This window comes from Opitutaceae bacterium, from assembly GCA_015075305.1.
Classification (GTDB): Bacteria; Verrucomicrobiota; Verrucomicrobiia; order Opitutales; family Opitutaceae; genus UBA6669.
Window position 1 is genome coordinate 288,356 of the sequence record JABTUS010000006.1, and the last position, 57,671, is coordinate 346,026.

A 57,671-nucleotide genomic window follows, 5' to 3' on the forward strand; every position below is an offset into this window, starting at 1 on the left:
TGGCTGGTATTGCGCGAGGCGCAACAAGAACACCGACGACTACTTCAAGGCGGCCGGACGGATACCCTGGTGGGCGGCTGGACTCAGCATCTATGCGACGATGCTCAGTTCACTCACCTTCATGGCCATACCCGCAAAGGCCTATGCGACCGACTGGACCTTTTTCTGGGCCAACGTTCCCATCCTTCTGCTTGCGCCGCTCATCATCCACTTGTATCTGCCGTTCTTCCGACGGTTGAACATAACCTCGGCCTACGAATATCTGGAGCTTCGATTCAATCTCCCTGCGCGCCTCTACGGCAGCGCGGCATTCGTCCTCTTTCAGATCGGACGCCAGGCCATCGTCCTCCTGCTGCCCTCTCTCGCGCTGGCCAGGGTGAGCGACCTCGATGTCACGACATCCATACTCATCATGGGCATCCTGTGTGTCGTTTACACAGTCATGGGAGGCATGGAGGCGGTGGTTTGGACTGATGTCGCCCAGACTATCGTGCTGCTGGGGGCGGCCCTGCTCAGCCTTGGACTGATCCTGTGGGGGCCGACGGGGACGGGCTTGGGCCAGTTCGTGGAAGTCGCCACGGATGCGGGGAAGTTCCACATGTTCAACTGGACGACTGATCCGAGCACATCAGCCAACGCCTTCTGGGTGATTCTCCTCGGCAATATCTTTATCAATCTCGTGCCGTATACGAGCGATCAGGCGGTTGTGCAGCGCTACATGACCACAAGGGATCAGTCCCAGTCGGCGCGGGCGATCTGGTTGAACGCTTGGATAACCATTCCCTCCACCGTGCTGTTCTTCAGCATCGGAACCGCGCTTTATGTCTTTTACCACCAGCACCCGGACATGCTGGACCAGAAACAAGCCACCGACGTCATATTCCCGGCGTTCATCGTGCAAAATCTTCCTATCGGCGTTGCGGGCCTCGTCATCGCAGGCATCTTTGCGGCCGCGCAGTCCACCGTTTCAGGAAGCCTGAACAGCGTTACAACCGCGATTATGACCGACTTCTGCCGGAGGTTTGGCTTTCTCCGTGATGAAACGCGCAGCCTTCGCGCGGCACGCCTTATAACAGCGACCCTCGGCGTGTTCGCCACATTGGCGGCGCTGGCGCTGGCTCAATTTGGATTCAAGTCACTCTGGGATGCCTACAACAGCCTTGTTGGTTTGATCGGCAGCGGTCTCGCTGGATTGTTCATGCTGGGCATCTTTACCCGGCGCGCCAACGGAGTTGGGGCGATGATCGGCGCGCTCGCCAGCGCCTTGGTCCTCTTTGTCGTGCAGAAGTTCACAGACCTTCATTTCTTTCTCTATGCCGGCATCGGCATCGTCACCTGCGCAGTGGTGGGATGGATCGCAAGCCTCGCGTTTCACTCTTCATCCCCATCTCCCAAGGGTCTGACCATTCATGGTTAGACGGTATTTCGATCCTGATGGCAGTCGCGGCCTCGGGAGAACAAGGACCCGGTCCGCCCGCGAATGGTTCCGCAATTGCACCAGTGTGCGCCGCTTGCGGGGGCGGCTCGTGCGCCCACGCTGGGGCGCTGCACTGTCGTCATCGCGTTTCAAATGAACACCCTGCCTCCCGGTCTAATCGCCGCGCCCTTCACCGCGTTCCATCCGGACACCTCGCTGAATCTGGAGGCGGTTCCCCGCCTTGCGGCACTGCTGGCGCGCAACAGGGTTGTGGGCGCGTTTGTTTGCGGCACTACGGGTGAGGGACTTTCCATGACGGTTTCGGAGCGCCGCCGGGTCGCCGAGGCATGGAAGGCCGCGCTGCCCGCTGAGTTGAAGCTCATCGTTCACGTCGGCTGCCTGAACCTCGGCGAAACCTGCGAACTGGCCCGGCATGCCCAGATGATTGGAGCCGACGCCATTGGCACGATGGCCCCCAGTTTTTTCAAGCCGGCCGCGGTCGAGGACCTGGTCCAATGGACGGCGCATGTTGCGGCTGCCGCGCCGCGGCTGCCGTTCTACTACTATCACATTCCGTCCATGACCGGGGTGCGGATTGCGGCCGCCGATTATCTTGCCCAGGCAAGGCTGCGCATTCCCAATCTGGCCGGCATCAAGTTCACGGATGAGGATCTTGCGGACTATTCGGCGGCACGGGCCATGGCGGGTGAAAAACACCAGATTCTCTTCGGACGCGACGAGCTTCTTCTGTCGGGCCTCGATTGCGGCGCCACCGGGGCGGTCGGCAGCACGTACAACTATTCGGCGCCGCTCTACCTGCGCATCATGCAGGCGCTGAAGAACGGCGATCGTGCGGAAGCCGAGCGAGGACAGGCCGATGCAAGGGAGTTCATCGACGTCATGATCCGGCACGGCGGACTTCCGGCTGGCAAGGCGATCATGAAGATGGTGGGGGTCGATTGCGGCCCTGTCCGCCTCCCGCTCCGCTCATTGACCGCTTCCGCGGAACAGGCGCTGCGTGCCGACCTTGAGTCGAAGGGATTCTTTGCCCGCGCCAGCGCCGCCTGACTTGTTGGAGTTGATCTGATCGCGAAGAGTGCTGATTTCCCGGATGAAGGGAATTCTGGAGTGAATGCGGTGCGAGGGACGAAAGCGGTTGTTGGCGAAATCGGAAGATAGGCGGTCGTTTTCGAGACAGAGTGCGTCCTTTTGGCGAATGACGGTGTGATGTGAGTATGCTTACACCTTCCACCGTTGTGGGTTGAGGGAAAACGATGGACTGAGATCGAGCTGCTTCAGCGAGTTTTTGCCGATCGGTGAGCAGCCGCGCAACAACCCTCCGGTTGTGCGCCAGCGGGCCCCAGGCCATGGTGAGATGGCAATGGTCGAAGCGACATAAGAAACAGGTGGTTGCGAGGCTGTTGATCGACGAGAGTGGCAAACTCCTTTTCGATGCAGTTGTATCCGGAGAATGAGAGTGACCCAAAGACTTGTGAGCCGACGGAGGAAAAGCTGGAGAGGCGGACTGCAGCGAAGGATATCATGATGGTTGGCGATCGCGACATTATCAAAAGAATCGGAAATCAAGAACCGGGCTGCGGTATCGCAACTGGCGTTGCTGGATGGTTGCCACGTCTTGGAGACAGACGTGCCTGCCGCGGCCTCGGACATCCACACGGTGCATGTACGCTATATGAGCCTGACCGACGTCGGGGAGAACTTTCGAACGATGAAGACGGGGCTGGTGGAGCTACGATCGATTTTCCTGCGCAAGGCCGAGCGCTCCGAAAACTGCGCGGTGGTGACGATGCAGGCCTTGGAATTGGTGCATGGACCCAACCGGCAGGTTGCTCTTCTGGGACTCACGGTGTTGCCGCCGCTTCCCGCATCGAGATTGTTTCCAAAAAAATCGGCAAAATGGCCTCCCACCCAATCCTGCCTGGGCCGCGGTTCTCCCCTAAAGTGAACCCAGCCACCCGTGCGAAATGTCACTTCAATCAAACGGGGGATCCGTCAGAAATTCAGCCCGAGATTCACGGTGATGCGCTGATCCCGGCGAAAGGCTGGATTGGCAATGCTTGAATCGTGGATCTGCTCGCGGCTAACCCCGAGGGTGATGTTGTCCCGGAGTTTGTTGTTCAGCTTCAGATTGTATTGGTAGAAATAGCGGCCATATTCATTCCCTGCCGGAATACCCTGCGGGTTGGGAAATGCGCCGAATGGAGTGAGGCGGGACTGTATGCGCCCGGTCATGTCGAATGACATCCGGGTTGTCATCTGCCAGTTGGATTCCACGAAAAATTGTCCGAGCAGCCCGACTCCTTCGGGCTGCGGAATCGCCATTTGTCGTTCCTGCCCCACCAGACCCAATCCGATTAACGCATTCAATCGCGGCCGCTGGAGCAGCCGGTAGCCGCCGTCAACCGACTGTTCGTACTGTGCGTCGATCCGGCGGATCCCGTCCTTCAAATAGCTGGTGACCTCTTGGAAAAAGTATCTGGCTGACATGTCCCGCCGCCAGCGAAAGCTTGCTTCGTCGCGTTTCTCCACCAGGATGGTTCCGATCCTGGAATCGACCCACTGGATGTTCGCCTCGAGGGAGTTTCTGCCGATTGTTCGCTGTGCATTGGCGGCCAGACTTATGCGCCGCGTAACGATGTTCACCGATTGGCTGAAATATCCGGCTTCGATCCGAAATTTCCAAGGGGGAGGACTGGCCTTTGGCGCTGCCGGGGGCGCCGGCGGAGGAGCCGGGGGTGCCGGCGGCGTCGGAGGCGGCACCGCCAACGGTGGGGGGATGGGCTCGCTTGTGCGGACAATGTTTTCTGCGGGAACCTGGATCTCGCCAAGTGATTCGGTTCGTACAGTCACATGGTTTCCGGAGCTACGCATGGTTCCAACGAGATGACTTCCGTCCTTGAGCCATACCTCGGCTGCAGTCGCGCGTGCGTTGAAGTCCGCCGCCAATGTCAGAATGCCCGCCACGCCCGCATTGCGAGCGAACCTCCACGCTTGTGAAATGACACAGGCAGGTTTCCCGGAGTTTGACATTATTTTTCGAGGGGATTGCCTCGGAAGCTGTGCAGCTTCTCAGGAGGTTCGCATGGAGGATGAAGGAGGTTCAATGGCCCGGGTTTTCATCAGCTGATGATGCATTGGCCGGAGGTGCTGCCAGAGGACGCAAATCGTAGCTGAAGGAAAACGTTTTCCCCGGCTGCAAGGGAGGGACGGACACCCAATAATCAAGACCCAGAAATTCGCGGCCTGGATTCCATGATGCGGCGAACCGGGTGAATGTTCCTGGATGGAAGTCATGCGTGATTCCGAACCGGGTGGTGCGGTCAAAGAATGCCAGGGAACGGACTGCATCACTGCCCGGCACGTGAAACTGCATGACATTCATCCTGCCAAAGTCCCAGTTTGCATTCACCTGACGCCAGGCCGGATCACGAAGGTAGACTGCGGTGAGGAACGGGCTGTCGGATGAGGAAACGGCATATTCCGCTGAGCGCTCGCGTACCGTCCAGGCGGGAAGGGAGTGAGCCGCCTTCAGCTCCATTTGGATCTGGATCGCGCCACTATCCTCAAGGGATATTGTGCGCTTCCAGGAGTTCCCGTCGGGGAGGGACAGAGTCATGACAGCCTTTCGGGGGTCGCTGGTCCAGCTTCGCGTGCCGGCGGCCAGCGAATTTACCCCGACGCGTGCGGACTCCGGCCACAAATTCCACTGAGCCCAGCGCATCATGCGTGTGGATGGCGGGGCGATGATCTGGCGCCCTGTCGGCTTGTGGTTCAGCAGCATGATGCGTCCGTCCGCCATGGTGGACACCACGAGCCTCCAGACGGCATTCTCGAGTGTGATGACCGGCCAGCCCTTTTCGAGAGACTCCAACTCCAGAAAGTGAGCAGCGGCATCGCGACCTTCGCCGACGAGAGTCATTCCATGCTTTCGCGCGAGTTCAATGTAGCGCTGCAGGGAGCCCGGCGGCAGCGATGACACATCCAGGCGATACGAACCGTTTGTGCAGGTGCGGGGTGCGGTTGCCAGGAGAGAGCCCAGCACCGGGATCATCGCCTTTTCCACGCGCCCGCGCAGCGTGTCGTCGTCCGCGAGATGCTCCGCCCCAGCCACACGGTCATGGAAACCGCGCGCGACCGCGGCGTCCAGACCCAGCTCGATGGGGACGTCGGCCATGCACCGAAGGTAGACTCCGCGCGCGTGTGCGTTCGCGTAGAGATAACGCAGCCCGTCTAGGATGGGTGCGGCCGCGGGTCCGTAGTGAAGCCGACAGAATTCCTCCACCAACGGCCAGCTGTCGGGCACCGGCCGCCACAGGCAGCGGGCGATCACATAATTGTGGAGATCGCTGTACGCGGCGGACATGCCGTCACCCGCGGCCTGCATGAATACGCCATGGACGCCACGATCGCGGAACAGGCTGAGGTTGGGGCCGGTTGCCTCGAGATTCGTGAAAGGCAGGTCGTAGTTGCGGAACGCCACGTTGTAGTTCCAGAGCCAGACATGGCGGCAAATTTCCTGCCATTGGGTGAAATCCTGCATGAAAACGCGGTTCTGAAAGCAGGCGGAATCCGCCAGGGGGTGCAGGTTGCACGCCTCGATGCTGCAAAGCTGGATTTCCACATTGGGCTCGAGGTTGAGCGTCATGGGAGGCTTGCGGGTGTGCCAGTAGATCAGCGTGCCCACACGCACTCCCGGATGGGATTTGGCGACAGCGGCGGCCACAGCGTTGACCAGCACCAGATGAGGGGCTCCAAGGGTTCCCTCGCGTGCAATCAAGGCTGAGCAATCCCGGCATTCGCAGCAGGCATCGTTGTCGGGTGGGCTCACGCTGATGTTCGTCCATGCGGGATGCGCATCCAACTCACGCAGGACAGCCTCCGTGACGAGCCGGATGACATCACGATTCAATGAGCATACCTGAGGACCGCCGCCCTGCCCTTCGAGCCGGCGCGTGCCGCCGATCAGGGCGAAGTATTCAGGATGATCCCGGCCATAGGTGGCGACCGGCAAATATTGCTGCAGGGAATGAGAGATCAGCTGCTGCGAGGTTTTGCCGCCTAGGCGCGGATCGTCGGTTATTGTGTTCACACGCAGCCGTGTGGCGAAGGCCGGGGCGGCGTAGTTCTCGCGATAATAGGAGGAGCGAAACGAGAAGGGTGGATCGTAGCTGAAATCCTCCACCGGCAGAACCGCGTTGCGTGCCTCTGCAGGAACATAGGTGTGGTCCGCCGTCAGAAACCGCACGCCCGCGTAGCGCTCGAAAAATTCATAAACTCCATAGAGTGAACCACGCGGCCGGCCACCCGTGACAAAAATTGCTCCCGGATGGATGCGCAGACGCAACCCCTCCTCGCCAGCGGTGCTGATATCGGGGCTGTCTTCGTTGGGCGCTACGGCGCCCTGCCCAATATGGATGCTGCCTGTCGTCCCGGGAGCCTCGCTTATTGGCAGGCTTGCATCCGTTGCCAGTTTGAACAACCGGACGAACTCCTCGGCGGCGTATCGTTCGCTTGGCAGGGCATTCCGTCCAACGACAACGGTCCACGTCCCGAGATCCCCCAGATGTCGCGGGGAGGCCGCCTGGCACGGGGCGATTGCGACGGCGACGCCCACCGCCAGAAGGATCCAGGCGGCTGAAGACGGGAAGGGAGGCTGGCGGACGATCATGAATGGACGAGGTTGGGTGTTGAATGCCCTGACTGGCAGGGCGCTCGATGGAGCCCGCCTCGCTGTGCAGGGGGAGGCACGATTGACATTTTTTGATTGTCTGGCTGCGAGGCAAACTCCGAAAGCTGGTCTGGAAAAGGTACCTCACGCCGGTCCGCCCGCGAATGGTTCCGCAATTGCACCAGTGTGTGCCGCTTGCGGGGGCGGCTCGTGCGCCCACGCTGGGGCGCTGCACTGTCGTCATCGCGTTTCAAATGAACACCCTGCCTCCCGGTCTAATCGCCGCGCCCTTCACCGCGTTCCATCCGGACACCTCGCTGAATCTGGAGGCGGTTCCCCGCCTTGCGGCACTGCTGGCGCGCAACAGGGTTGTGGGCGCGTTTGTTTGCGGCACTACGGGTGAGGGACTTTCCATGACGGTTTCGGAGCGCCGCCGGGTCGCCGAGGCATGGAAGGCCGCGCTGCCCGCTGAGTTGAAGCTCATCGTTCACGTCGGCTGCCTGAACCTCGGCGAAACCTGCGAACTGGCCCGGCATGCCCAGATGATTGGAGCCGACGCCATTGGCACGATGGCCCCCAGTTTTTTCAAGCCGGCCGCGGTCGAGGACCTGGTCCAATGGACGGCGCATGTTGCGGCTGCCGCGCCGCGGCTGCCGTTCTACTACTATCACATTCCGTCCATGACCGGGGTGCGGATTGCGGCCGCCGATTATCTTGCCCAGGCAAGGCTGCGCATTCCCAATCTGGCCGGCATCAAGTTCACGGATGAGGATCTTGCGGACTATTCGGCGGCACGGGCCATGGCGGGTGAAAAACACCAGATTCTCTTCGGACGCGACGAACTTCTTCTGTCGGGCCTCGATTGCGGCGCCACCGGGGCGGTCGGCAGCACGTACAACTATTCGGCGCCGCTCTACCTGCGCATCATGCAGGCGCTGAAGAACGGCGATCGTGCGGAAGCCGAGCGAGGACAGGCCGATGCAAGGGAGTTCATCGACGTCATGATCCGGCACGGCGGACTTCCGGCGGGAAAGGCCATCATGAAGATGATCGGGGTTGATTGCGGCCCGGTCCGCCTGCCGCTCCGCTCACTGACCGCTTCCGCGGAACAGGCGCTGCGTGCCGACCTTGAGTCGAAGCGATTCTTCGCCCACGCCAGCGCCGCCTGACGCACAGAGGCCGGGGCTGGCGTGCAATCGTGCCCTTGGGCAGCCAGCAACGCAAACCCGATTCAGCCCCAGCCGCCTCCTTCCCGTTTGATGGCGGTCAGGCTGCTGGGGCCTCCCGTTGCAGCGTTTGAACTGGACCTGCGCGTGACCGCTGGCGATAAGACGTGCAGCCCGGCGCGGGCCCCGCTTGTCAACATACTCGGTCTCATGCCGCATCTGCCGAAACGTCAATCACTCGTCCATCAGACCGCGAAAATCCTGCAGGATGAAATCGCCCAGGGCGGATGGAAGAACTGGCTGCCAGGGGAAAGGATGCTTTCAGCAAAATACCAGGTCAGCCGCAACACCGTGCGGGCGGCGCTGGCCCAGCTGCAGCAGGAGCGCCTGATCCGTGCAATCCATGGGTCCGGTCATCGCATACTTGTCCCGCCCAACCGACGTTCGCTGCGTGAGGATCAGGAGGCTGTCGGGTTGCTCATGCCGGAAGCGCCGGAGCGCCTACGCCCGAGCCAGACGCTGTGGATCGACGAACTGCGGGCCCTGCTGGGAGAACACGGCTGTGTCCTTCGATTGTTTCACGGTCAGCAGTATCTTACCAGGGATCCCAGCATGGCCTTGGAAAAGCTGGTCACACAACACTCCCACGGCTGCTGGATTCTTCTTCGCTCAAGCGCCGCAACGCAGTCCTGGTTCAGCCGCCATCATTCACGGTGCCTGGTTGTTGGAACGGTGCATGCGGGACTGCCGCTGGCTTACCGCGACATCGACCATCGGGCGCTCTGCCGGCATGCCGCGGGGGTGCTGCTTGGCCTTGGTCACCAGCGGATTGCCTTCATGGCCGCCAAGCCCGCACTGGCGGGTGACCTTGAGAGCGAGGCCGGGCTTATGGAGGCGGTGCGCTCCTCGCACCGCGCTGCCGACGCCATCACCGGATGGCACGACGGCAGTGTGGCGGGTATCGGCCACGCATTGCGTCTCCTGCAGGCGCGCCGCGCTGCGCCGACGGCGTTGATCATGGCCGGCACCTATCACTACCTCGCGGCCTGGAGCCTCCTGATGCAGTCCGGCATCCGGGTGCCGAAGGATGTCTCCATCATTTCCCGGGACGATGATCAATTCCTGTCCTACCTCAAGCCGTCGCCTGCGCGCTATGTCTCCTCCGCAAGAAACCTTGCGAAGGCGCTGCTGCGCCCCGTGATGGAAATCCTGGCAGACGGACAGGCATCCCTGCGCGAGCTCAAGCTGATGCCTGAGTTTTTCCAGGGTGAGACGGTGGCACCGTGCGCGGACGAGAGTCGGGACTGAATGGCCGCACAGGTGGTCTGATTCAAGTACCAGCACTCGGCAGTTTTCTCCGGGGCTTGCCAGGCTTGTGCTGCTCCCGGGATACATCCTAGCTGTAGCAGCCGCGTAGTGAACCGTCCCCTTTTTCACGGAGAACGACGATCTCACTCGCATGGGCTGCTTCCTTGGGTGGCTCCCGACCACCTGCATTCGTCATCCCTCGTCCCTCACCCCGCGCCTCACCCTCAATGCCATGAAAACACCAAGAAACATTGCGTCCCGAAGCCTGATCCTTGGGCTCTGCCTGAGTCTGTCTGGAACCTATAGTCTCACCGCTGGCACCATCAACGGCCAGGTGAGCGATATCAACACGGGTGCCTCGGTCACCGGTGCGACCATCACCAACAGTGCGACCAATCAGGTTATTGTCGCGGACCGGGAGGGCCAATTTCGACTGGATGACATTCCCGCCGGGACAGTTACCCTGAGAATCGCAGCGCTTGGGTATCCCGATGGGTCCCAGACCGTGCAGGTGCCCGCGACCGGAGTCGTTCCAGTGAGAATCTCCCTGGGAGAAAAGGCGGTACGGCTCGATCAGCTTGTTGTGGAGGGCTACCGGGAGGGTTGGTCCAAGGCGCAGCAGCAGAAGCGCAACGCAACCAACATCATGGATGTGCTTTCGACGGATGCGGCGGGAAAGCTGCCGGACAACAACATCGGCGAGGCGCTCGCCCGCCTGCCCGGAGTCTCGCTGGATGTGGACTACGGTGAGGGCCACTTTGTCAGCATCCGTGGCATCAGCCCCAATCTGAACACGGTCACCATGAACGGCGCGAGCCTGGCCACGCCTGGAAATTTGGGGCGTGACGGACGTTCGACGCCGATGGACCTTCTGGGAACCTCGATCATCAGCCAGGTGGAGGTGATCAAGGCGCTCACGCCGGACATGGATGGCACGTCGCTCGGCGGCACGATCAATGTGCTCACTGCATCGGGCTTTGACCACAACGGAAGATTCCTCGCGGGTGCCGCGCAGTACGGGCGGAACATGGCGGGCAGTCTGCCCATCTATGCCGGCGACTTCACCTACTCCGATGTCTTCGCCACCCAGGCCGGCAGACTGGGCGCCGCCTTCAGCATGAACTATCAGAGCCGGGAAACGCGCAGGGACATGTTCATGGGGCAGTGGAATCCGAGCGCAGGCGGCAGGGCCGCGCTCTACGAACCCCGTCTGGACTACAATCTCGACCGCCGCGTGAAGCGGGGAGCCACGCTGAACCTGGACTATCGGCTCGACGATGGCTCACGAATCTACCTCCACACCTTTTTCAACCGATTCACCGAGGAATCTGACAAGAACGAGCATTTGTACACAGCCCGCGGCACGATGACCCAGCTCTCGCCGACACGCGTGTCCTTCCCTCAGGTGCGCTATGACCTTCGGATGATCAGCTTCACGCGAAAGGCTGAAATGAGAAACGTGGTTTTTGGGGGATCGAAGATCCTGGGAGACTACAAGATCGGCGGGGAAGTTGGCTATTCGCATGCACCGGATGAGATGCCTTCCTACCGGAATTTTTCATTCCGCTCAAAGGACACCGTGGTGCCGGGTGGCTTTGTCATCGATTATGGCACCTATTTCCCCACCTATGACCTCAAGAATCTGATCTCGACCGCCAACCCGACGGTGCGCCAGGTGCGTGGTGACTCGGCGGAAAATGTGGAGAAGACCAAGACCGCGCGGGTTGACGTCCAGCGTGACTTCAAGAACTGGTTTGGGGACAAGGACGGATTCATCAAGGTCGGTGCAAAGTATGCCAGCCGTCACCGGACCATGGCGCGGAATGTGAACATCTACACCGCACCCGGTTATTCCCTGTCCGATTTCAACAAGCCGTCCGCGCCAGCCCCGGAAAAGGTGATGGATGACCGGTACACCATCGAAACCATGATCTCCCCGGATGGCTCGCGCAAGGTCTTCGACGATCTCCTAGCGCAGAAGAAGCTTGTGTACAATGCGTCAGGCTCGCTCTCCAATGCGGGTGAGGACACCTATGACGTCGATGAAAAGATCACCGCTGGCTATGGCATGGCGAAAATCAATTTGACGCCTTTACTGACGCTGATCGGCGGCGCGCGTTACGAGTACACCAAGGCACCGCTGACAGGACCGCTCTTTCTCACCGATCCGAAGACCGGTGCGCCAACGCTGATTTCCAAGACGGTCAACTTCAATTACGGGGAGTTCCTTCCAAACATCCAACTCTCCTACCGTCTGCCGCCCTCCACTGTGATCCGCGCGGCCATAACGAGGACCTTTGGACGTCCGGCCTACGCCGACCAAGTGCCATCGTCGGCGCTGGACAATGTCGGTGGCGTACTCACCACCGGCAATCCTCAGCTCAAGCCCTATGAGTCCCTGAACTTCGATCTGTCCGTGGACTACTACCTCAAATCTGGAGGAATCATTTCGGTGGCGGCTTTCTACAAGACCGTCGACAATCCGATCTATACCTACAGTTACGTTCAGAAGGATGTGAGCTACGCAGGCTACGACTTTTCCAGCTTTACCGTCACTTCAAAACAGAATGGTAAGTCAGCCGGAATGAAGGGCGTCGAGCTGAGCGCACAAGTTCCTTTTTCAATCTTCACCCGCAGCTTCATCGATGGTTTTGGTGTCGACACCAATGTCACGCTCATGGACTCCAGCGTGAAGGTCTCAACGCGGCCCGACACATTGAGGCTCTACGCGTCGCCGAAATTCCTGGCAAACGTGGGCCTCTTCTACGAGAAATACGGGGTGTCCGCGCGGGTTGCCTACAACTATCGCGGTGACTCTCTGGATTCAATTGGCGCCGATATCTTCACGGATGTGTACAGCAGGGCCCGCTACTTTGTCGACGCGCAGATGAGCTACAGGGCAACAGAAAACTTTTCGGTGTTTGTCAACTGGCAGAATCTCACCGACCAGCTCTCGACGAGCTACACCGGCGGCAATAAGGATGTTATTTCACAAAGCTACTGGTTCGGTTCCAACATCCGTGCCGGCGTGAAGTTCAGATTCTAGAATCCACTCCAGCATTCATCACGACAGACCTCCACCCGAAGGTGGGGTTCTGTCTTTCTCACCCATGCCATTCACCAGACCCATATCCGGATTTGGCGTCATGCACGCCCTGCTGATGCTCTGCCTTGCGTTTGGCCGCATGGGTGCGGCGACCCGCATGCCGCTGCTCATGCCGGACGATTTCGAGTCGCTGAAACTGGCGGCCTGGCGAATTGAAGAGGGCGTGCCCGATGCGCACAATCCGCTGCTGGAGCCGGCGATGCCCTGGGATGCCGGGGGCATCATGGGACACGGCACGGTGCTTCACGATCCCATTGATGGGCTTTGGAAGGCGTGGCAGGTCTCGACGCCGGAGGAAACGGAGCTTGATGGACTGAAGTCACTGCATGAGGCGCGTCGCCGTCTGACCTATCTCGAAAGCAGCGACGGGGTGAAGTGGCATCGGCCCATGCTGTCACTGGTGTCGTGGCCGGGTCATCCAAAGACAAACATACTGCTCGACTTCGATTCCGGCGGCACGGCCCAGTATGCTTCGGTGATGATTGATGCCTCGAACAAGGCGGAGCCGTATGAGATGTTCATTTTCCGCTCGCCGAGTAGAAATGGGACGATCGCCTCGCAGATGGGAGCGCAGGGCAGCGTGGGTTCGCTGCCGGGTCCGGCTGAAAAATACGGCTTGTACCGCTATCGATCGAAGGATGGCAAGGACTGGAAACTCAAGGAGGGGCCCTTGGAGATCAAGGGAGGCACGGATGTGTGCTACATCTATCGGCAGCCTGCCGGCGGCTATGTCGCCTATTTCAAGGTGTACCCTCCGAAGGAGCCCGGAGACCGCATCATTCCCTACGATGTGAATGCGAAGCAGCTCCAGCGGCGGGTCGGCCGGGCAACCAGTCCGGACGGAACACACTGGAGCGATACGACGGTTGTTCTTGGACGCGATCTTCGCGATCCGGATTTTGCGCAGTTTCTGGAGATTTGTCCGCTGCCTGTGGCAGGTGGTTATGTGGCGCTGGTCAACTACTACGATGCGGCGCAGCAGACGATGTGTCTGCAGTTTGCGGCGTCGCGTGACGGCCTGCAATGGTGGCGGCCCGACACGCGTCCCGCGCTTGCGAATGCTCCCATCGGGGATTTTGGAGGCGGCTTGATCTGGCAGATGCGCCAGCCCATCGTTGATGGCACGAGGCTGTACGCCTACTATTCCGGATCAGAGGGCGTTCATTCGGCGATCGTCGACTCTCGATTTCAGCCGCAGATTGAGATTCCTGGCGGATCGCTGATAGGTTTCAGAAAGGGCACCCTGCCGTATTACGGCGCCTTGTGCCGTGCTTCGTGGGAGGCGGATCGCCTTTGGGCTCTGGTCTCGGTGGTTGGCGGGCCGATGCCGGTCGAAGCCGTGACCCGGCCGAGGGACATCGGCGGGCACACGATACAGGTGAATGTCCGTGGGAAGAAAGGCGGACAGTTGAAGGCCGAGCTGCTTGATTCCGCCGGCGTTGGCTTGCAGGGATTCACACTCGACGACTGCAAGCCCGTGACCGGCGACCATCATCGAATCACGCTTGAGTGGAGGGGTGGGAGCCAGGCGCCGGCTTCCGCAGCCCGGATTCGATTTGTTTTTAATCGCTCGTTTTTGTACGGATTTGAAGCCGTACAGTGACGGCTTCCGTTTCCCGCGATGCGAGAGTGGTTTCCGAATTGCGCAATTTTCCGTTGATGCTCGTTGATGCCATGCGGATGATCGGTGATTCATATCCGCAAGAAATTGAAAATCACCGACTGCAGGGTTCGATCGAGGTGGTGTGTTTGCATGGTCGTGACGCTGACGCTGATTGCGTCGGCTCAGCCGCTGCCGGAGAAGGGAGGGGGCAGTCGATCGGAGCTGGGAAAGCGTGATGCTCGGGCGCATCCGACGGACCTGTGGGGCGACTGGATAGAGAAGGATTTCCCCTTTTTCTCGTCCGTTCTTGATGCGAGAAAGACGGGAGGGGAGTTTCCGACGGACAATCTCGTTCCGCGTGGCCTGGTCTTCCAGCTCGGGCGCGATTGCTGGGCGTGTTTTGACACCGATCTGCTGCGCATCGCCGCGGTCTGGCAGGGGAGGGAAGGAGTCACTCCGCACGCACTGGCACCGGGCTCGTATCACGATCCGTCTAGGAAGACTCCCGGCGGACAAAGTTTCCTGCCCGAACCCAGCGGACGCGTGTGGGTGGCGACGGGAATTTATCCCGGATGGCAGATGGCGGGGTTGTCGCTGAAGGATCCGAGGACTCCGGCGCCCAGTCCGGAGGAGGTTGGTCGGGGGCCGCTGCCGGGGAAGCTCGGTCGACTGAATTGGGTGAGACCCGTGGCCAATGCCGCAGTGCTTGGTTACTCCGTTGGAGAGTCGAATATTGAGGAATGGATTGATGCAACGGGTACCGACACGGCACCTGTGGTGAGGCGGCATTTCTTGGTCGGGCCTGCACAGGAGCAGCGCGTGCTGGTGCTCGGCAGGAAATCTGCGGACGTGCATTTTTCGATTGAGTGCGAGAATGCCAAATCAAGGCCGGTGCTGTCGTCAGAGACGGCTGCGGATGGATCCGTGACCTGGCTCGTGAGAATCGAGCCGCATGCGGATCCGCTGGCGTTTTCCGTTTCGATGACGTTGGGTGCTGCGCCGCAGTCCGATTTGGCGCAGATTGCGCCTCCACCGGCGGTGCACCACCGGTGGCCGCAGACTGTCAGCTCGGAGGTCCACCGCTCGACATCGCTGGCCAGTTATGTCGTCGATGACATCGACCTTCCCGTGGCAAATCCGTGGCGTCGCAACATCCGGATCAGCGACATCCAGTTCCTGCCGGATGGAACCGGCGTGGGAGTGACCATTGACGGCGATGTCTGGCTCCTGCGGGGATTGGAGGGCTCCCGGGTCGAATGGCGGCGCTTTGCCTCGGGCCTTCACGAACCGATGACGGCCGCGATTCGCAACGGAGAGATTTATGTCTTTGATCGGAACGGCATCTGGCGGCTCCCGGATCGCGATGGGGATGGTGAGGCGGATGAACATGAACTCTTCTCCAATGCGTTTGGCCAGACAGCGGACACGCGGGAGTTTCCGGCTACCCTGCGCCTGGCTCCGCACGGCGAATTCGTGATTGCGAAGGGCGGGCAGCAGGCGACCACGGTGGGAAAGCACAATGGCAGCGTCCTGCGCATTTCGGCCGATGGCCGAACAGCCACAGTGCTGGGCTACGGGTTTCGTCAGCCGAACATCGGGGTCAACATTCGTACGGGTCTCGTGACATCCAGCGACCAGCAGGGGCAGTACATTCCCAGCACGCCGCTCCACATTGCGGACGGAGACCAGTTCTATGGATTTCTGAGCGACTTCATGCCGCGGGAGAAGTACCCGGCGCCGATAGCGGATCCGCTCGTGTGGCTGCCTCACAGCGTGAATGCGTCGGGCATTTCACAGGTGTGGCTCTTCAATGCGAAGATGGGTGCGCTGAACGATGGATTGGTGCACATTGGCTTCAACCGTCCTGAACTATTTTCTGTGCTGCTGAATTCGCGGGAGAGACGCATGCAGGCGGCCGTCACGAGCGTGACCCAGGACTTCGAGTTTCCCCCGTTGAATGGATCGGTGAATCCGATCGATGGGCAGCTGTACCTTGCGGGATTCCAGGTGCTCGGCTGGGGAACGACCGCAACCCGGCTCGCGGGTCTGGCGCGGGTGCGTTATACGGGGCATGCGAGTGCGCTGCCGCGTGAAGTCGTGCCCATGAAGGAAGGCGTTCTCCTGAGATTTGGTGTCCGACTCGATCCGGTCGAGGCGGTTAAGCCCGCGAATTATTCGGTGTCCACCTGGCACTACATACGGACGTATCGATATGGTTCGCCACAACTGCGTGCCGACGGTAAGCCCGGTGCGGATCCCCTGCCGGCGAGCAGTGTGTACCTCTCCGAGGATGGGTGCGGCGTGTTCATTGGAATTCCCGGCATGCAGCCAGTCATGCAGCTTCGCGTCGGCTGGTCGTTGAAGACGCGGGATGGGGAAGGCATGGTGAGCAGCGCCTACACGACGCCCTATCTGCTCCCGCATTTTGAACCACGCGTGGAGGGATTTGGAGACATCCGGGTCGATCTCTCGAACGTTGTCGCGGCAACGGCGAAGGAAAAGGTGCCGGCGACGAAGGAGGAAGGTGCAACGCTGGCCCGCACCTTCGGCTGCGTGGCGTGTCATGGCGGAGTGGAGGGCAGTCCGGCAATCGCGACCTATGGTCCATCCTGGGCCGGACTCTATGGGAAGACGAGGGACTTTGGAGGGAAGGTGGGGCGTATTGTTGCCGACGATGCGTACCTGCGTGAATCGATCCTCGACCCGCAGGCCAAGATTGTGCCGGGAACGGAGAAGGTTGAAGCGGGCATGCCCAGTTATGCCGGTGTCCTGAGCGACGATCAGATGGATGCGATCATCGCCTACATCAAGAGCCTGAAGTGAGCGACGGCTGACGCCTTGGCCAGCCGGCAGTCTGTCTGTCGTTTGGAGACGGTGAATGCCGGGTTGAGGATGGGCATCAGGCGGTGCAGTGGTATGAAGAAAGCACCTTCTCTTTCGCGTGGCGGCGCCCGTTGGAGCATCCATCGTTCTTCGCGTTGCCTGTTGGAGCGCCCGCATGGAGAATCTCTGCCGAATGAATGCCTCAGTTTTCGATCTCTTTCGATTGAATGGAACCGTCGCGCTGATCGTTGGAGGTGCGCGAAACTTGGGATACGACATGGCGGCCGCCCTGGCTGAGGCGGGGAGCGATTTGGTCATCACGTCCCGGACAATCCTGTCTGCAACGAGGGCTGCGGAAGCGCTGGCCAATGCATTCAAGATCGAGGTTCTGCCGCTGGCGCTGGATCATCGCCGTCACGAAGACGTCGCCACCGTTGTCAATCGTGCAAAGGAGTGGAAGGGGCGCATTGACATTCTTGTCAACAATGCGGGCGGAGGATCCGGCCGCAGCCCGGCCCACCTCTTCACGCGCGATCCTCGGGAGGTGGAGGATCTGATCGCCGTGAATCTCACCGGCGTGCTGCACTGCTGCCAGGCGGTCGGGCGGATCATGGCTGAACAGCGCCAGGGGAAGATCATCAGCATCGCATCGATCGCCGCACTGGTCGGACGCGACCGGCGCGTGTACGAACGGAATGGCCTCAAGGGCCAGCCGATCGACTATGCCGCGGCGAAGGCGGGCATCCTGGGCATGACGCGCGACCTGGCAGGACTGCTGTCGCCCTTCGGTGTGTGCGTGAACGCCATCTCGCCGGGGGGCTTTGAGCGGGAGGACATGCCGCGGGGTTTTGTTCAGGACTACAGCGAACGCACCCCGCTGGGGCGCATGGGGCGCGATGGCGTGGATCTCAAGGGGGCGGCGCTGTTCCTGGCGTCCCGGGCATCGGACTATGTGACCGGACACAATCTGGTGGTGGACGGAGGGTTTTCACTATGGCGTTGAACAATCGCATTGTTGTTGTCGGTCTGGGATCGATCGGCCGCCGGCATGCGCGACTCCTCGCGCATCGGAAGGATCTTCAGGTGGAATGGTGCGAGAGTTCGGCGGAGGCGGTCGCGCGCGCGCGGCAGGAGCTCGGAGCGCCGGTTCGCGTGCACGATACATTTCAAGAGATGCTGGCGACGCGACCGGCGATGGTTGTCATTGCAACTCCGCACTCCATGCACGCCGCACAAGCGATTGGCGCCTTGGAGGCCGGGGTGCATGTGCTGTGCGAGAAGCCGCTCAGCGACAATCTGGAGGATGCACGGGCGATTGCCGCCGCGGCCGATCGATCGTCGGCGATCCTTGCGGTGGGCTTTCAGCTTCATTTCCACCCCGCGCTTTGCCGGGCGAAGACGTTGATTGAATCCGGGGAACTCGGGTCGGTCCATCATGTGCACTGTCTTGTGGGCACGTACGTGACGCTGGTGAATTCGCAGTCGCGCTATCAAAGCCGGATTGAAGGGGCGCTGTTCATGGACTACGCGCACCAGCCGGACATCCTGTTCTGGCTGCTTGGAAGGAAGCCCGAGGGGGTCTACGTGGCGGCCGGGCAGGGCGGGAGCCTTCCCCTGCAGGCGAATCCCAATTTTGCGGCGATCACCTGTGACTATGCGACACCGATGATCTCCACCATTCACCTCAATTATCTCCAGGCGCCCGACAGGCACGAGTATGAGATCATAGGCGACCGGGGGTGGATTTCACTCGACATGTTCAAGGGGGAAATGCGCCTCGGCCGCCAGAGTGACGGAACGGTCCAGGTGGAGCATTTTTCAACCGAACGGGACCCCCTGTACGAGCGGGAGCACCAGGTGTTCCTGGATGCGGTGGCGGGCAGGCGAAAGCCGGAGAGCCCGGCGGGCGAGGCGTTGATTTCGATGGAAGTGATCGCCGCTGCGCTGCGCTCCCTGCATTCCCGCCGCCGGGAAATCCTGTAGCCAACCCTTTCGATCGAGTGGTATTTCAAAAGCACCTCTGGTTTCTGTTGGTGACGGCCGCGAATCGAGGCAGGTTTGAGATTGAACAGGATGCGCTTGAAATCCCCCGGTTGCATCCGTGTTCCAGCCAATCCATTTGACGTATTCCCCATGAAACGCATTTCCACCCTTCCTGTCCTCCTCGGTTTCCTGCTGCCGATTGTCTCGCTTGCGGACATGCCCGTGGCGCGAAAGACGCTCCTGCTGGACTCCACTTTGATCAAGAGCAGTGAGAACATCCGGATGACCGTGGGGCGGCTCACGAAGTATTCCGGCAATCCGCTGTTTGGTGAGGATCGGCCTTGGGAGCCGCGTTTCGACAACATGTATCCCAATGTGATCCGGGATGAGAGCGACGGCCTGTTCAAGTGCTGGTACAATCCATTCCTGGTTGAAGTTGAGGACTGGCTTGGATCGAGCAATGAGCGCAAGCGGTGGCTGTATCCGCGGCAGTCGGGATTGTGCTACGCCACATCCAGGGACGGGATCCATTGGGAAAAGCCGGCCTTCGACATCCTCCCGTTCTGGGGTCAGCCGAGCAACATCCTGATGCGGGATGTTCATGGCGTGGGGGTCTTCCGCGACGCCCGCGATCCGGATCCGGCGCGCCGCTACAAGGCGTTTTTCGTGAATCAGGAGGCTGGCCGCCGCACAACGGTGGCCGTGGCGTTTTCGGCGGACGGCATTCATTGGGGTCCTCAGACCGTGCTCAACAATGTGAAGCTCATGGCCGACACCCACAACAATGCGCTGTGGGCGCCGACGCTCAACCGCTACGTGGCGTTCACGCGCGACTGGGATCCACGCGAATGGAAACGGAACAGCAAGGGCGAGATCCCGGCGGTGCGCCTTGTTTCCCGCATTGAGAGCGAGGACTTCGTGCACTGGAGCGATCCGCAGACCGTGCTGCGTGGGGTGACGGACAATCTGCAGGTTTACGCGATGCCGGTGTTCCACTACGCGGGAATTTATCTCGGACTGCCCGTCGTGCTCGACGCCAAGGATGACCGGACCCACACGGAACTGGCCTGGAGCAAGGACACGGTCAACTGGCATCGGGTCGATGCGGGAACCCCGTTCATTCCCAATAGTGAAAAGAAGGGTGACTACGACTGGGGCTGCACCTATCCGGCTGCGGTTCCGGTCATCATGAAGGACGAGATTCGAATCTATTATTCCGGCAGTGACGGCCTGCATTTTGGACAGCGGAAAGCCTGGTTCGAGTTTGCGACGCTGCGTCCCGATGGGTTCGCAGCAGCTGCTCCCGTGGATGAGTCGCGGGAGGGGCTTGTCCAGACGACCCCCGTGTCGATTCGGTCGGACGAGCCATTGATGCTCACGGCGGATGTGGAGGCGGGAGGCAGTGTGCAGGTGGCGATTTTGGATGCCGAAGGCCGCGAGGTGGCGCGCTCCGTTCCGATGACGGGGTCATTCACATCGCGCGCGGTCAGATGGGAGACGGCTTCGCGCGTTGTCGATGGAGAGCACGCATTGAAATTCAGGCTGGTTCGAGCCAGGCTGTACTCCTACGAGTTCGGAACGAAGCGCGTGCAATAGCCCGCCCGCGACGGCAGATCGAACGGACGCGGGTCTTCCGTGTGATTTGGAGCCCACGGCTGATGCCCGAGGCCAAGAGCTCCGTTGAGGCGATCCTCGGCGCTTGCCAATCCGGGGCCGGGTGGCCAGAGATCGGTCATGAACCTGATCTCGCGGACGTCGGAATATGCCCTGCGGGCGGTGGTTTGGCTGATTCAGGATCCCACGCGATCGCAGACGACGCGACAGATCGCCCGCGGAACCCGGACGCCGCCGGACTATGTGTCGAAGGTGCTTCAGGCTCTGGCCAGGGCAGGGGTGATTCGCGGGCAGCGCGGCCTGGGCGGCGGATTCCAGCTCATCGCGGATCCGGAAGTGCTCACGGTGCTTGATGTCATCAATGCCGTCGATCCGCTTGAATGCATCAAAACCTGTCCGCTGGGACTGAAAGCGCATGGCACAAAGCTCTGCCCACTCCACAGCGGCCTAAATGAGGCAGCCAGGCAGATTGAGACAGCGTTTGGGAATACCCGGATTTCAGAGCTGCTGAACGATCATTCGGGTTCTATTCCGCTGGGCATTACCTTGGCTAAGAATCGCCAGAGGAAGGCGGGTTGAGAATATCCGCGGCCCACGACTGCTCCGTAAAATCCGGGCAGGTGCGGCGTATTACGGCTCAATGGCCCATCGTGAAGTACCGCGCGATGTAGTAGACGGACCAGCCGGCGAAGAGGACGAGCAGGATGACGATCCAAGAGGGGATGCCGCGGGGGGTTTCGCTGCCGTAGATGACGAACTGTTTCTGATCCCCCTTGCCATAGGCGTTTATCATGAGGGGTATCACGCCGTCCACGGTGTCGCCGGGCTTGAGACCCTCCACATCGATGGCGGGTCCGTTGCGCACGATGAACGGCAGAAGTCGGACGCCCTCCAGTCCGCCGGGGTCCCGGCTAAGGATCTTCAGGACGTGCCTGCCGTCAGCGAGCAGGCGGGTGTCGAGTTCGAATGTGACGGGTGACGTGAATTCACCGATCGGATTGGGATCGTCGTCAAGAAACAGCCTGACTGTGCCTTTAGGGTCCATAGGAGTCGTGCAGAAGAATGGTTCGTTTGATGTGGGTGGGATTCTGTTCCCCGGGGCGCATGAGGCACTTGATCGCCCAAGCCAGCGCGAAGAACACGATCAAAGCGGCGGCTGCGGCGATGACGTAGTCCAGGCTGCCCTGGGGTCCCGGGCCGTGCGTAAGGCCGCGCAGGAATTTCGGCTGCTCCACGGAGCACATTTCGCAGGCGAACGCCGCGGATTGCACCGCGGGAAGCGTGGAGATCAGAAGGGACAGGCGAGTCTTCATGGAGCGATGCCCGCAAGGATTTTTGTCACTTCGTCGAGCGGGACTTCGCGGACCTGATTGCCCCAGCTTTGTCGCTCGTGGTTGATGATGGCGTGTATCTGGGCCGGGGTCAGCTTGTTGGTCACACCAATGGGCGGCATCGCGGGATAACCCTCCTTTTCGCGGGAGGTGTAGCCCTTCATGATGATCGTGAGAATCCGCGTGGGGTCGTCATCCGTCACAATCGGACTCGCCTTCAGCGGTGGAAATGCGCCCTTCAGTCCCTCGCCGTTCGCCTGATGGCAGGCCTGGCAGTTCGCGGCGTACAGCGTGGTGCCATTGAGGGCTGCGCCTGCACCGGTCCCGCTTGCCGCGGCTTGTGCGCCATTGCCAGGGGATGCCGCGTAGAGGAACGCGGGCGGGGCGGAGCCGTCGGGCAGGGGCGTTTGTTTCAAGGAGAGCAGGTAGGCGACAAGCTGAAGCGCCTCGGGCGAGGCCACAACCTGCCGACCCTCGGGATTGAACGGGGCGGGCACATTGACGACGGTGTCGCCTGGCGATGTTTCCGTTTTCTCCACAAACAGCCAGGGGTAGGCTGGCATGATGGAGGCGGGCACGACTGAGCGCGGTGCGTAGAGGTGGAGCAGGTGCCAGACATCGCTGGGCTGACGCGAACCGATTGAGGTGAGATCCGGGCCGGTGCGCTCGGTGCCCATCAAGGTGGCGGTGTTTCGCCAGAGGTCAGTGCGTCCGATGCCCGCGTAGTCCGCGGCGATGCTCGGGCGCTCGCCCCAGACGCGGTCCATCGCGACATTGCGCACCTGCTGCGTGTGGCAGGCGACGCATCCGTTGGCGATGAAGATCGCCTTGCCCTTGAGGGCGTCGCCTGAAAGGGGCTCGGCACCTGGCAGGGGAGCGTAGCTGGCCTGATTGTGAAGGGCCGGCAGGATGGCGATGGCGATCGTCAGCGAAATGAAGAGTGCGGCGACGGCACTGAAGAGAAGTCTGTGACTGCGATAGAAACTCATGTCAGATCACAGCTCCTTCCTCGACTGGCGAGGGCGCCTCGTGACGGGCCCCGCCTGCGATCATCTTGTACATGTTATAGGCAAAGATTCCGTGGGAGAGCCACATCAGTGTGCCACCGATGGCTCTCCACAGCCAGAACGGCGCCATCAGACTGACCGTCTCGATGAAGGGAACGCCGTCGAGCCAGGCTATTCCGCGGAGTGTTCCGCCCACCATCAAAGGAATCGAGTAGAAGAGCAGGCCGATCAGGGCCATCCAGAAGTGGGCGCCGACCGTGGCTTGGGGAGGCTCACGACCGGTCAGCCGGGGTACAACGGCATAGATGCAGGCCCAGAGCAGGAAGCTGATGATGCCGTACATCGTCAGGTGGGAATGGGCGACCGTGAAGTCGGTGAAGTGCCAGACGAGATTGGTCCATCGGAAAGCCTCGGCCGTGCCCTGCAGGGAACCGGTGAAATAGAAGACGACCCCGACAAGGAAGAAGGGCAGGGTGTAGCTGCCACCGATCTTGTGGAACGCGCCACGGAAGGTGAGCAGGAAGTTTGCGGTGCCTGCGACGACGGGGATAACCATTCCCATGCTGCCGACGATGGCGATGGTCTGGATCGACCACGGAATCGAGCTGAACACGAAATGGTGGGTGCCTATGACCGTGTAGAAAAGGATCTGCGTCCAGAAGGCGAGAATGCCCAGGCTGTAGGAGAAGATCGGTGTATTGAGCTGCTGCGGGAGGAAGTAGTAGGTCAGGCCCAGCAGGTACATCATGAACCACATGCCCACGCCCTGGTGCATGTAGTAGCCCTGGATGATTGTCTCGCCCAAACCGTCCTGCCAGAAGGGGAGGTAGGCGACGAGCACGATGGTGATGACGAACATCAGGGCCGCCACCATGTACCAGTTGGAGATGTAGATATCCGACGTCTGCCGCCGGGCGATTGTCGCGAGGAAATTACAGAGGGCGATGATGATGCCGGAGGCGAACAGAAGCATGATCGGCCAGACATATTCGCGGTACTCGCCGCCGCCATTGTTGATGCCGGCCATCAGTGCGAGGCTGCCGAGAACCACGGCGGCGTTCATGAGTCCGAATGTCCACCACCCGGCCTTCATGCTCGCGAGCCGGACATTCCCCACCCGGGCGACCACATAGTAGCCAAGACCGATCATGGCGAGGGACGCCCAGCCCCAGAAGACGGCGTTGGTGTGCACGGGTCGCAGGCGTCCGAAGCTCAGCCAGCTCAGATGATCCGCATCGGGAGCGACGAACTTGATGCCCAGGTATTCGCCGACCGTCGTTCCGAAAAGTAGCCAGAATGTGGCTGCGCCGAGGTACCAGAGGATCAGACGGGCGAGGGGGGCGTGAATCTCCGGCCGGCGCTGGGCGGCCTTCTTGACCGGCAGGAAACGAATGGTGCCGCTTTGGTCCACATTGCGAATGAGTGCGGCGGAACGCGTCGATTGATCACCTGCCGATCCGGCCGCCGGTTCGTCCCGATGCAGGTGGTCTCCCGACACGCCTCCCGTATGCCGGCGATCGCGCGCGGCGGACAGTTTCAGCCCGATGAGCCAGACGCCCACCGCGAGGGGAATGGCGAGAAGGATTGCTGTGATGACGATGCCCGGCTGGCCCCACAGGGGAGGGGCGCTCTGGGCAAGAATGGCTGCGGGATGTGGCATGGGTGTGGGAGTGGATCGATTGGAAGGGGCGCTTTGGCCGTGCGGATTGGAAACAGCTGCTCAGGGTGCGGCGGGCAAATTGGACAAGGAGATCCAATTACTTTCCATCGGACTTCCGGGGCGCCGGTTTCCGTTTCAGCGCGCCTTCCGCCCGAGGCACCCGCCTGGATCGGGATGGTGCGGCGCCTGGAAGTCTTTCCATCAGGAACGCGCGCAGCGCGACGACATTGTTGTGTTCGGTGTCGCGCGAACTGAAGAGAAGGGTGACGCGCCCCTTGAGAGCGGCGTTGAGAATCGGCTGCCAGGCTTCCGGGCGGGATTCGAGCTCGATGCGATAGAGCCGCTGAAATTCCGGCCATCTCACGGGCTGGTGGCTGAACCACTGGCGGAGCGAGGTGCTGGGCGCCACTTCACGCATCCAGCCGTCCAGTTGCGCGGAATCCTTGCGAAGTCCGCGCGGCCAGAGCCGCTCGGCCAGGATCCTCCGCCCGTCCCCGGGTGAGGCTGACTCGTAGACGCGCTTGATGAGTATTTCGGGTGGTCGTCCTGGTTTCATGTTTGCGGTGTGGTCCTTGGTGGCCCCTCAATCGGCGACAATTCAATCCTCGATTTCCGGCATGGAGCAGGCCGGGCTGCTGAACCTGGTCCTCGTGGGAATGCGGGAGGCCGCCTTCTGGAGGAGGGTGGCAAGCTGCGGACCGCATGCACGAAGTTCGTTTCTGTGGACCTGGTACAGCCTCGCGAGGAGGCGCAGACCCTTTGGCGTGAGCGAAACGTGGACCCGGCGCCGATCCTCCTTTGAGGGCGTGCGTCTGCCCACCTTCATCGCCTCCAGGCGATCCACCAGTCCCACCGCGCTGTGATGGGTGACGCGCATGCGCTCGGCGAGTTCGCCGATCGTCACCCAGTCGCGCCCCGGGTGGCCCTGGATGACCAGGAGCGCCTGGTACTGCTGGGGGGTCACCCCGTGGTTGCGCGCGACATCCGCGCTGAAGCCGAGGAACCTCCGCAGTGCGTAGCGGAATTCCGCGAGCGCCTCGAGGTCGCGCTTGTTCAGGACTGCAGGTGTCTTTCGGGGAGGCATGTGTGGACGGCCGCGCGGATTTGAGGATGATTCGATTTCAATTGCATCGTAATACGATATAATCAGCATGCAACCACAATCAGCACTCCAGCCAGACACATGAACGGCATGAAAACCACCCTGCAACCGGCCACGCTGTGCGCGCGGGCCGGCTCGGAATCACACCGGTCCGGTGCCAATGAGCCGGTACAGCCGCCGATCGTGCAGAGCGCGATCTTCGACCTGGGTGGCACGGAGGATGCGGAGGCCATTTTTTCCGGGGCGCGAAAGGGGTACGCCTATTCGCGGTTTGGAAACCCCACTGTCGACACGCTGGCAGGCGTCCTCGCGGGATTGGAGGGCGGGGCGGAGGCGCTGGTGACCAGTTCAGGGAACGCCGCGGCGCTCTGTGCGGTGACGATGGCGATGCACGGGCGGAGCGGCCCGGTGCTGACGCCGCCCGACATTTATGGGGGAAGCTTTGAGCTGCTGCGCATTCTGGGATCGGCCTACCGCCTTCCCCTGGAGACGGCGGATCCCTCCGATTCGTCCGCGTGGCTCGCGGCTGTCGCGCGGGCGGGCGTGGTGCTGCTGGAGACCCCGTCGAATCCTGTGATGCGGCTGATCGACCTCGCGGAGACGATAACGCGCGCGCGCCAGGCCGGGGTGCCGGTGATCGTGGACAACACGGTGGCGACGCCGCTGGGTCAGCGTCCGCTGGAGATGGGCGCGGACTGGGTGATTCATTCAACCACCAAGTATCTCAACGGGCACGGCGACCTGATGGGCGGATGCGTTGTTGGCCGCGAGCCGATGACGCGGATGCATCGCTCCATTCACAAGAACCTGGGAGGAACCGTGAATGCCTTCGAAGCCTGGCTGACCCTGCGCGGGTTGCGGACCTTTGCGCTGCGCATGGAGAGGCATGAGGCGAACGCCCGTGCAATCGCTGAATGGCTGTCGGGGCGGCCGGAGATTGCGGCGGTGCACTATCCGGGACTGGCTTCGCATCCCCAGGCATCGTTGTTCCGGCGGCAGATGAGGTCAGCGGGGGGATTGCTTTCGTTTGAATTTTCGGGTGGCGAGGCGGCGGCGGCCCGATTCATCAACGGTCTCAAACTCGTGATTCATGCTGTGAGCCTTGGAGGACCGGAGACCCTGGTGACGGTCCCGGCCCGGTCGAGTCATCGCGGCATGACGCCCGAGGCGCGGCGGAGCGGAGGTATCAGCGACGGACTGGTTCGTCTCTCCGCCGGGTTGGAGTCCATCGATGACTTGCTGGAAGACATGAGTCGGGCTATTGTCGGCCGCTGACGTCATGAACGCTCTGGATTCAAGCCAATCCCGCCAGTGGCTGCCGCCGCTGCGTCCGCCTGCGAGGAATGAGGCGGTGGCGTGCGAGCGCTGCGGTGCCTTTGGCACCTATGCGTGGGATGGGATGACGCTTTGTCTGGATTGTTATGCCGCCCAGTGTTCGTGCTGCAACGAGTTTGAAGATCGCGTCAGCGTCCCGATGGTGCAGAGTGCGCCGTCAAAATCGTCCCATTCATGAAACCCGTTCTCCATCAGGTTCCCTACAGCCCGTATTGCATTGCCATAGCAGAGACTCTCAATGCTGCGGGGGTATCCTTTCGCTCGGTGGAGGCACCGCTTCACCGTCGCGAGTCGCTGATCCGCATCACCGGTGGGAGGTACTATCAGGTACCGACGCTGGTGCACGGGAAGAAGCTTGTGTTTGACGAGTCGCCGGACGGGCTTGATGTGGCCCGTTACATCGACAGGGAATTCTGGGGCGGGGGATTGTTTCCGTCTGAGCATGAAGGGATGCAGAGAATCCTCATTCCTCACATTGAGAACGACATTGAGGCGGTGACCTTTCGTCTGACCGACCCGCTGCGCATACCCAAGATCAAGGATCTCATTGAGCGCACCGAGGCGATACGATTCAAGGAGCGCCGTTTTGGCCGCGGGTGTCTTGACGCCTGGCGAAAGGAGGCGCCGGCCTTGAAGAAGCAGGCCTATGCGCTTTTCGAGCCCTTCGACCTCATGTTCCGTGGATCACCCTTCATTTTTGGAATGCGCCCCGTCTATTCCGATTTTGCACTGTCCGGAATCATTGGCGCCTTGACATTTGACGGGCATGTCGCGTTGCCGAAGGGCTTGAAATCCATTGAGCGCTGGAGGCGGGATTTGAAGCGCTGGCAGCTATGCCGGGCGGTGATTTGAAGGGATGACGTACGGCGAGTCTCCGTCCATCTGAACGAATCAGTTGCGGACGGCATGTGGCGGAATTCGCCATGCCAAACGAATGGGGGGAATGCAGGCAAAGATGGAGGGGGAATGCATGCAAGGACGGAGGGGCGAACGGGAAACAATTTGACCCTTCCACCATCATGGAGGGGCACGCTTTGTCGTGCCCTGGGGACGGTCGGGGAGAAACGGCGTCGGAAGGTCTCACGCGGAGACGCGGAGAAGAGGGAGTGGGATGTAGGTTTATGAGAAAACTGGCCGGCGTCTTGGCGCGAACCGCGAACCCTGGGCATGACAAAGCATGCCCCTCCAACGGAGGGGGAATGCATGCAAGGATGGAGGAGAGAGGGTGCAGGCAAAGATGGAGGGTGCAGGCAACAACGGGGGGGCGTTGCACCGGCGCGGGTTAGCGTGAAATGGTGCTTGGAATTGCGGCCATTACGCGAGCGGTCATGGGATCGCAATGGGCGGCGGAGTAGTCGAAGAGCTCCATTCCCGCCGTCGTTTTCAGAAGCTGCTCCTTGAGTCCCTCCTTCGCGCGATGAAGGGAGACTTTGACATTGGCAGGTGTTATTCCGAGGCAGGCGGACGTCTCGGCGGTGGAAAGACGCTGGACTTCGCGAAGTACATAGACGGCGCGGTGGGAACGCGGAAGTTTCCGGATGGCTTGTTCGAGAAGAGCTTTCATTTCTGCCAGGTTGAGGGATTCGGAGGCGGAAGGTTCGGGCGATTCCTGTTTCTCAAGACCTGCGCACTCCGGGGACGGCTCGGCCTTGAAGCGCCTTTCCCTGCGGATGAGCATGAGGCACTCGTTGATCATGATGCGCGTGAGCCAGGTCGAGAAGGCGGCGGAGCCTTTGAAGCGATTCAAGTTCCTGAACGCCTTTATGTAGGCATTCTGCATGGCATCCTCGACCTGCGTGTGATTGTGCAGGTAGGCCATGCCGACCCTGTAGAGCTGTGGATTGTAGCGTCGGACGATGATGCGAAACATCCCGTTGTCTCCACGGAGGACACCGTTTACGGCGGCAAGATCGGGGATGTCCGGATGGTACTCCAGGGATTCGGCATTTTGGGCGGCAGCTGGCATGGTTCGGATTGGATGCAATCGCACGTGAGATGGTTACAGCATTTCACGAATCCGGCTGATACCTTTGACACCGCGAATCGCAGTTCTGGGGCGCTGTGCAGTCGAAGGATGGGCAAGCGGTGAAGGCGGCATGCATGGCTTCGATGTAACCGGCGCGCAGCATTTGGCATCGAATGTACAGGACAGCCATAACGGCACCATCCACTCAACCATCAAAATCAAATCATGACAACGACTCAATCCACAGTCCCGGATTCCGGGACGGCCGAGCATCAGGCCGTCAGGCAGATTCGACTCACGCTGAAGGTTCTTTTTGGAATCGTGCCGATCGTGGCGGGCGCGGACAAGTTCACCAATATTCTCGCGCGCTGGCCGGACTATCTCAATCCACACCTTGCCTCCATCTCGCCATTTTCGCCGTCGGCATTCATGCACGTCGTCGGAGTGATCGAGATTGTTGCGGGCCTGCTTGTTTTCCTGAAGCCGCGGATTGGAGCCTATGTCGTAGCCGCCTGGCTCATTGCGATCGCCCTTCAGTTGATCGTTCAAGGGCATTACCTCGACGTTGCTGTTCGGGACATCGTGCTTGCGCTCGGCGGTGCCTGGCCGCTCGCACGCCTCTCTTCACTCGACGAGTAGAGCTGCGACCGGCGCAAACCGGTGGGCGTGCCTATCGCACGAGGTAGATCTCGAGCAGCACGACACCGGTGTGGCCGGTGGGTCCGGTGATCACGGCAGTGTAACCGCCTGGCTCCAGTGTTGTGAGTATCACCGCATCCTTGCTGGAAGGGTCGGCAAGTGCAAACGCGCCGACGCTGAGGAATGCCTCGCTCAAGGCGGATGATCCTCCCCAGTTGTCGTTCTGTGCGACGAGCGTGCCTTTTGTCGAACGGAGAGCGAGGCGGGGATCCTGGAAGAAGTTCGAGATGCCGAGATTGTTCAGTCCCGGGCCGATGGCTCGGACAAGGACAGTTCGACTGGTGGAGCCGGTCAGTGTAAATCCACCAATCAGCGTGTCATTGGCCCGAACCAGCGTGCGGGCAGACAGGTTGACCAGAGTGCCCACGGATGACGGGCCTTCGTAGAGTTCGATGAGCGCCATTCCCTGGGTGTCGCCAAGCCCATTGATGTGCAGCGTGTTCGCGCCGGAGATGAATGGACTGGTGAGGACCGCGTCCTTGCTCCCGACGGGAAGTGGAAAACCGCCAACGGCGCTGCCGTCGAATTCTGTCCAGTCATTGTTTGCACCGAGAAGATGCGCGGACGAACCCGGCGACGGCACATTGAAGAGCTTGATCTCAGGGTCCGCCATCACGTTGGGAACGCCGAAACTGGCGAGTGTCGGACCGATGCCGCGCATCACGAGGTTCACGGTTCCTCCTTCGGTTGCGAACCCCGCGATCAGCGTTTCGTCGCCGTTGCCGCCGAAGGATCGCACGGACAGGTTGGTGAGGCGGCTCTTTGCCACGCTGTCGCCCACGACGGTGAGACCCGCGATGGCGCTGGTGACCGTCCCAACCGTATTGCTCACTTCAACGGAATAATTGCCGGCGTCATCCTGCTCGACGCCGCGGATGAAGAGTGACGGCGAGGTCGCCCCGCTGACCGGGTTTCCATTGTGCAGCCACCGATAGGAGAGACCGGCACCGATCGCCTCCACATCGAAGAGGACGGCGTCCCCCAGGGCGATGACCTGGCTTCGCGGAGGCCGGGCGATGGAAAGCTCGGAATTGGTTTCAACCTCGAACTCCGTCGTGATCGTGTCACCCGCCACCTCGGATACCGTGACGGAAACCGTGGTCGTGCCATTGACTGTGCCGGGCTGCAGATTGAGCGTGGATCCGCTGAGGGAGACCTGCGCCACACCGGGATTCGTGGAATAGGCGGAGAAGTTCAGCACGCTTGTCTCGCCGCCGGTTGGGTAGAGCGGGACCTCCCTGATGGAACGGATGATGATGAGGTTTTTTTCCGTCAGGATGTTCGGAACCTTGTCGCGAAGTGGTATGGTTTGAAAAGCGGATGTGTTGATGGCGCCGTCGACCATGTTATAGACGGGGAGCATGCCAACCTGCTTCAGCGCGACACCGCCGCTGCCCACCACCCGCCCGTAGACGGAATAGCGCAAGTCCTGATTCGTGGTGCTTTGCCCGGGAAAGTAGGTGGTCGTATTGTCAACAAGGTTGAAGAAGAACTGGCTTGTCGCGGAATTTGGGTCGCTCGTCCGCGCCGCGGCGAGCGTGTAGAGCTCGTGAGGGAGCGGACTTTCGAGCCCGATCGGATCGTAGGTTTGCACCGCGGTGGAGTAGGGCAGTTTGAATCCTCCCGACTGCGCTATGGAGGCAACAGTTGAAGTGTTTCCGCCCGCGGTTCGATGGAAGAATATGTTGTCGTAGCGGCCGTCGTGCACGTAGCGCAGAAAGTTCTCCACGTGTTTGGGAGCCTTCGCACCGCGCAGGATGACATTGAATTTCCCATAGACCGTGTCGAACTGCACGAACTTGTCTCCGGCTTCATTCTGGATCGTGAAATGATTCCTGAGGTCGATGGGCACGGCTGCGCCACCGGGAGGCACGACCTGCTTGGTGATTGGGGTCGTGGCTTTGGGACGGGCGATGGTGTCTGTTTGGGCGCTCAGCGATGCGGCACTGAGAAGTGCGAGGGCGAGTCCAAGGCGGCAAAGCAATGGCATGAGAAAAATTGCGGTTTAGAATTCTCGCTTCAGGGACAGGTAGTAACTCGCGCGACGCAACTCGCCATTGCCGCTCAGGAAGAGGTCGGCCGGAAGGGATGCGTCGAAGATTGGATCGGAACCGAAAATATTGCGGACGCCGAAAAGAACCTCAGTCCTGTCGAGGAAACGCAGCGCACCCCGCGCCTGCGTTGAGAAGCGATAGCCGATGAACGCGTCGTGATAGGTCCTGGCCGACATGGCCAGGTAGTTGATGTCCGGCAACTGGGTGGGGCTGACGCCAGCCGCGGTCGCTCCCTTGTAGCGACTGTGGAATCTGGCAGACCAGCCTGCGCTCAAAGGCCCTCTTGTCCATGTGAGCGATGCATTCGCCTTGTCGCGAAAGGGTCCTGCATAAAGCGGAGCATTCACCAGATCGACAAAGGATCCTCCTGGCACGAGCTGCTGCTCGTACCTCGAATTCAAGGTGTACATGGCCGAAAGATCGAATGATCCGATGTCGGCCAGTTCCTTCTTGTAGCCGACGGAAAGGTCCCAGGTCTTCAGGTTTGCCGCGTAGAGCGTGATGGCGGAGGCGTCGATCTTCGTGATCTTGCCAGCTGAGTAGGTGTCGCCTTCCGCAGGGGCCTCACGAGAAATACGGCCAGGAATGGAATCCTCGTAGGCCAGGAGCGTCGCGGTGTCCAGGATGTCGATGATGTCCTTGCGACGTGAGTCAGTGTAATCGAGCGAGAGGCGGAAACCTGGCACGAATTTGGGCTCAATAACCACGCCGGCCGAGTGGGTGTCGGCGTGTTCCGGATTCATCCTTGAGTTTCCTCCCGTCGTGATGCTGGCATCGTAGGTGGAGTCTCCGCGCTTTGGGTCGGTGATGCTGCCTTTCGCAGTCAACTGGGGAAGCAGCAGATAGTCCGCCGTGGCGGCAAAGCCGGTGGAGTAGGATGCGCGCAGCAAAACGTCCCGGACCGGCTTGTAACGCACACCGACCACGGGGTTTTCGACAGCGTAGCTGCTTTTCGCCTTCTCGAGTTCGAGCTTGGCGCCGAGGTCGGGAACGCTCTGGGAGCCGCTGGCCTTCAGGACCGTCGAGTCAACACGCTGCTTTCCGCGTCTTCCAGATGCCACGACTTCAAGCAGTCTGAGGCCCGGCAGATTTCTCGCCTCGGAGAAAAATGGAAGGGTGACTTCCCCAAACACGTCAAAGGATGCGGTTGTCGACGGCAGTATTCCGGACTGGGATGCGCCGTCGTGGATGCGGAACGTGTCGCGAATGAGTTTCCGCGATTCATAACCGAAGCTGACCTCGGGCACGACCCGGATGACCGGCACTGCGGGCAGCCGGCCCTCGATCCTCGCGGTGGACGCGAGAAGTTCCACGTTGCCGCGTCCGGTGCGGGAATCGATATGGTCCTCGAGCAGGTTCGAGCCCACGACCGATGAATCAAAGACGTTGATCGTCCCATTGTTGATCGCGGCCTGAAAAGCGGAACTGCTCGCGGTTTTCGCCGAGTCGACGGATCGGTGCATGCCGTAGGAGTATTCGATCCGGGCCTTCCATTCGCGGGGCAGTGTGAACAGGGTGCCAAGGGTGGCCGCCTGATGTTCGCGCGTGCTCCTGTTCGCGCCCGTGGCGGCGTAGGGGAAACGCACACGGACCTCCTGGCCGAATGGGTTTGTGGGAACTCCCGCGGGAACGGTCACGTACTGATTGGAACTCAGCACGCCCATCGCCTGATTGCGAATGGTGCGCTCGTATGAGAGGTCCAGGTAGGCCTCGGCATAGGAGGTGATCGCGTGCCGCGCTTCGGTGCGGACATACTGCGTGCTGGGGCGCCGGTTGAGCAGAAGTCGGCGCCCAAGATAGGCCTGTGCGGTGTCCGGTGACTCGGTGTCAATTTTCCCAGCGTTGTCGATGAGCGGCTGGGGGCCATCCTGTTCCAGCCCCTTGTAGCCGGAGGGTATGAAAACGAAGGAGGAGCCAAGAGTGTTCCCCGACTTCAGCACGAGGTTGGAGCCGTCCGTCGTATCGACGCGGGCAGTCCTGCCGAACAGGATCTCGGTGCCGTTGAGCAGCCCGGGTGTTCCCGCGGTTGCGCGTGCCGTGTAGTCGCGCACGAGGTCATAACGGTCCTGGACCGCCAGCGAATTGGCGTTGGTGGCGCCGGCGAAGACCATGATTCGGGTCCGGTTGTCGTTGAACGAGGTCCCGTAGCGGATTTCGAATTTCTTGTTGGCGCTGTCGGTATCGAAGGAGTTTTCGTAGCCAAGGGTGATCTCTCCCCCGGAGTAGTCGCGCTTGGTGACGACATTGATGGCGCCGCCGATGGATCCGCCACCCGCCGACACGGCAGCGGACTGGGGAATGACTTCGATCCGTTGAATCGAACTGAGCGGCAGGAGTGCCAGTCGGGAGGTGCGATAATTCATTCCAGGCATCGCGTTCGGAACATCTGCAACCCGGGATTGTTCGCGACCGTTGACCAGAATCTTGGTCTGGTGAGCGCCCGAGGCCCGCATGCCGACCTCTCCGGCGAGATTCGCCCCATTGGCGGAGGGAAGGCGCTCGGCCAGAAAATCGCCAACCGTCAGTGCGCCCGACTGCTCGACGGTCTTTCCCTCAAACACGACATAGGGGGTGGCGTCATCGGGGGTACGAGGACGATCGATGCTGGAATCACCGACGGGGAGGGAGGGAGGAGGGGGCGGCGGGGGTTCGGGAGGGAGATCAGTGACCCTGACGATGGGTTTCTGCGCCTCGGCGGCGGCGCGCACCACCATCTGCGGAGACATGATCTGGAAACTGCGAGCGCGGACCGGGTGTCGTTGCACGGCATAGGGCGTGCCCTTGAGGATGGTCGCCAAGGCTTGTTCGACGGTGAGTTTGCCCGAGATCCTGGGAGCCTGCAGGCCTTTCAGCTCGTCGTAGGAGAAAAGGACCTCAACCTCACCCTGGCGGGCCAGAATCATAAGAGCCAGAGGCAGGGGCTGGGATGCGACATTGAAAGTCACGGTCTTCGGTTTGGCGGCCTGCATGCTTCCAGCCATCGAAAGGAGGAGGCACATCGCAATGGCAGCAACCCTGGCAAGCCTCGGAGGAGGTGGGATGAGGCGTGCGGGCAGGGAAGGATCCGTGGTCAACGAGTCAGTCGCGCACTGGCTGGGCAGGATACGGGAAATCATTTGGAGAAACGGGCGATCATGAAGGGCTCCCCAGTGCCCGGGAAGAGGAAATCACGTACGGTCGTACAAGGGCGCACCCCTAGAATACGGCTGGCGTGTCTTGATGGAGTCATGAAGGGATCAACTTTCACAGAGTAGCCCGATCGTGTGAAGGGTTAATTTTAGTCTGCCGAGCCCGCGCGACAGTTCGCGATGTGCATTGAGTCTTGTTTGCAAGATATTGCAGATCAGACAAATGCTCGGAAATTAGTGCCGGAATGCAACGACTGGCGGCGGCGAGCATTTGTGGCTGCCTGGATTCCGCAAATTGAAGGTTCTGGCAATTGCCGGTTGCGTAGAATCACTCAGGAAGCACGCGCGTCTGTGCGTGGGACAACGTAGGGAACGTTTCCCTGCGACATGGGTGAACCAGTTCATGGCGGCTTTTGGCTCGATTCGATAGAGTGATCGCATCGGACCGACAGTCGTTCCCAAAACTTCCAACCCGCTTCTCCCATGTTTCCCATCCTCTTCTCGATCATCATCCTGTTCTTCCTCAGCAGCCTGGTTGTTGCGTTCGCCGTCAGGCGCGCACCTGCGGGCTATCAGGACGCGGACGGGTTTCATTTGGGAATCAAAGGCAGGAGTATCGCTGGCGAGGAAAAGAAGCCGGTTGGTATCGCAGCAGCAGGTGCGCCGGCAATGGCTGGGTATGGCGCGGGCACGCTGCGCACTGCGCGCGAATTGACTTTGGTTGTGTAGACTGCGTTCCGAGGGTGACTGAAAACCCGGCGGCAACGCCGGGTTTTTTCTTTTTACCTGGCAGGCGCAGGCCACCCCCGGTCTTGTCCTCGGGTTGAGGGCGCTTCAGACCATCGGGTATTCGTAACCCTTGCGATAGTCGCGCCGAAGAAGCTTGTTTGCGGCGTCGTCACCGATGACACGCTCTTTCGCGCCATCCCATTGCAGGCTGCGGCCCAGTTTCATCGAGATCATTGGAAGCAGGGACATATTGGTTGAGAAGTGAACCGCTTCGATGTCACAGGCGGGCATGGTTTCCGTTCGGATTGCACGGATCAGGTCCGCCCAGAGTTCGCGGATATTGTGGAAATCGGGAGGGTCGAAATGCGCCTTTTCCGTGATCAAGGCGTCCTTGGAATTGACCGGATAAAAAGTCCATCCCTCGCGCCAGGCGAGGTGCAGGATGCCCTTGGTTCCGAAAAAGTAGCAGCCGATGGCCTCGCCCTTGGCCACTCCGTTTCCGGCAAAACGGCGGTTCTCCCATTGGACGTCGAAGCGGCTGAATCGAAGGGTGGCGAGCTGGTGATCCGGGGCGTCGCTGGTTTGCTCGGTTGCAGACAGGACGGTAGGGCCTGCAATCGGCCGGCCGCCGGTTGAGTAAATGTGGGTTGGATACTTTTCACCTGTAATCCAAAGCACCTGGTCGAACCAGTGCACACCCCAGTCGGCAATGGTGCCGTTGGCGTAGTCCAGGTAGTTGCGGAATCCGCGGGGGTGTATGCCCCGGATTCCATTTCCCTCCCTGGGGTTTCGGGGATCGCCGCCGTTGAAAGGACGCAGGGGGGCCGGCCCGCACCACATGTCCCAATCCAGCTCCCTGGGGACGTCCACGTTGGGCAGTGGAGTTTCGCGACCGCCTCCCTGCGCGACGAAGCAGCGCACCATGCCGATCTCGCCAATTCCGCCCGAACGAATGAATTCGCGTGCGCTGATGTTGTGCGGCGAGACGCGCCGATGCGTGCCGACCTGCACAATCCTGCCAGCCGCGCGAGCTGCGTTCACCATGGCGCGACCTTCCATGACAGTGTGGCCGATCGGCTTCTCGACGTAAACGTGAGCCCCTGCCCGAACGGCTGCGATTGCGGGCAGGGCGTGCCAGTGGTCGGGTGTGGCAACGATGGCGATGTCGGCTTTGCACTCATTGAGCAGATCGCGGTAGTCCCGGTAGGTTCGGGGTGTTTCGCCCGTTCCCTCGGCGACGTGCTTGAGAGTGGGTTCAAACTGGCGGGCATCGACATCGCAGAGGCCAACGATTTCGCAGGCGCCGCTCGCCATGGCTTCGTGGAGGATATTGTTGCCCCACCAACCGCATCCAATCAGTGCGGTTCGGAATTTCCTTCCGGCCGGTGAGTCCGCGGACCTGATGACGCTGGGAAGCGATGGCAGGGCAGTTGCCGCAGCCGATGTGTGAAGGAATTTGCGCCGGTTCATGGTGGGTTCGAGTGTATGAGGAGACATTCCGCCTGACGGCTGATATGGCCTGTCGGGATTTTGAGTACGATGCTGAGGGATCGAGCGAAGGTTTGCGATTCCGCAATTGCAACCGAGGGCGACTTCTCATTCGCATGCCCGCAGATCCGGGATGGAAAAACGCTACTTTCGGTGGCCGGGTGGAAGAAATCCGAAGCGGGAAAACACCGCGCGCGCTTCGGGGCTGGAAAGATGATTGACCCATGCAGCGGCTGCGGCGGGGTGGCGCGAACCGCTGAGAATCGCGATGGGATAGCTTATCCTTGGTCCTTCGCTTGCCGGAACCTCGCAGACAACCCTGACTTCCTTCGAAATGAGGGAGTCAGTCTTGTAGACGATGCCTGCATCGGCGTTGCCGGCAACGACTGCGGCGAGTGCGCTGCGAACATTCTCCGCTGGCAGGAGTTTCGGAGCGAGCTGTTTCCAGAGGCCGATCTTCTGAAGATACTCCCGGGCGTAGATGCCAGCCGGAACCGTATCCGGCTCCGCGATCGCAAGGCGGCGCACGGACGCCAGCAGAAGATCCAGCGGACGGGCTATGGAAATGTCCGCGTCTATGCGAGTCACGATGACCAGGGTGTTCGAAAGCAGCGTGGCTCGCGTTGCCGGATCGATCATTCCCTCCTTGGCCAGATCGCTCATCTTCGCCTCGTCGGCGGAGAAAAACACATCCGCAGGAGCGCCCTCCCTGATCTGACGCGCCAGCATGCTGGATGCGCCGAAATTGAAGCGAATCCTGTCACCCGAAGCAGGCTCATACCGCCTTGCGATGGCAACGAGCGCGTCCGAGAGACTCGCTGCGGCAAAGACCGTGACTTCCGCGGCCCGGGCACCCTGGGGCGCAATGGCGAAACCCCCGAGGATCAAGGCGAGTGAAAGCAGCGGCTGTCTCATGGGATCAGGGCACATCCTGCCGATCTCGCGGATCAATTCAACAGCCTGGCTTGGGAATCATGCAGGGCGCTCGCCGCGTGTCGCGGGTTGACCGCCGGTGATTCGGCTTCTATGCCTTGGCACACTGCAGCGATGAAGAATGACCCGACAAGAGGCAGGTTGGAATTGCCGGACGGACACAAGAAAGTGCTCCTCCATTCCTGCTGCGCGCCCTGTTCCGGCGAGGTGATGGAGGCGATTCACGCCGCCGGTATTGAGTACACGATATTTTTCTACAATCCGAACATACATCCACGGGAGGAGTACGAACTGCGCAAATCGGAAAACATCCGCTTTGCGGAAAAGCACAAGGTTCCCTTTGTCGACGCCGACTACGACACGGACAACTGGTTTGAACGGGCGAAAGGACTTGAATGGGAGCCGGAGCGAGGGGCGCGCTGCACGATGTGTTTCGACATGCGGTTTGAGCGCACCGCGCTCTACGCGCACGAGCACGGTTTTCATGTCATCACCAGCTGCCTGGGGATTTCCCGCTGGAAGAACATGGATCAGATCAACGACAGCGGGGTGAGGGCGGCGTCGCGGTATCCGGGGATGTCGTATTGGACTTACAACTGGCGGAAGAAGGGCGGTGCCGCACGCATGGTGGAAATTGCGAAACGGGAGAATTTCTACCAGCAGGAGTACTGCGGCTGTGTCTATTCGCTGCGCGACACGAACAAGTGGCGTCTGGCAAGTGGTCGGGAGAAGATTGTTCGCGGCGTCAAATTTTACGGGATCGGTGCCGGTGCGGACGATGACCGGCCGCCGCCGCAGCCGGAAATTGGATCTGACGCAGGCTGATCGCGCCTCCGATAAGATCGCCGGCAAGCGTCTGGCTGAGGGTCCCTGCCGGCGGGTCACGGCTCCATTCCGAAGCGAAAGTCCTGGGCGGCCGCGACGACTGCCGGCCTGCCGCGATAGGTGGCGGGTTGAAAACGCCAGGAACGCAGCGCGTCCACCGCGATGTCGGCCAGATACGGATGAGAGTTCGATGAGACTGACGGGAGCCGCACCCTGCCGTTTTCGTCGATGTAAAAGCTCACTCGCACGGAACCCCGGATACCGTCGTTTTTCGCGTCGCGCGGGTAGATTGGATTCACCGTGGAGACCACCCTGGGCGGACTGTCGAGCTGGCTGGCTTCGATCAACCGCTGCGAAAGCCGGTGAGACTGGCGGCCCGAGATGAAGTTCTTGGTGATGTTCATCCGGTTTGATTCGATGTATCCCGTGCGCTCGAAATTGAAGGTAAGCTCCACCTTCACGCCGACGCTTGCACCATCAACCTGCGCTGGAGTGAATTTCCATTGCCTGAGCACATCCTCGCAGGCCTTCACGAAGGGTTCGTGGGTGTACGCGAGCGGAAGACAGTCCGTGAGTTTGCCTTCGGCGCTGACGCCGATGGCCATCACAACCTCACCATGCGAAACCCCATCGCTGATCAGGACGAGTGGAAATTCGGGGAGCGGATTGTCAGGGTGAAACTTGATTGAGGTGAAAGCGGCGGCCAGTGGCGTCGAGGCCGCGCCGACAAGGCAGAGAGCGAGGCAGAGGGAGGCTTTCATGCGGAAACGGGCTTCCCGCAGTATAGCAGATTCCGGGCGTGCGGCAACAGGGCGCTGCACTAATGCCGCAGATGCAAACGGTCTCGGCCCCCGGGGCCGTCAGAGCAGCAGCAGGGAAGGCTTCTCCAGAAGCTCGCGAAGTGCGCTCATGAACTGTGCTCCAACCGCTCCGTCGACCACGCGATGATCGCATGACAGGGACAGGGTCATGCGCTGACCGACGACGATCTGATCGTTCTCCACAACCGGCTTCTTGACTGTCGTACCAACGGCGAGGATTGCGGCGTTGGGCGGATTGATGATGGCTGAAAACCTGTCGATGCCCATCATGCCCAGATTGCTTACGCAGAATGTTCCCCCTGTGAACTGGTCGGGCTTCAATTTCTTTTCCTTGGCCAGTTTCCCCAGCGTCTTCGCTTCCGAACTGATGGCAAAAACGGACTTGAGGTGTGAATCGCGAATGACGGGCGTGATCAGGCCATCCTCGATCGCGACCGCGAATGAGACGTGGGCCGCTCCGAAATAGCGGATCTGGGTCTGTTCCCAGGAGGCATTGACGGCGGGCACACGGCGCAAGGCCTCAGCCGAGGCCTTGAGTATGAAATCGTTGACCGAGATCCTGACGCCTTCCTTTTCGAGCGCGGAGTTGAGCTGCTGGCGCAGGGCAAGCAACGGGCCGACATCGACTTCGACATCGAGGTAGAAATGCGGGATTTGGGTCTTGGATTCCAGCAGGCGCCTGGCGATGACACCGCGCATCGTGGACACTGTGACGGTGCGTTCCTCCTGGATCGATCCCTTGGCGGAAAGTGAGAATGCGGCCGGCGTTGACGAGGAACGAGGGGCTGCAGGAGCTCCGGATTTGGTCGAGCCCGATTTTTCTGCTGCGAGAATGTCGGCGCGGACGACTCGCCCACCGGGACCCGAGCCTGAGACGCGAGCCGGATCTATTCCCTTTTCCGCAGCGAGTTTTCTTGCGAGAGGGGAAATGCGAAGGCGCTGTCCTTCGGTCGGAGCTGAAGCGGCGGAAGACGTCGGTTGCGCTGGTGCCGAAGTGCTGGCAGCAACAGCGTGAGCTGGAGCGGAATCGGCCGGCGAGGCGCCGGAGGCGGCAGGCTCCAGCTTTGCCGGGGGCGGTTCAGACTTTTGAGGGGGGGGGGCAACCTCTGCTTTTACCGTGCCCTTGCCGGCGGGTACTTCCACTTTTTCCCCTGCCTTGCCGATTGCGCAGAGCGGAGCGCCAATTTCGACCTGCGAGCCGGCAGGGGCGAATATCTTCAGAAGTGTTCCATCGAAGAAACACTCCAGCTCCATGGTGGCTTTGTCGGTCTCAACCTCGGCCAGCATCGTGCCATTCTTGACGGCATCGCCCTCGTTCTTCAGCCACTTGACCAGCGTGCCCACGGTCATGGTGTCGCTGAGTTTGGGCATGTCGATGATTTGAGCCATGGTCTGTAATGAAGAGATCGGTTGCTTTCTGGATGCGGGGTGTGTTGCCGGGAGGCTGCGGTTCTAGGCGACCGCTGCGAGCGCGGCTCTCAGGATTCGCTGGGGATTGGGAAGCTGCTCGATTTCAACGGGCGGGCTGTAGATCGCAGGGGCATCGACTGTGGCCAGCCTGTGGATCGGGCCATCGAGCTCATCGAAAGCCTCGCGCTGGATCATGAAGGCCAGTTGTGAACCCACACTGGCGAAGGGCTCTGCTCCTCAACAATGAGCACACGATGTGTGCGAGCCACCGAAGCGAGCACGGTGTCGATGTCGAGTGGCCGAATCGAGCGAAGGTCGACGATTTCGACGGAAATATCGTGCTCCTTTTCGAGCAGGTCTGCGGCGACCAGGGACTGCATCGCCGAGCGTCCGTAGGTGATGATGGAAAGGTCCGTGCCCGTCCGCTTGATGTCCGCCTTCCCCAGCGGAATCAGGTATTCGCCATCGGGAACCTCGCCCTTGTCCCCATAGAGCATGGTGTTTTCGAGGAAAAACACCGGATCATTGTCGCGGATGGCGGACTTGAGGAGACCCTTCGCGTCGTAGGGTGTGGATGGAACGACGACCTTCACCCCAGGGTGATGGGCGAGGACGTTTTCAGGCGTGTGGGAGTGTGTTGCGCCGACATTGGTGCCCCCGTTGGCAGGTCCACGGATAACGATCGGGCAGTTGATCTGCCCTCCGGACATGTATCGGACGTTGGCCGCGTTGTTGAGGATCTGGTCAAAGGCGACGGAGTAGAAGGACCAGAACATCAGTTCCATGACGGGTCGTACGCCGAGCATTGAGGCGCCGATTCCCATGCCGATGAAACCAGCTTCACTGATCGGCGTGTCGAGGATTCGTTTGGGGCCGTACTTGGCGAGGAGGGTTTCCGTGACCTTGTAGGCGCCGTTGAATTGGGCGACTTCCTCGCCCATGATGACGACGTTGGGGTCACGATCGAGTTCCTCGGTAAGGGCGTGACGCAGGGCTTCGCGGTAGGTGATGACTGGCACGGTAAAGTGGGAAAAAGGTGGTGGCTCGGTGAAAACCTACTCGAAGAAAAGACGGCCTTCTGACGTCCGGCGGTCAGGGTTGTCGGCCTCCCAATAGACATCCTTCTGGATGTCCTCCACGGTTGGGAAGGGGCTTGCGTCCGCAAAATCTGCGGCGGCGTCGGCTTCCGCCCGGGCCTCGGCATCGATGGATTCAATCAGCGCATCGGTTAGAACCCCCTCGGCACGGAAAACGCCCTGATTGTGCATGATCGGATCCTTGGTGCGTTGGTATTCCTCGATCTCGGACTTGTCGCGATAGGTCTTGTCTGGATCTGCGACCGAATGTCCGCGGTAGCGGTACGTCCTGATTTCAACAACCGCGGGTTTCGATTCCTCGCGCGCGCGTGTGAGGTATTCGTTCATGACTGACCTCACCTCGTACAGGTCGTAGCCGTCGCAGCTTGCCCACTCCATGTGATAGCCCTCGGCGCGCCGGGCGAGGTCGCCGGCCGACGAACGATCCTGGCTGGTGCCCATGGAGTAGCCATTGTTTTCAATGACAAAGACGACGGGAAGATCCCAAAGCGCAGCCAGATTGTAGGACTCATGGACAGCACCCTGATTGACCGCACCATCGCCCATGAAAGCCATGGCGGCACCCTTTTCGCCCTTGTACTTTAACGCAAAGGCGAGGCCGGTGCCAAGCGGCACCTGTCCGCCGACGATGCCGTGTCCGCCCCAGAAGTTGCGGGAAGGGTCGAAGTAGTGCATGGAACCGCCTTTGCCCTTGGAGCAGCCCGTCACTTTTCCGTAGAGCTCTGCCATCAGCGGCTTTGTATCCATGCCGACCGCGATGGCGTGGCCATGATCGCGGTAGGCCGTGATGATGTGGTCATGCCTGCCCATGAGCGAACAGCACCCGACGGCCAGCGCTTCCTGACCGATGTAGAGATGAAGAAACCCGCCGATCTGCTTCTTCAGGTACGAACGGAGGCTGCGTTCCTCGAATCGCCGGATGCGCACGATTTTTCGGTACATCTCGATCTTCTGTTCAACCGTCAGCAGTTTGTTGATCGGAGCATTGCGATGCCGCGCGGGATCGGGAGCGCCTGAGGCGTCTTTCTTGTCTTCGAGAACTGTCGGTTTTTTGCTCACGGGAAACGCTGGTAAGGAAGTTGGACAACAAGTCTTCGCCGTCTTCAGGCGAAATCAAGTGTTACTTCCGGCAGCGGATGGAGCTGCGGCGGCCGCGCCACCCTGCATTTCGCGAAGGATTCCGGAGAGGTAGGGGATGAGCTGCTTCTTGCGGCTGACAATTCCCGGTAGGTCGAAAATCTCGTCCTTCTCGACATGGGGATAACTGATGCGGGAGATGAAATCGAAGTCGCCCTTCACGAGCAGAAGCGAATTCTGGGTGTTGATGTCGGTGACAAGCAGCGCCGAGAAAAGGAGAGACTCCTCGGTCTGCACCTTTCCCAAGGCGCTGATGATCGCGCGGGCATGATTCCAGAAATTTCCAAATCCCAGTTCCTCCACCTGGGACACGGAGAAGCGGACGCTGCTTTCCTCGTAGACCTTGAAATCGGAGCGGATGACGACCTCAGGGGGATTTGCGAGGATGACCGAACCGGAGCTGAAGATGGAGTCAGCCAGCGCACTTGAATTCACGCCGGCGATCCGACTGAGCCAGGAGAGGATGGACGCATCCTTTTCCGTTGCTGTCGGAGAATTCAGATGAAGCGTGTCGGCAATGATGCCGCCCATCATGACGCCTGCGATTGAAGCGGATGGCGTCAGTCCCTCCCGACGAAAAAGATCGGCCACAATGGTGCACGTCGAACCGACAGGTTCATTCAGGAAGAGGATCGGCTGCTGGGTGTTCATTGCGCCGAGCCGGTGATGGTCAATGATTTCAGTGATTGTGACCTCGCCCGCTCCGGGCACGGCCTGTGTCAATTCATTGTGGTCCACCAGCACCAGCCTCGTGCGCACCGGCTTCAGGATATCCGCCCGGGTGAGAATTCCCTGAAGCCTGCCTTCGTCGTTGAGCACCATGAAGGTGCCCGTGCTGGACGTGGAGAATTTCCTGCGCAGATCGCTCAGACGCGCATCCGCCGTCACCGAGGAGTATTTCCTGTCAACCAGACTGTCTATGGTGGAAGCCGTGCGGATGACCCATGCCGTGTTGGCGGAGTCATGGGGGCTCACGAGCACGGAAACACCGCGGGCCTTCGCCTGGGCGATGATCTCGTCGTCGACTCCCAGGTTCCCCGTTACGACGATCGCGCGCACGCCGATCTGCAGGGAGCGCTGCTGGATGTCCCAGCGATCTCCCACTATGATGATCGACTGCGTTGCGGGGATTCCCTCGTCCTGGGCGACTTTCCAGAAGGATCGGACATCCATGGCACCAACGCGGATGAACATTTCCTCGCAGTCGTCCGGACGGACCGAGTGAATCACGCGTGCGCCAAGGGCGCGGGTCAGATTGTTCAGGCTTGTGCGGACCTTTCGCATTTCGCGGGCTTCCTTGACCCGAGGGGTGAAGAATCCGCCGAGTTGAAAGATAGAAATGGTTCCGACAACGCGACGATCGGGAGTGGCCACGGGCAGCAATCGCACATCGTGCTTGTCGATCAGGGCGAGGGCTTCCGAGCAAGTTGCATTCTCCGCCACGGAAATGACTTCGGAAACCATGACATCGCGCACGCGAGGCGTGACATCGCTCACATACAGGGGCAGCGGTTGGTTGAAACGGTTGAGGATCGCATCGATGCGGGCGTTCGAATTCCCACAGCGGGCTGCCTGGAATCCGGTTTCCCCTCTGGTTTCCTTGAAGGCTGCGTACGCGATTGCCGAGCAAATGGCATCGGCGTCCGGATTCCGATGTCCGATGACGTAGGTTGAAGTTGTTGATGAGAGACTTGGAAGGACGGACATGATTGCCGCAGGAGCGAATGGCTTTGAGGACGCGAAACCGTCCGAAACGCAATCGTTTCAGTGGTGCCGGGCAAGGAGTTATCGTCCGACACTTCGTGATTTTACAATGTCCCCGAAATCATGGCGCTTTGTCGGGGCAGACGACGTTGATGCCACTTTTGCCGTCAGAGGCCGGTGCCGGGAATTCCATCTTCCGCAGCGATGGTGTTGCCGGAATCCAGTCCGTAGATCCGTCGTGTGCCGCCTGCCTTGACGGTCGAACGAAGATCAGAGGTCAAGTTCCCCTGGGTTCCAACCAGCTTGTTTCCAACGTCCTTGAAATACTGCACGTTGTTGCCGAGGAACAGGATATGGCCGCCCTGATCGCCGTAGGTGCCCAGGTTTGCAGTTGAGCCGACTCCGTTCCAGGTTCCTGAGGCGGTCAAGCCGCGGGTGAAGGCGAGGGGGGTGGTGGAGGGATCTGTTACCTTGAGGCCGCCGACAAAATTGATGCTCGGCACCCTTGTGAGCAGATCAGGGTGGAGGGAGTTTTTCGTGGGATCGGCAGGATCGAGAATCCCGGATGGCGCAAAGCCGTCAAAAAGGCTGTCGTTCTTCGAAAATAAGAGACTCGCCTCGTTTATGCCGCCATATTTGGCCAGAAGGCCCAGATAGACGAAGTATTTGCTCGGTGCAGTGACGGATGGTGCGGGCACCATGCTTGGGTCCGGAAGACGGTCATTGTGATCGCTTGCGTAAAGAAGCGCGGCTTTGCCGATTTCGCGGAGATTGCTGGCGTCAACCGCCCTCTGAGCGGTTTCGCGAACTTTTCCGATTGTTGGAACAATGATGGCCGAGAGAATGCCGATGATTGCTATAACCGTTAGAAGCTCAATGAGCGTGAATGCATTGTGTCTTGAGATGAATTTGATTTGCATAACGCATCAAGAAATTGGCATTTCAATTGCGATGGCAATTCGAATTCGCGAAATTCGTGCGAAGCTGGACAAAGCTCTGCGCGCCTTTTAACCGTGTCGGAGAATGAAGATTTTTCTCGATGGCACGTGGGTGGATGCGGCGGAGGCAAAGATTTCCGTGTTCGATCACGGCCTGCTGTATGGAGACGGAGTTTTTGAAGGCATCCGCCTCTATGGAGGCAATGTGTTCCGTCTGGACCAGCATCTCGAGCGGCTGGAATATTCGGCAAAGGCGATCCTGCTGGACCTCCCCTGGAGTCGCCGCGAGTTGAGTGAGGCGGTTTGCGAGACTTGCCGGATCAACAAGCTTCAGGACGCCTACATCCGGCTGGTTGTAACCCGAGGTGTGGGTGACCTGGGTTTGTCTCCCTGGTTGTGCAGCAAGCCATCGATTTTTATCATTGCGGACAAGATCGCCCTGTACCCGGCAAAGTATTACACCGAAGGACTGGGGATTGTGACGGTACCCACCCGCCGCGTGAATCCCGCCGCGTTGAGCCCCGCCATCAAGTCGCTCAACTACCTCAACAACATTCTGGCAAAGATCGAGGCGAAGCAGTTTGGCGCTCTCGAGGCGATCATGTTGAATGACCAGGGATTCGTGGCCGAATGCACGGGCGACAATATCTTCATTGTGCACAAGGGCCGCATCATTACCCCCGCTGCCCAGCAGGGTGCGCTCAAGGGCATCACGCGGGATGCGGTGTTTGACCTGGCCCTCCAACTGGGCATCCCAATCGAAGAGCATGACCTGACCCGCTATGATGTCTGGAACGCCGACGAGGTCTTTCTCACAGGAACTGGCGCCGAGGTGATACCGGTCGTCAAGCTTGACGGACGACGGATTGGCACCGGAGCGCCTGGTCCGATTTTCGCCCGTGTGCTCGAGGCCTTCAGGAAGGCCGTTTTGAGGGACGGTACCCGCCTCTAGGTTCGAAGGTTCTGGACAAGGGGCGAATCAGCCGATTCGGAAAGGTGCGCCAGTTGGCGCACTCCTGCGTCTTTCCTGCACAGTTGAAACTTGAATGGATTGGTGAACTCCCTCCACTCCCTGCGCTTGCGTCAACGGCGACAACTGGCACGTTGCTTGCGAAGCAAATCACGAAAATGTGCCTAGTCCGGTCCAATTTTGTATTCGCCGTGTCGATATTTCCGGCACGTGTGGTATCATTGCCTTATGCCCAGCCCACTCAAATGTGATTTCTGCACGAAGTCGGCCACTGTCCATCTTACGCAAATTGTGAATAACAAGGTGCATAAGGTGGATTTGTGCGAGGAATGTGCGCAGGCAAAGGGCGTCACGGACCCCAGTGGATTCTCGCTGGCGGACTTGCTGATGAAGGCATCGCTCAACAATGAACCGCCTGTGCCGGCGGGCTTGCGGTGTGAGCAATGCGGATTCACCCAGGCGGATTTCAAGAAGCACGGACGCTTCGGTTGTCCGCAATGCTACCAGACATTCTCCCAGATGGTTGAACCGATGCTGGGATCAATGCACAAGGGCACCTCACATGCCGGAAAGGTGCCCCTGCGGGCCATAGCCCGGAAATCTCTCTATGAAAGACTGACCAAGCTGGAATTCGACCTCGACGACGCCATCAAGTCAGAGCGTTACGAAGACGCAGCCCGCTACCGCGATGAAATCCTCCAAGCCAAACAAGCCTTTGATCACAAGCCGGCGCAAGAGCGCTAGCGCCATGACGATCGAATCGCTGATCGACACACCTTCCGAGCTCACGAACTCCGTGGGAAACAGCAAGTGTGCGATCGTGCTGATGACGCGGATTCGCCTTGCGCGGAATCTTGCGGGCCGCTCGTTTCCCGGCTGGGCTGATTCCGACCAGCGCGCGGAGATCCTCGCCGCGTGCCGCGGCGCGGTGTCCGCCGCCGCGCAGATGAAGCGCAGTCTGAGCGTGGGGATCTCGGAAATGGATGACCTGCAGAAGCAGGTCCTCGTTGAACGTCATCTCATTTCCCGCGAACTCAGCGGATCAAAGTCGGGCTCCGGCGTGGTCATCAACAAGGACCAGACCATCTCGGTGATGATCAATGAGGAGGACCATCTGCGCATCCAGGTCCTTCGCGCGGGCTTCCAGTTGAAAAAGGCGTGGTCGACCATCAATGACCTCGACAGTTCGCTGGAGGAATCACTCGACTACGCCTTTTCCCCGCAGTTGGGCTACCTCACGGCATGCCCGACCAATCTCGGCACCGGCCTGCGCGCCTCGGCCATGATGCATCTGCCCGCGCTGGTGATTTCGGGTCAGATGGAAAAGGTGGTTCGCGCCGTCAACCAGCTCGGCATGGTGGTGCGCGGACTTTTCGGCGAAGGCTCGGATGCCTCGGGCAGCATGTTCCAGATTTCCAACCAGACCACACTGGGCGAGGCGGAGGAGGACATCATCAAGCGCCTGCAGAGCGTCCTGCAGTCCATCATCGAGCACGAGCTCAACGGCCGGCAGAAACTGCTGGAGGCCGATGCCAGCAAGCTTCATGACAAGATCGGGCGTGCCTACGGCATTCTCCAGAATTCACATGTCGTGAATTCGGCCGAGGCGATGAACCTGCTTTCACTGCTGAGGCTGGGCGTTGACCTCCAGATTTTTCCCGAGGAGACCCGGGCCGTGATCGACCGCCTCTTCATCGAGGCGCAGCCGGGTCACATCCAGCATGCCATGAAGCACGGACTCGAGGCGGGCGAACGCGACTGTTCCCGCGCCGCCAAACTCCGCGAAGAATTCGCCAGGTTTCCCGCGCCGAGTTTTGGCGCGGCTGGAAGGAACTGATGCAAACCCTGAATCCCTTTACACGCCATGTCTGAACCGATGAACAACTTCACGCCTCGAGCCCAGCAGGTGCTGGCGCTGGCTCGCAAGGAGGCCGATCGCTTCCATCACAACTATGTTGGAACCGAGCATATTCTGCTTGGACTCATCAAGCTTGGCCAGGGAGTCGCGGTATCGGTCCTCCAAAAGATGGGACTCGACCTGGAGACGGTGCGCAATGCGGTCGAAAAGCAGGTCGGAACCGGCACCGAGACCAAGACCCAGGGCAGCATTCCCTATACTCCCCGGGTGAAGAAAGTGCTGGCGCTTGCCGGCAAGGAGGCCAAGGCGCTGAACCACTCGTATGTCGGCACCGAACATATTCTGCTCGGTCTGCTGCGTGAAGGGGAGGGTGTCGCGGCCCGGGTGCTGAAGTCGCTTGATGTCGACATCGAGCGCACGCGCAACGAAATCCTTCGCGAACTCGACCCCCAGTTTTCCGGTTCATCCGACACACCTCCCGCCGGTGAGGAGGCTGCGGCGCCGTCTCCCCGCGGGGGAGGGGGCGAGGACGGCAAGAAGGACGTCAAGACCCCCGCCCTGAAGGCGTTTGGGCGCGATCTGACGGAACTCGCCCGGAAGGGCGAGCTCGATCCCGTGGTCGGACGCAAGAACGAGATCCGGCGGGTCGTCCAGATTCTCTGCCGTCGCACGAAGAACAACCCCGTGCTCATCGGTGAGGCGGGTGTGGGCAAGACGGCCATTGTCGAGGGACTGGCCCAGGAAATTGCCAATGGAATCGTTCCCGAGATACTCTTCGACAAGAAGGTCATCACGCTGGATCTGGCGCTCATGGTTGCCGGAACAAAGTACCGCGGCCAGTTCGAGGAGCGCATCAAGGCGGTGATGGATGAGATCCGGCGTGCGAAAAACGTCATCCTGTTCATTGACGAGATGCACACGATTGTGGGCGCCGGCGCCGCCGAAGGCGCCATGGATGCCTCCAACATCTTCAAGCCCGCGCTCTCACGCGGAGAGCTTCAGTGCATCGGGGCGACCACCCTGAACGAGTACCGGAAGTACATCGAGAAGGACTCCGCCCTGGATCGTCGTTTCCAGTCGGTCAAGGTTGAGCCGCCGTCCGTCGAGGACACCATCACGATCCTCAAGGGCATCCGCGGCAAGTACGAGGATCACCACAAGGCGATCTTCAGCGACAAGTCGCTGGAAACTGCGACCAAGCTTTCCGATCGTTACATCACGGGTCGGTTTCTTCCCGACAAGGCGATCGACGTCATGGACGAGGCGGGTGCCCGCGCCCGCATTGGCGCCCTCAGCCGGCCGCCGGACGTCGAGGACCTCACAAAGCAGATCGAAGTGGTCTGCGCCAGCAAGGAACAGGCCATCGCCGCGCAGCATTTTGAGGAGGCCGCGAAGTTTCGCGACCAGGAAAAACAGCTGCGGCTCAAGCAGGAGCAGATAACTGAACAATGGAAGAAGGCCCGTGAGGAGAAACGGGTCGAGATCGACGAGGATCTGATGATGCAGGTCGTCGCCGACTGGACCGGAATCCCCCTCTCGCGGATGGAGAAAAAGGAGAGCGAACGCCTGCTTGGCCTCGAGGACGAAATCCGCAAGGTGGTGGTCGGGCAGGAGGCTGCCGCGGTGGCGATCGCCAGGGCGCTCAGGCGCTCGCGCGCGGACTTGAAGGATCCGCGGCGCCCGATCGGATCCTTCATGTTCGTTGGACCGACCGGAGTGGGCAAGACCGAGACCGCCAAGCAGCTCGCGGCGCAGATGTTTGGAAACCAGGACGCGCTCATCCAGATCGACATGAGCGAGTACATGGAGAAGTTTGCCGTTTCCCGGCTGATCGGCTCCCCTCCCGGCTACGTCGGTTACGAGGAAGGCGGCCAGCTGACGGAATCCGTCCGCCGTCGTCCGTATTCGGTCATTCTTTTCGACGAGGTTGAAAAGGCGCATCCGGACGTTCTCCAACTGCTGCTTCAGATTCTCGAGGACGGCCGTCTGACGGATTCCCTCGGCCGCACCGTGGATTTCCGGAACACGATCATCATCATGACGTCGAATGTCGGTGCGGCGCTGCTCCAGCGCCAGACGACGATGGGTTTCGGCGCCGCTTCCGGAAGCTTCTCCGATCACGAGCGCATGAGGGAAAAGGTGCTCGAGGAGGCCAAGCGCATCTTCAAGCCGGAATTCCTGAACCGCATCTCGGACATCATCTTTTTCCGTCCGCTCGACAGGAACGATCTGACCAAGATCGTCGACATCGAGCTGGTGAAGTTCGCCAGACGCCTCGTCGAGCGCAAGATCGTGCTTGAGTTCACCGAGGAGGCCAAGGCGCTGCTCACGGAGAAGGGCTACGACGAAAAATACGGTGCGCGCCCGCTGCGACGCGCGGTTGAGCACTACCTGGAGGATCCGCTGGCCGAGTCGCTTCTGCGGGGGGATGTGAAGGATGGCGAAACCGTCCTCGTCATTCGCAACGGCGACAAGCTGGAGTTCAAACAAAAGGAGCCGAGCCCGTCCGCCGCGGACACCGGCGTGGCCACCTAGGGCCACGGATCCCCACTCGAAGGCCGCCTGAATGGCGGCCTTTTTTGCAGCCGGCACCGTGATGCTTTCGCGTTTCAAATCCCCAATCCGGATTGCGGTTCTTGCGCTGGCGGCGGGAGCATGCCGCGTGCCGGCCTGGCAGATTCCGGAAACCTGGCTCGCCAGGGATCCGGGACCGCGCGAGGTTGCGGCGATCGTCCAGACCGGCGCGACGGAATCGTGGAGCGCCGCATCCGACTTGATCGAATCGCAGGTGCTGGCGCTCTACCAGCGCGAGCCCGGGCGTGCTGATCGCCTGAATGGCTGGCTTCTGGCCGGCCGCTGGGCGGGTCTGATGGGGGAGAGCGAGGAGACTTTCCTTCGGCGCTGGGTCGATGCAATCAACCGTGCCGGCGTCGGGCACGCCGGCATGCAGGCATCCCGGGTTCCGCAGGATCGGGTGATCGGCGCCGCGCTTCAGACGGATTTTGTTTCCTGGGTGCTCGCGAATAGAAGGTTCATGGAGGTGTTCTTCGATCAGCTTTCGCCGTGTGACAACCTGCCGCGCGTGTTTGAAATACTTGATCTGCTCTTTCACGCCGGTCAGGACACGTTTGCGGCATACTCGCAACTGGCGCTGGCGATCGCGCTTGTCTACGACGTGCCGCCTCCGCCCGGCTGGCCTCACGCGCAGGTGCCTTCCGGCGCTTTGAAAAGGAGGCTTCCACCCCCGCTTGAGGCATTTCAGTTTTTTGTCCGATCGGATCGACAGGGGAGATGCCTGCAGCGCATTTCGTCACTCGGCGTCGGAGAGCTCCGGTTTCTGGTGGACCTGGCGGCGCCGTTCGAGGAACTGGCCTGGGCTCAGGCGAACGTGCGCACGCCGATCAACCGGCTTGAAGAGACGTATTCAGAAATCAACTACCGCCGGGACCGGGCCGAGTCGGGAGCCTACGTATGGGGGGAGGAGAAGTACACGCTTCCAGGCATCCGGATCGCCGGCGGCATCTGTGTGGACCAGGCCTATTTCGCCACGCAGTGCGCAAAGGCGCGCGGAGTGCCCTGCATGATCTTTCGCGGCGCGGGACTGGACGGCCGCCACGCGTGGTTTGGGTACCTCGACGCCGGGGGGCGCTGGGAGCTCGACGCGGGACGCCTGGCGGAACAGAAGCTCGTGACCGGCATGGCGCACAACCCGCAAACCTGGGCCGACCTTTCCGATCACGAGCTGCGGTTCCTTTCGGAAGCCTTTCGAAAGACACCGCGCTTTCGGCAGGCGCGCATTGAGGACGGCTATGCGCAGGTTCTTCTGGAACGCGGCAATGCCAGGGCGGCGGCGGTGGCTGCACGACGATCGGTGAATTTCGAGCCGCGGTTTCTTGCAGGGTGGGAAACCTACCTCGCGGCGGGCGAGGCGGCTTTCCTCGCGCCCGCAACAATCGAAGCCGCGCTTCGCGAGGCTTCGCTGGCCTTTCGGCAGTACCCGGATTTGAACCAGCATTTTTCATCGCTGCTGGCCCGCCGGTTGAGGGCTCGGGGTGAATCGAGCGCCGCCGACTATCAGGATCGACTGAATGCACGCAAGTTTCAGGCTCAGCGGGCTGACCTTGTTTATGGACAGGCGACGGAAGAGTTGTCGAGGGCCGCCGGCTCGGAACCCCTTTCGCAGCAGATGCGCCTCTTCCACGACATTGTGAATCAACATGCCCGGGGTGCAGGCGTCGCGTTTCTTGACCAGGTGGTTCGGCCCTTCTCCACCCGGCTTGCCGAAGGCGGGCATGCTCGGGAGGCCAGGCAGGCCGTGGAGTACGCCGGCAGGGCGCTTGCGGCGGCACCAGGAAGCCAGTTGGCGAAGGAGATCAATGAACTCGGGCGCAGCTTGAGGGATTTCGGCGCGGACGGTCGGTGACACATGCCCGCCGCAGCACATTGGGAAAACGGACCTTCGGACGAGAAGCACCCCGGTTTCTGAAAGGACCGCGAACTCGGAACGCGGTCCGTGTCACGCGTGCCTGCGACGGCTCCGCAGAAGGAAGGTGGCGCCAACAAGCATCACAAAAATCGAATAGAATGTGCCGCGACTGAGCCCGAGGACAAGGGTCGCGTCCGGCTCGCGGAACATCTCGCAGACGATTCTGGCGACACCGTAGGCGAGCAGGTATTCACCGCAGAGGCGACCAGGGGCTCTTGCAACGACGTCGGTTTTCCAGAATCGCCACTGTGCGAACACCAGCAGGACCAGTCCTTCAAGAAAGGCCTCGTACAACTGCGAAGGGTGGCGCGGGAGAATCCGTTCAACGTCGGTGGCCGTGGGATCGCTGGCAGGGAAAATGACAGCCCAGGGCACGGAGGTGACGCGACCCCAGAGCTCACCGTTGATGAAATTGGCGATACGTCCGAAAAGCAGGCCCAGGCTTGCAACTGAACTGACGACGTCAGCCAGGTGGCTGAACTGAATTTGCTGTCGCCAGGCAGTCCAGGCGATTGCGGCGGCGACACCGATCAACCCCCCATGGAAGGCCATGCCGCCCTGCCAGACCTTGAAAAGGACGAGTGGATTGGCTGCCAGTTCTCCGAAGTGGTAGAGGAGAAAGTAGCCGAGGCGTCCGCCGATCACAACTCCGAAGACCATGCCCATCATCAGGTCGCTGACCTGCGCCTCGGTCATGCGGGTGCGTCCTCTTTTTGCGTAGCGGATCATCATCCAGGCTGCGCCGACAAATCCGAGAACATAGGCGAGGCCGTAGTACCGGATGCCAAAATTATCGGAGAACTTTATGAGAAAGGGGTCCCACGTGTGAACCCAGGTTGCCATCGGGATCATTGGTCTTTAAGGTGATCCTTGGGGTTGACGGCTGGCGCAGGAGGCTGGAGCGGGGAGGGCGACCGGCGCGTCGGGAATTGTCCCTGCCGATTCACCTTTGATCGGGCAAACTCCCGCATGTCCACAGCCACATCATCCCGGTCGAAAATCTCCCGTCCAAGGATGTGCTCCATGACATCCTCCATGGTGATCACACCCGCAGTCGCCCCAAATTCATCCACGACAACCAGCAATTGCTGGTGCTTCTTGAGCAGGACTTGAAGCGCGTTCTCGGCGGAGGCGGTCTCTGGAATGAAATGAACCTCCTGCATGAGGTGCTGCACTGTCAGAGGGTCCCTGTCCTCGGCCTTGGCCTTGAGAAGATCGCGCCGCCGCACAACGCCCACGACATCGTCGAGGCTGCGACCGTACACGGGCATCCGGCCAAAGGGTATGTTGGTGTAGGTGTTGAACACTTCGCCGATGGTCGCTGATTTCGGCAGGGCGGTGACCACCGTGCGGGGCGTCATGATGTCGGCCACGCGAACATCGCTGAGAGCCAGTGTGTTCGTGATGATGTCCGACTCGCTGGGTGTGAGCACGCCCTGTTGCGCACCGCGCTCGGCCAGCAGGATGATTTCCTCGTCGGGATTGTCCTGTTCCTGGCGCGGGCCGGTGAAGGCGCGAATCAGCCGGGAGCTGAGGAAATTGACGGGCCTCAGGATCCGGCAGGCCGTGTGCAGCGGATAGGCGAGCACGGGCTGAAGTTTTCGCCGGTAGCTGACACCGATGCTCTTTGGTAGAAATTCGGCGAATATGAGCACGGCGATGGTCAGAATGGCGGATATCGCCCCGAGCGCTGCGTCGCCATAAATGCGTGTGGCCAGTCCTCCGATGACGACGGAGCCCAGTGTATTCGCCAGTGTGTTGAGCGTCAGGATCGTCGACATGGTCTCCTCGAAACCATTCTTCAATCGCTCCAGACAGGCACCCCTGGCGGGCCTTTTCCGCTTGAGCACCCCAATGTCCGCACCGGTCGTGCTCAGCATCATGGCTTCCGCAAGCGAGCAGAGGAATGAGATGCCCACTGTCAGAACGATTGCGATGAAGAGACTGACCATGTTCCCAGTTTACGGGGGATTGCGAAGAGGCGAATAAAAAGTCCCGGTTCGTGCATCGGCAATGCCCGGTGGTGCGAGCCGGGCCGCCGGGTTTGCAGGAAATCGGACTGTCTGAAGTGCCAGCCGGTTGAGTGCGCCAATCAGTTGGATCTAGGTAGCAAGCGTTACGACTTCCTACCAACCCGCGCCCCTCCCGGCCTCTTGTCCACCCAAGCCGCCGGCATCAGACGTGAGCACATCCACGGTCTTTTTTCCAATCCTTCATCAACCCTGAACCCATCGACTCATGACCCCGAACCCGTTTCTTCAAATGTCTCACGGCCGCCTGGCCTTTTCCTGTCTGGCAATCGCATGCGCGGCCGGGCTGTCCGCACAGCAGGTCGATGATCCTGCGAAGCTCAAACCTGATGCGGCCGAGTCCGAGCAGGTGATCAAGCTCTCGCCCTTCACGGTATCGACGGAGAAGGATTCGGGATATTTCGCCGCGAACACGCTGGCCGGCAGCCGCATGAACACGAATCTGGCGGACCTGGGAGCTTCGGTTTCCGTGGTCACCAAGCAGCAGTTCGAGGACACGGCCTCCACGGACATCAATGACATCTTTCGCTACGAGGTGAACACGGAAGGCTCGCTGACCTATACGCCGGGTACGCAGAGCATGCGCAATGACGGCGTGCTGGACGTCAACGCCGGTGGCACCCAAGGCAACAATATCACGCCCTACACCAATGCCGGTGCCAATCGCGTGCGCGGGCTCGGGGCGCCCAGCTCAGCGCTCAACTACTTTCCCGCCATCGGCGCGGTGCCGTTTGACTCCTACAATACCCAGACCGTCGAAATCAGCCGTGGACCAAACTCGATGCTCTTCGGACTCGGCAGCCCCGCGGGCATTGTCAACCAAAGCACGGCGCAGGCCAGGCTGGGCAGGCGGTCCGCGCAGGTGTCGGTGCGCACTGACCAGTACGGATCGTTCCGGACCGCAATCAATTTCAACGAAGGACTCATCTCCAACAAGCTCGCCATCTATGGTGCCGCGGTTTTCGACAACAGGAAATTTGATCGCGAGCCATCCTACGACAATACGAAGCGCTACTACGGCGCCCTGACGTTCAAGCCCTTCAGCAAGACCACGCTCAAGGTGAATGTGGAGAAGTATGACAACGACAACCGCCGGCCGAATACGCTGACTCCGCGGGATTTTGTTACCGAATGGAATCTTGCGGGCCGCCCGTACTATGACCCCACAACGAAGAAGGTCTACAGTCTCAATACGCGGGCGGAGCTCAGCATGCTGGTGAACGACGCAGCGTCCCCCTTTGCGAATTCACTGCGCTCGTTCATTGAATCGCGGCCGGGCTTCGACCCCACCAAGTGGAATGCGGCAAAAACGCAGTACAATGGGATCAACATTTTCGGCAATGCGCGTTGGGCCATCCCGGCAAACTGGGTGGCGGGCACGCCGTCGCCCAACATTCTTTTTGTGCCTGGAATCGGCGAAGTGAATCAGGCTCGCAGCATCATGCAGATCGCGGATGGCCAGCTTGTAAACTGGTTCCAGCCCACGTACCAATACCGGTATCTTCCCGGATTCGGCACGTCCACGAATCCCGCGGCAAATCCCGCGGTCTACCCGACTGTGGCGGCAATCAATGCCAGTTCCACCTGGGCAGACATCTATAATCGCACCTTCACTTCGTCGGCGGCCTGGACGGGCGCGGGCAATGGCATTGCTGCCGGCAGCTATCGCTACCCGGGCGTGACGGATTCATCGATCTACAACTGGCGCGACATCAACATCAATTCGATGAATTTCGGCAGCGCCAAGAACACGAATTTCAACGTGGAGTTCGAGCAGGATCTCCCGGGAAACCTCTTCTTCAGCGCAGGCTGGCTGCGGCAGGACTACTCGCAGCGTGTCAACTACACGGTGGCCCAGCTCAATGTCGCCACGCTTTTCATCGACACCAACCTGAAGCTTCCCGACGGCACCAACAACCCCTATTTCGGCAAACCCTATCTCGAGGACCAGGATCCCGACAGCTATGTGAACGAAGAGGTGGACGACCATTACCGCGCCATGCTCGCGTGGACGCCCGACTTCACGGTGAAGGATGGATGGGTGAGGTGGCTGGGACGGCATCAGGTCCTGGGTCTGGCGTCGAGGGACGACTATCTCACCACTACCCTCCGCCAGCGCCTCCACTACGTGAGCGCTGCGAACGACGCAGGACGTTTCAGATATCTGCGGAATCCCAACAACAATGCCGATGGATCGCCAACCGGCTACAATCGGAACACGACCTCTCTGCGCCGCATCTACTACCTCGCCACT

At 60.5% G+C, this 57,671-nt stretch carries 43 protein-coding genes and 1 pseudogene (2 of these 44 running past the window's edge); 23 read left to right on the forward strand and 21 right to left on the reverse strand.

Annotated elements, in window-relative coordinates; all coding sequences use genetic code 11:
- The 3 genes from HS122_13310 to HS122_13320 form a co-directional block, all read left to right on the forward strand.
- Positions 1–1,417, forward strand: the 3' portion of a protein-coding gene (locus HS122_13310; GenBank protein MBE7539375.1) for a sodium:solute symporter. 164 nt of this gene lie to the left of the window's left edge; the window shows 1,417 of its 1,581 coding nt (coding positions 165–1,581); the start codon falls outside the window, past its left edge; its stop codon occupies positions 1,415–1,417.
- A gap of 153 nt (positions 1,418–1,570) precedes the next feature.
- The gene (locus HS122_13315) at positions 1,571–2,485 is read left to right on the forward strand and encodes a dihydrodipicolinate synthase family protein (GenBank protein ID MBE7539376.1); all 915 of its coding nucleotides are present in this window, start codon (positions 1,571–1,573) and stop codon (positions 2,483–2,485) included.
- Between the two features lie 481 nt (positions 2,486–2,966).
- Positions 2,967–3,383 carry a hypothetical protein gene (locus HS122_13320; protein MBE7539377.1) on the forward strand — a complete coding sequence of 139 codons (417 nt, stop codon included), beginning with the start codon at positions 2,967–2,969 and terminating at the stop codon, positions 3,381–3,383.
- Between the two features lie 47 nt (positions 3,384–3,430).
- Here the strand turns inward: HS122_13320 and HS122_13325 are convergent, their stop codons facing one another.
- Positions 3,431–4,081 (reverse strand): DUF481 domain-containing protein, encoded by a 651-nt coding sequence (locus tag HS122_13325; GenBank protein ID MBE7539378.1) that lies wholly within the window; start codon positions 4,079–4,081, stop codon positions 3,431–3,433.
- Positions 4,082–4,538: 457 nt separating this feature from the next.
- A complete protein-coding gene (locus tag HS122_13330; GenBank protein MBE7539379.1) occupies positions 4,539–7,106 on the reverse strand; it encodes a DUF4838 domain-containing protein in 2,568 nt (855 codons plus the stop codon).
- Positions 7,107–7,360: 254 nt separating this feature from the next.
- Between HS122_13330 and HS122_13335 the strand changes: the two genes are divergently transcribed.
- The 9 genes from HS122_13335 to HS122_13375 all read left to right on the forward strand — a co-directional run bounded on the left by HS122_13335 (position 7,361) and on the right by HS122_13375 (position 21,288).
- Positions 7,361–8,275 (forward strand): dihydrodipicolinate synthase family protein, encoded by a 915-nt coding sequence (locus tag HS122_13335; protein ID MBE7539380.1) that lies wholly within the window; start codon positions 7,361–7,363, stop codon positions 8,273–8,275.
- A gap of 90 nt (positions 8,276–8,365) precedes the next feature.
- Positions 8,366–9,580 carry a substrate-binding domain-containing protein gene (locus HS122_13340; protein MBE7539381.1) on the forward strand — a complete coding sequence of 405 codons (1,215 nt, stop codon included), beginning with the start codon at positions 8,366–8,368 and terminating at the stop codon, positions 9,578–9,580.
- 232 nt (positions 9,581–9,812) lie between these two features.
- Positions 9,813–12,626, forward strand: coding sequence for a TonB-dependent receptor (locus tag HS122_13345; protein MBE7539382.1), 2,814 nt, complete (start codon positions 9,813–9,815; stop codon positions 12,624–12,626).
- A gap of 64 nt (positions 12,627–12,690) precedes the next feature.
- Positions 12,691–14,289, forward strand: a complete 1,599-nt coding sequence (locus HS122_13350; protein ID MBE7539383.1) for a hypothetical protein — start codon at positions 12,691–12,693, stop codon at positions 14,287–14,289.
- Between the two features lie 150 nt (positions 14,290–14,439).
- Positions 14,440–17,112: a c-type cytochrome gene (locus HS122_13355; protein ID MBE7539384.1), complete on the forward strand. Its 2,673-nt coding sequence runs from the start codon at positions 14,440–14,442 to the stop codon at positions 17,110–17,112.
- 193 nt (positions 17,113–17,305) lie between these two features.
- The gene (locus tag HS122_13360) at positions 17,306–18,115 is read left to right on the forward strand and encodes an SDR family oxidoreductase (GenBank protein ID MBE7539385.1); all 810 of its coding nucleotides are present in this window, start codon (positions 17,306–17,308) and stop codon (positions 18,113–18,115) included.
- Entirely contained in the window at positions 18,112–19,095 is a 984-nt protein-coding gene (locus tag HS122_13365) for a Gfo/Idh/MocA family oxidoreductase (protein MBE7539386.1), read from the forward strand. Before HS122_13360 ends, HS122_13365 begins: the two co-directional genes overlap by 4 nt.
- A gap of 150 nt (positions 19,096–19,245) precedes the next feature.
- On the forward strand, positions 19,246–20,691 hold the full coding sequence (locus tag HS122_13370; GenBank protein MBE7539387.1) for a hypothetical protein: 1,446 nt from the start codon (positions 19,246–19,248) through the stop codon (positions 20,689–20,691).
- A gap of 144 nt (positions 20,692–20,835) precedes the next feature.
- A complete protein-coding gene (locus tag HS122_13375) occupies positions 20,836–21,288 on the forward strand; it encodes an Rrf2 family transcriptional regulator (GenBank protein MBE7539388.1) in 453 nt (150 codons plus the stop codon).
- A gap of 58 nt (positions 21,289–21,346) precedes the next feature.
- Here HS122_13375 and HS122_13380 read toward each other — a convergent pair whose 3' ends face one another.
- The 6 genes from HS122_13380 to HS122_13405 form a co-directional block, all read right to left on the reverse strand.
- Positions 21,347–21,754: a cytochrome C gene (locus HS122_13380; protein ID MBE7539389.1), complete on the reverse strand. Its 408-nt coding sequence runs from the start codon at positions 21,752–21,754 to the stop codon at positions 21,347–21,349.
- A complete protein-coding gene (locus HS122_13385; protein MBE7539390.1) occupies positions 21,744–22,022 on the reverse strand; it encodes a hypothetical protein in 279 nt (92 codons plus the stop codon). The genes HS122_13380 and HS122_13385 overlap by 11 nt, the downstream gene beginning before the upstream one ends.
- A complete protein-coding gene (locus tag HS122_13390; GenBank protein MBE7539391.1) occupies positions 22,019–23,029 on the reverse strand; it encodes a cytochrome c in 1,011 nt (336 codons plus the stop codon). Before HS122_13390 ends, HS122_13385 begins: the two co-directional genes overlap by 4 nt.
- Before the next feature lies 1 nt (position 23,030).
- The gene (locus HS122_13395) at positions 23,031–24,707 is read right to left on the reverse strand and encodes a cbb3-type cytochrome c oxidase subunit I (protein MBE7539392.1); all 1,677 of its coding nucleotides are present in this window, start codon (positions 24,705–24,707) and stop codon (positions 23,031–23,033) included.
- A gap of 97 nt (positions 24,708–24,804) precedes the next feature.
- Positions 24,805–25,263 carry a DUF488 family protein gene (locus HS122_13400; protein ID MBE7539393.1) on the reverse strand — a complete coding sequence of 153 codons (459 nt, stop codon included), beginning with the start codon at positions 25,261–25,263 and terminating at the stop codon, positions 24,805–24,807.
- 42 nt (positions 25,264–25,305) lie between these two features.
- The gene (locus tag HS122_13405) at positions 25,306–25,860 is read right to left on the reverse strand and encodes a MarR family transcriptional regulator (GenBank protein ID MBE7539394.1); all 555 of its coding nucleotides are present in this window, start codon (positions 25,858–25,860) and stop codon (positions 25,306–25,308) included.
- A gap of 39 nt (positions 25,861–25,899) precedes the next feature.
- On the opposite strand from HS122_13405, the gene HS122_13410 reads away from it, so the two are divergent.
- Together HS122_13410 and HS122_13415 are read left to right on the forward strand one after the other, a co-directional pair.
- Complete coding sequence (locus HS122_13410) at positions 25,900–27,084, forward strand: aminotransferase class I/II-fold pyridoxal phosphate-dependent enzyme (GenBank protein MBE7539395.1); 1,185 nt, start codon at positions 25,900–25,902, stop codon at positions 27,082–27,084.
- A 234-nt stretch (positions 27,085–27,318) separates the two neighbouring features.
- Positions 27,319–27,996 (forward strand): glutathione S-transferase N-terminal domain-containing protein, encoded by a 678-nt coding sequence (locus tag HS122_13415; GenBank protein MBE7539396.1) that lies wholly within the window; start codon positions 27,319–27,321, stop codon positions 27,994–27,996.
- Between the two features lie 430 nt (positions 27,997–28,426).
- On the opposite strand, the gene HS122_13420 is transcribed toward HS122_13415, so the two are convergent.
- Complete coding sequence (locus tag HS122_13420; protein MBE7539397.1) at positions 28,427–29,110, reverse strand: sigma-70 family RNA polymerase sigma factor; 684 nt, start codon at positions 29,108–29,110, stop codon at positions 28,427–28,429.
- A 225-nt stretch (positions 29,111–29,335) separates the two neighbouring features.
- On the opposite strand from HS122_13420, the gene HS122_13425 reads away from it, so the two are divergent.
- On the forward strand, positions 29,336–29,749 hold the full coding sequence (locus HS122_13425; protein ID MBE7539398.1) for a DoxX family membrane protein: 414 nt from the start codon (positions 29,336–29,338) through the stop codon (positions 29,747–29,749).
- A gap of 31 nt (positions 29,750–29,780) precedes the next feature.
- Here HS122_13425 and HS122_13430 read toward each other — a convergent pair whose 3' ends face one another.
- Both HS122_13430 and HS122_13435 read right to left on the reverse strand, forming a co-directional pair.
- Positions 29,781–31,799 (reverse strand): peptidylprolyl isomerase, encoded by a 2,019-nt coding sequence (locus HS122_13430; GenBank protein MBE7539399.1) that lies wholly within the window; start codon positions 31,797–31,799, stop codon positions 29,781–29,783.
- A 15-nt stretch (positions 31,800–31,814) separates the two neighbouring features.
- Complete coding sequence (locus HS122_13435; GenBank protein ID MBE7539400.1) at positions 31,815–34,979, reverse strand: TonB-dependent receptor; 3,165 nt, start codon at positions 34,977–34,979, stop codon at positions 31,815–31,817.
- A gap of 495 nt (positions 34,980–35,474) precedes the next feature.
- Between HS122_13435 and HS122_13440 the strand changes: the two genes are divergently transcribed.
- Positions 35,475–35,720, forward strand: coding sequence for a hypothetical protein (locus tag HS122_13440; GenBank protein ID MBE7539401.1), 246 nt, complete (start codon positions 35,475–35,477; stop codon positions 35,718–35,720).
- A 105-nt stretch (positions 35,721–35,825) separates the two neighbouring features.
- Here the strand turns inward: HS122_13440 and HS122_13445 are convergent, their stop codons facing one another.
- On the reverse strand, positions 35,826–37,190 hold the full coding sequence (locus HS122_13445) for a Gfo/Idh/MocA family oxidoreductase (protein ID MBE7539402.1): 1,365 nt from the start codon (positions 37,188–37,190) through the stop codon (positions 35,826–35,828).
- Between the two features lie 162 nt (positions 37,191–37,352).
- Positions 37,353–38,123 (reverse strand): molybdate ABC transporter substrate-binding protein, encoded by a 771-nt coding sequence (gene modA / locus HS122_13450; protein ID MBE7539403.1) that lies wholly within the window; start codon positions 38,121–38,123, stop codon positions 37,353–37,355.
- Positions 38,124–38,255: 132 nt separating this feature from the next.
- On the opposite strand from modA, the gene HS122_13455 reads away from it, so the two are divergent.
- Positions 38,256–38,966, forward strand: coding sequence for an epoxyqueuosine reductase QueH (locus tag HS122_13455; protein ID MBE7539404.1), 711 nt, complete (start codon positions 38,256–38,258; stop codon positions 38,964–38,966).
- Positions 38,967–39,022: 56 nt separating this feature from the next.
- Here the strand turns inward: HS122_13455 and HS122_13460 are convergent, their stop codons facing one another.
- The 6 genes and pseudogenes from HS122_13460 to HS122_13485 form a co-directional block, all read right to left on the reverse strand.
- Positions 39,023–39,727 carry a TonB family protein gene (locus HS122_13460; GenBank protein MBE7539405.1) on the reverse strand — a complete coding sequence of 235 codons (705 nt, stop codon included), beginning with the start codon at positions 39,725–39,727 and terminating at the stop codon, positions 39,023–39,025.
- A 99-nt stretch (positions 39,728–39,826) separates the two neighbouring features.
- Entirely contained in the window at positions 39,827–41,176 is a 1,350-nt protein-coding gene (locus HS122_13465) for a pyruvate dehydrogenase complex dihydrolipoamide acetyltransferase (GenBank protein ID MBE7539406.1), read from the reverse strand.
- A 63-nt stretch (positions 41,177–41,239) separates the two neighbouring features.
- A pseudogene (locus HS122_13470) lies at positions 41,240–42,216 on the reverse strand (alpha-ketoacid dehydrogenase subunit beta).
- Positions 42,217–42,252: 36 nt separating this feature from the next.
- Positions 42,253–43,236, reverse strand: a complete 984-nt coding sequence (gene pdhA / locus HS122_13475) for a pyruvate dehydrogenase (acetyl-transferring) E1 component subunit alpha (protein ID MBE7539407.1) — start codon at positions 43,234–43,236, stop codon at positions 42,253–42,255.
- Between the two features lie 171 nt (positions 43,237–43,407).
- The gene (locus HS122_13480) at positions 43,408–45,138 is read right to left on the reverse strand and encodes a putative manganese-dependent inorganic diphosphatase (GenBank protein ID MBE7539408.1); all 1,731 of its coding nucleotides are present in this window, start codon (positions 45,136–45,138) and stop codon (positions 43,408–43,410) included.
- 164 nt (positions 45,139–45,302) lie between these two features.
- Positions 45,303–46,055 (reverse strand): type II secretion system protein, encoded by a 753-nt coding sequence (locus tag HS122_13485; GenBank protein MBE7539409.1) that lies wholly within the window; start codon positions 46,053–46,055, stop codon positions 45,303–45,305.
- A 103-nt stretch (positions 46,056–46,158) separates the two neighbouring features.
- On the opposite strand from HS122_13485, the gene ilvE reads away from it, so the two are divergent.
- From ilvE to HS122_13510, 5 genes are all read left to right on the forward strand, one after another.
- Positions 46,159–47,025, forward strand: coding sequence for a branched-chain-amino-acid transaminase (ilvE, locus tag HS122_13490; GenBank protein MBE7539410.1), 867 nt, complete (start codon positions 46,159–46,161; stop codon positions 47,023–47,025).
- 246 nt (positions 47,026–47,271) lie between these two features.
- The gene (locus HS122_13495; protein ID MBE7539411.1) at positions 47,272–47,787 is read left to right on the forward strand and encodes a UvrB/UvrC motif-containing protein; all 516 of its coding nucleotides are present in this window, start codon (positions 47,272–47,274) and stop codon (positions 47,785–47,787) included.
- Between the two features lie 4 nt (positions 47,788–47,791).
- Positions 47,792–48,880 carry a protein arginine kinase gene (locus HS122_13500; protein ID MBE7539412.1) on the forward strand — a complete coding sequence of 363 codons (1,089 nt, stop codon included), beginning with the start codon at positions 47,792–47,794 and terminating at the stop codon, positions 48,878–48,880.
- A gap of 39 nt (positions 48,881–48,919) precedes the next feature.
- Positions 48,920–51,436, forward strand: a complete 2,517-nt coding sequence (locus HS122_13505) for an ATP-dependent Clp protease ATP-binding subunit (GenBank protein MBE7539413.1) — start codon at positions 48,920–48,922, stop codon at positions 51,434–51,436.
- Positions 51,437–51,467: 31 nt separating this feature from the next.
- Positions 51,468–53,324 carry a hypothetical protein gene (locus HS122_13510; protein MBE7539414.1) on the forward strand — a complete coding sequence of 619 codons (1,857 nt, stop codon included), beginning with the start codon at positions 51,468–51,470 and terminating at the stop codon, positions 53,322–53,324.
- Positions 53,325–53,417: 93 nt separating this feature from the next.
- Here HS122_13510 and HS122_13515 read toward each other — a convergent pair whose 3' ends face one another.
- Positions 53,418–54,239, reverse strand: coding sequence for a prolipoprotein diacylglyceryl transferase (locus HS122_13515; protein MBE7539415.1), 822 nt, complete (start codon positions 54,237–54,239; stop codon positions 53,418–53,420).
- Positions 54,236–55,339, reverse strand: coding sequence for an HlyC/CorC family transporter (locus HS122_13520; protein ID MBE7539416.1), 1,104 nt, complete (start codon positions 55,337–55,339; stop codon positions 54,236–54,238). The genes HS122_13515 and HS122_13520 overlap by 4 nt, the downstream gene beginning before the upstream one ends.
- 286 nt (positions 55,340–55,625) lie before the next feature.
- Here HS122_13520 and HS122_13525 point away from each other — a divergent pair, with 286 nt between their 5' ends.
- On the forward strand, positions 55,626–57,671 hold the 5' portion of the coding sequence (locus tag HS122_13525; GenBank protein ID MBE7539417.1) for a TonB-dependent receptor plug domain-containing protein. The gene runs 1,716 nt beyond the window's last position; the window shows 2,046 of its 3,762 coding nt (coding positions 1–2,046); its start codon is at positions 55,626–55,628; the stop codon falls past the right edge of the window.

Excerpts from the sequence above, each read along its gene's own strand:
- HS122_13505 (MBE7539413.1), top strand. The coding sequence starts at position 48,920 with ATGAACAACTTCACGCCTCGAGCCCAGCAGGTGCTGGCGCTGGCTCGC.
- HS122_13430 (MBE7539399.1), bottom strand. The coding sequence starts at position 31,799 with ATGCCATTGCTTTGCCGCCTTGGACTCGCCCTCGCACTTCTCAGTGCC.
- HS122_13370 (MBE7539387.1), top strand. The coding sequence starts at position 19,246 with ATGAAACGCATTTCCACCCTTCCTGTCCTCCTCGGTTTCCTGCTGCCG.
- HS122_13405 (MBE7539394.1), bottom strand. The coding sequence starts at position 25,860 with ATGCTGATTATATCGTATTACGATGCAATTGAAATCGAATCATCCTCA.
- pdhA (MBE7539407.1), bottom strand. The coding sequence starts at position 43,236 with ATGTACCGAAAAATCGTGCGCATCCGGCGATTCGAGGAACGCAGCCTC.
- HS122_13395 (MBE7539392.1), bottom strand. The coding sequence starts at position 24,707 with ATGCCACATCCCGCAGCCATTCTTGCCCAGAGCGCCCCTCCCCTGTGG.
- HS122_13380 (MBE7539389.1), bottom strand. The coding sequence starts at position 21,754 with ATGGACCCTAAAGGCACAGTCAGGCTGTTTCTTGACGACGATCCCAAT.
- HS122_13515 (MBE7539415.1), bottom strand. The coding sequence starts at position 54,239 with ATGATCCCGATGGCAACCTGGGTTCACACGTGGGACCCCTTTCTCATA.
- ilvE (MBE7539410.1), top strand. The coding sequence starts at position 46,159 with ATGAAGATTTTTCTCGATGGCACGTGGGTGGATGCGGCGGAGGCAAAG.
- HS122_13350 (MBE7539383.1), top strand. The coding sequence starts at position 12,691 with ATGCCATTCACCAGACCCATATCCGGATTTGGCGTCATGCACGCCCTG.
- HS122_13440 (MBE7539401.1), top strand. The coding sequence starts at position 35,475 with ATGTTTCCCATCCTCTTCTCGATCATCATCCTGTTCTTCCTCAGCAGC.
- HS122_13345 (MBE7539382.1), top strand. The coding sequence starts at position 9,813 with ATGAAAACACCAAGAAACATTGCGTCCCGAAGCCTGATCCTTGGGCTC.
- HS122_13465 (MBE7539406.1), bottom strand. The coding sequence starts at position 41,176 with ATGGCTCAAATCATCGACATGCCCAAACTCAGCGACACCATGACCGTG.
- HS122_13360 (MBE7539385.1), top strand. The coding sequence starts at position 17,306 with ATGAATGCCTCAGTTTTCGATCTCTTTCGATTGAATGGAACCGTCGCG.
- HS122_13425 (MBE7539398.1), top strand. The coding sequence starts at position 29,336 with ATGACAACGACTCAATCCACAGTCCCGGATTCCGGGACGGCCGAGCAT.
- HS122_13500 (MBE7539412.1), top strand. The coding sequence starts at position 47,792 with ATGACGATCGAATCGCTGATCGACACACCTTCCGAGCTCACGAACTCC.
- HS122_13335 (MBE7539380.1), top strand. The coding sequence starts at position 7,361 with ATGAACACCCTGCCTCCCGGTCTAATCGCCGCGCCCTTCACCGCGTTC.
- HS122_13415 (MBE7539396.1), top strand. The coding sequence starts at position 27,319 with ATGAAACCCGTTCTCCATCAGGTTCCCTACAGCCCGTATTGCATTGCC.
- HS122_13390 (MBE7539391.1), bottom strand. The coding sequence starts at position 23,029 with ATGAGTTTCTATCGCAGTCACAGACTTCTCTTCAGTGCCGTCGCCGCA.
- HS122_13455 (MBE7539404.1), top strand. The coding sequence starts at position 38,256 with ATGAAGAATGACCCGACAAGAGGCAGGTTGGAATTGCCGGACGGACAC.
- HS122_13445 (MBE7539402.1), bottom strand. The coding sequence starts at position 37,190 with ATGAACCGGCGCAAATTCCTTCACACATCGGCTGCGGCAACTGCCCTG.
- HS122_13495 (MBE7539411.1), top strand. The coding sequence starts at position 47,272 with ATGCCCAGCCCACTCAAATGTGATTTCTGCACGAAGTCGGCCACTGTC.
- HS122_13410 (MBE7539395.1), top strand. The coding sequence starts at position 25,900 with ATGAAAACCACCCTGCAACCGGCCACGCTGTGCGCGCGGGCCGGCTCG.
- modA (MBE7539403.1), bottom strand. The coding sequence starts at position 38,123 with ATGAGACAGCCGCTGCTTTCACTCGCCTTGATCCTCGGGGGTTTCGCC.
- HS122_13315 (MBE7539376.1), top strand. The coding sequence starts at position 1,571 with ATGAACACCCTGCCTCCCGGTCTAATCGCCGCGCCCTTCACCGCGTTC.
- HS122_13480 (MBE7539408.1), bottom strand. The coding sequence starts at position 45,138 with ATGTCCGTCCTTCCAAGTCTCTCATCAACAACTTCAACCTACGTCATC.
- HS122_13435 (MBE7539400.1), bottom strand. The coding sequence starts at position 34,979 with ATGATTTCCCGTATCCTGCCCAGCCAGTGCGCGACTGACTCGTTGACC.
- HS122_13510 (MBE7539414.1), top strand. The coding sequence starts at position 51,468 with ATGGCGGCCTTTTTTGCAGCCGGCACCGTGATGCTTTCGCGTTTCAAA.
- HS122_13400 (MBE7539393.1), bottom strand. The coding sequence starts at position 25,263 with ATGAAACCAGGACGACCACCCGAAATACTCATCAAGCGCGTCTACGAG.
- HS122_13385 (MBE7539390.1), bottom strand. The coding sequence starts at position 22,022 with ATGAAGACTCGCCTGTCCCTTCTGATCTCCACGCTTCCCGCGGTGCAA.
- HS122_13485 (MBE7539409.1), bottom strand. The coding sequence starts at position 46,055 with ATGCAAATCAAATTCATCTCAAGACACAATGCATTCACGCTCATTGAG.
- HS122_13420 (MBE7539397.1), bottom strand. The coding sequence starts at position 29,110 with ATGCCAGCTGCCGCCCAAAATGCCGAATCCCTGGAGTACCATCCGGAC.
- HS122_13520 (MBE7539416.1), bottom strand. The coding sequence starts at position 55,339 with ATGGTCAGTCTCTTCATCGCAATCGTTCTGACAGTGGGCATCTCATTC.
- HS122_13460 (MBE7539405.1), bottom strand. The coding sequence starts at position 39,727 with ATGAAAGCCTCCCTCTGCCTCGCTCTCTGCCTTGTCGGCGCGGCCTCG.
- HS122_13330 (MBE7539379.1), bottom strand. The coding sequence starts at position 7,106 with ATGATCGTCCGCCAGCCTCCCTTCCCGTCTTCAGCCGCCTGGATCCTT.
- HS122_13355 (MBE7539384.1), top strand. The coding sequence starts at position 14,440 with ATGGTCGTGACGCTGACGCTGATTGCGTCGGCTCAGCCGCTGCCGGAG.
- HS122_13340 (MBE7539381.1), top strand. The coding sequence starts at position 8,366 with ATGGCGGTCAGGCTGCTGGGGCCTCCCGTTGCAGCGTTTGAACTGGAC.